General features: G+C 44.9%; 53 protein-coding genes (1 of these 53 running past the window's edge). 13 read left to right on the top strand and 40 right to left on the bottom strand.

Annotation, left to right across the window (positions count from 1 at the left end; translation table 11 throughout):
* From ACO0KZ_RS09450 to ACO0KZ_RS09395, 12 genes are all read right to left on the bottom strand, one after another.
* Positions 1 to 949 carry the 5' portion of a MucB/RseB C-terminal domain-containing protein gene (locus tag ACO0KZ_RS09450; protein WP_422994920.1) on the bottom strand. 50 nt of this gene lie to the left of the window's left edge, so 949 of the gene's 999 nt are visible here — the first part of the coding sequence; it begins with the start codon at positions 947 to 949; its stop codon lies beyond the left edge, outside the window.
* A gap of 4 nt (positions 950 to 953) precedes the next feature.
* Positions 954 to 1,619 carry a sigma-E factor negative regulatory protein gene (locus ACO0KZ_RS09445; protein WP_422994919.1) on the bottom strand — a complete coding sequence of 222 codons (666 nt, stop codon included), beginning with the start codon at positions 1,617 to 1,619 and terminating at the stop codon, positions 954 to 956.
* A gap of 78 nt (positions 1,620 to 1,697) precedes the next feature.
* Entirely contained in the window at positions 1,698 to 2,300 is a 603-nt protein-coding gene (gene rpoE, locus ACO0KZ_RS09440) for an RNA polymerase sigma factor RpoE (RefSeq protein ID WP_422994918.1), read from the bottom strand.
* Between the two features lie 95 nt (positions 2,301 to 2,395).
* Complete coding sequence (locus ACO0KZ_RS09435; RefSeq protein WP_422994917.1) at positions 2,396 to 2,902, bottom strand: protein YgfX; 507 nt, start codon at positions 2,900 to 2,902, stop codon at positions 2,396 to 2,398.
* A gap of 88 nt (positions 2,903 to 2,990) precedes the next feature.
* On the bottom strand, positions 2,991 to 4,232 hold the full coding sequence (gene fabF, locus ACO0KZ_RS09430; RefSeq protein ID WP_422994916.1) for a beta-ketoacyl-ACP synthase II: 1,242 nt from the start codon (positions 4,230 to 4,232) through the stop codon (positions 2,991 to 2,993).
* A 37-nt stretch (positions 4,233 to 4,269) separates the two neighbouring features.
* Positions 4,270 to 4,509: an acyl carrier protein gene (gene acpP, locus ACO0KZ_RS09425; RefSeq protein ID WP_186889650.1), complete on the bottom strand. Its 240-nt coding sequence runs from the start codon at positions 4,507 to 4,509 to the stop codon at positions 4,270 to 4,272.
* Positions 4,510 to 4,640: 131 nt separating this feature from the next.
* Positions 4,641 to 5,393, bottom strand: a complete 753-nt coding sequence (gene fabG, locus ACO0KZ_RS09420; protein WP_422994915.1) for a 3-oxoacyl-ACP reductase FabG — start codon at positions 5,391 to 5,393, stop codon at positions 4,641 to 4,643.
* Positions 5,394 to 5,497: 104 nt separating this feature from the next.
* On the bottom strand, positions 5,498 to 6,442 hold the full coding sequence (gene fabD / locus ACO0KZ_RS09415; RefSeq protein ID WP_422994914.1) for an ACP S-malonyltransferase: 945 nt from the start codon (positions 6,440 to 6,442) through the stop codon (positions 5,498 to 5,500).
* A 50-nt stretch (positions 6,443 to 6,492) separates the two neighbouring features.
* A complete protein-coding gene (locus tag ACO0KZ_RS09410; protein ID WP_422994913.1) occupies positions 6,493 to 7,479 on the bottom strand; it encodes a beta-ketoacyl-ACP synthase III in 987 nt (328 codons plus the stop codon).
* A 15-nt stretch (positions 7,480 to 7,494) separates the two neighbouring features.
* Complete coding sequence (gene plsX, locus ACO0KZ_RS09405; protein WP_422994912.1) at positions 7,495 to 8,562, bottom strand: phosphate acyltransferase PlsX; 1,068 nt, start codon at positions 8,560 to 8,562, stop codon at positions 7,495 to 7,497.
* A 208-nt stretch (positions 8,563 to 8,770) separates the two neighbouring features.
* Positions 8,771 to 8,953, bottom strand: a complete 183-nt coding sequence (gene rpmF / locus ACO0KZ_RS09400; RefSeq protein ID WP_162018712.1) for a 50S ribosomal protein L32 — start codon at positions 8,951 to 8,953, stop codon at positions 8,771 to 8,773.
* A 149-nt stretch (positions 8,954 to 9,102) separates the two neighbouring features.
* On the bottom strand, positions 9,103 to 9,636 hold the full coding sequence (locus ACO0KZ_RS09395; RefSeq protein ID WP_422994911.1) for a YceD family protein: 534 nt from the start codon (positions 9,634 to 9,636) through the stop codon (positions 9,103 to 9,105).
* 146 nt (positions 9,637 to 9,782) lie between these two features.
* Here ACO0KZ_RS09395 and ACO0KZ_RS09390 point away from each other — a divergent pair, with 146 nt between their 5' ends.
* Positions 9,783 to 10,394 (top strand): Maf family nucleotide pyrophosphatase, encoded by a 612-nt coding sequence (locus ACO0KZ_RS09390; protein ID WP_422994910.1) that lies wholly within the window; start codon positions 9,783 to 9,785, stop codon positions 10,392 to 10,394.
* Between the two features lie 59 nt (positions 10,395 to 10,453).
* Entirely contained in the window at positions 10,454 to 11,203 is a 750-nt protein-coding gene (locus ACO0KZ_RS09385) for an SAM-dependent methyltransferase (protein ID WP_422994909.1), read from the top strand.
* A gap of 168 nt (positions 11,204 to 11,371) precedes the next feature.
* On the opposite strand, the gene ACO0KZ_RS09380 is transcribed toward ACO0KZ_RS09385, so the two are convergent.
* The 5 genes from ACO0KZ_RS09380 to ACO0KZ_RS09360 all read right to left on the bottom strand — a co-directional run bounded on the left by ACO0KZ_RS09380 (position 11,372) and on the right by ACO0KZ_RS09360 (position 15,065).
* Entirely contained in the window at positions 11,372 to 12,631 is a 1,260-nt protein-coding gene (locus ACO0KZ_RS09380; RefSeq protein ID WP_422994908.1) for a hypothetical protein, read from the bottom strand.
* A gap of 24 nt (positions 12,632 to 12,655) precedes the next feature.
* Positions 12,656 to 13,435: a hypothetical protein gene (locus ACO0KZ_RS09375; RefSeq protein ID WP_422994907.1), complete on the bottom strand. Its 780-nt coding sequence runs from the start codon at positions 13,433 to 13,435 to the stop codon at positions 12,656 to 12,658.
* Between the two features lie 105 nt (positions 13,436 to 13,540).
* Positions 13,541 to 14,143: a hypothetical protein gene (locus tag ACO0KZ_RS09370; RefSeq protein WP_422994906.1), complete on the bottom strand. Its 603-nt coding sequence runs from the start codon at positions 14,141 to 14,143 to the stop codon at positions 13,541 to 13,543.
* Positions 14,140 to 14,418 (bottom strand): DnaJ domain-containing protein, encoded by a 279-nt coding sequence (locus ACO0KZ_RS09365; RefSeq protein ID WP_422994905.1) that lies wholly within the window; start codon positions 14,416 to 14,418, stop codon positions 14,140 to 14,142. The genes ACO0KZ_RS09370 and ACO0KZ_RS09365 overlap by 4 nt, the downstream gene beginning before the upstream one ends.
* Positions 14,419 to 14,585: 167 nt before the next feature.
* Entirely contained in the window at positions 14,586 to 15,065 is a 480-nt protein-coding gene (locus tag ACO0KZ_RS09360) for an FKBP-type peptidyl-prolyl cis-trans isomerase (protein ID WP_422994904.1), read from the bottom strand.
* Positions 15,066 to 15,696: 631 nt separating this feature from the next.
* Here ACO0KZ_RS09360 and ACO0KZ_RS09355 point away from each other — a divergent pair.
* Entirely contained in the window at positions 15,697 to 16,941 is a 1,245-nt protein-coding gene (locus ACO0KZ_RS09355) for a nitronate monooxygenase (RefSeq protein WP_422994903.1), read from the top strand.
* Between the two features lie 98 nt (positions 16,942 to 17,039).
* On the opposite strand, the gene ACO0KZ_RS09350 is transcribed toward ACO0KZ_RS09355, so the two are convergent.
* Positions 17,040 to 22,262, bottom strand: a complete 5,223-nt coding sequence (locus tag ACO0KZ_RS09350; protein WP_422994902.1) for a hypothetical protein — start codon at positions 22,260 to 22,262, stop codon at positions 17,040 to 17,042.
* Between the two features lie 308 nt (positions 22,263 to 22,570).
* Here ACO0KZ_RS09350 and ACO0KZ_RS09345 point away from each other — a divergent pair, with 308 nt between their 5' ends.
* Positions 22,571 to 23,737, top strand: coding sequence for a methionine aminotransferase (locus ACO0KZ_RS09345; RefSeq protein WP_422994901.1), 1,167 nt, complete (start codon positions 22,571 to 22,573; stop codon positions 23,735 to 23,737).
* A gap of 73 nt (positions 23,738 to 23,810) precedes the next feature.
* Here the strand turns inward: ACO0KZ_RS09345 and ACO0KZ_RS09340 are convergent, their stop codons facing one another.
* From ACO0KZ_RS09340 to ACO0KZ_RS09280, 13 genes are all read right to left on the bottom strand, one after another.
* Positions 23,811 to 24,185, bottom strand: a complete 375-nt coding sequence (locus ACO0KZ_RS09340) for a hypothetical protein (protein WP_422994900.1) — start codon at positions 24,183 to 24,185, stop codon at positions 23,811 to 23,813.
* A gap of 64 nt (positions 24,186 to 24,249) precedes the next feature.
* On the bottom strand, positions 24,250 to 25,362 hold the full coding sequence (zapE, locus tag ACO0KZ_RS09335; protein WP_422994899.1) for a cell division protein ZapE: 1,113 nt from the start codon (positions 25,360 to 25,362) through the stop codon (positions 24,250 to 24,252).
* A 138-nt stretch (positions 25,363 to 25,500) separates the two neighbouring features.
* Complete coding sequence (gene lpdA / locus ACO0KZ_RS09330; RefSeq protein ID WP_422994898.1) at positions 25,501 to 26,928, bottom strand: dihydrolipoyl dehydrogenase; 1,428 nt, start codon at positions 26,926 to 26,928, stop codon at positions 25,501 to 25,503.
* A 112-nt stretch (positions 26,929 to 27,040) separates the two neighbouring features.
* Entirely contained in the window at positions 27,041 to 27,379 is a 339-nt protein-coding gene (locus ACO0KZ_RS09325; RefSeq protein ID WP_422994897.1) for a PspC domain-containing protein, read from the bottom strand.
* A 27-nt stretch (positions 27,380 to 27,406) separates the two neighbouring features.
* The gene (gene odhB / locus ACO0KZ_RS09320; RefSeq protein WP_422994896.1) at positions 27,407 to 28,657 is read right to left on the bottom strand and encodes a 2-oxoglutarate dehydrogenase complex dihydrolipoyllysine-residue succinyltransferase; all 1,251 of its coding nucleotides are present in this window, start codon (positions 28,655 to 28,657) and stop codon (positions 27,407 to 27,409) included.
* A 68-nt stretch (positions 28,658 to 28,725) separates the two neighbouring features.
* Positions 28,726 to 31,581, bottom strand: a complete 2,856-nt coding sequence (locus ACO0KZ_RS09315) for a 2-oxoglutarate dehydrogenase E1 component (protein ID WP_422994895.1) — start codon at positions 31,579 to 31,581, stop codon at positions 28,726 to 28,728.
* 330 nt (positions 31,582 to 31,911) lie between these two features.
* Positions 31,912 to 33,216 (bottom strand): citrate synthase, encoded by a 1,305-nt coding sequence (gene gltA / locus ACO0KZ_RS09310; RefSeq protein ID WP_422994894.1) that lies wholly within the window; start codon positions 33,214 to 33,216, stop codon positions 31,912 to 31,914.
* A gap of 73 nt (positions 33,217 to 33,289) precedes the next feature.
* Positions 33,290 to 33,559, bottom strand: a complete 270-nt coding sequence (locus ACO0KZ_RS09305; RefSeq protein WP_422995290.1) for a succinate dehydrogenase assembly factor 2 — start codon at positions 33,557 to 33,559, stop codon at positions 33,290 to 33,292.
* A gap of 96 nt (positions 33,560 to 33,655) precedes the next feature.
* Positions 33,656 to 34,366 (bottom strand): succinate dehydrogenase iron-sulfur subunit, encoded by a 711-nt coding sequence (locus ACO0KZ_RS09300; RefSeq protein ID WP_314863830.1) that lies wholly within the window; start codon positions 34,364 to 34,366, stop codon positions 33,656 to 33,658.
* 10 nt (positions 34,367 to 34,376) lie between these two features.
* Complete coding sequence (gene sdhA, locus ACO0KZ_RS09295; RefSeq protein ID WP_422994893.1) at positions 34,377 to 36,152, bottom strand: succinate dehydrogenase flavoprotein subunit; 1,776 nt, start codon at positions 36,150 to 36,152, stop codon at positions 34,377 to 34,379.
* Positions 36,153 to 36,154: 2 nt separating this feature from the next.
* A complete protein-coding gene (gene sdhD / locus ACO0KZ_RS09290) occupies positions 36,155 to 36,523 on the bottom strand; it encodes a succinate dehydrogenase, hydrophobic membrane anchor protein (RefSeq protein WP_422994892.1) in 369 nt (122 codons plus the stop codon).
* The gene (gene sdhC, locus ACO0KZ_RS09285; protein WP_422994891.1) at positions 36,524 to 36,931 is read right to left on the bottom strand and encodes a succinate dehydrogenase, cytochrome b556 subunit; all 408 of its coding nucleotides are present in this window, start codon (positions 36,929 to 36,931) and stop codon (positions 36,524 to 36,526) included.
* A 157-nt stretch (positions 36,932 to 37,088) separates the two neighbouring features.
* Positions 37,089 to 37,865 carry a GntR family transcriptional regulator gene (locus ACO0KZ_RS09280; RefSeq protein WP_422995289.1) on the bottom strand — a complete coding sequence of 259 codons (777 nt, stop codon included), beginning with the start codon at positions 37,863 to 37,865 and terminating at the stop codon, positions 37,089 to 37,091.
* A gap of 376 nt (positions 37,866 to 38,241) precedes the next feature.
* Between ACO0KZ_RS09280 and ACO0KZ_RS09275 the strand changes: the two genes are divergently transcribed.
* The 6 genes from ACO0KZ_RS09275 (at position 38,242) to ACO0KZ_RS09250 (ending at position 44,767) form a co-directional block, all read left to right on the top strand.
* Positions 38,242 to 39,231, top strand: coding sequence for a malate dehydrogenase (locus tag ACO0KZ_RS09275; protein WP_422994890.1), 990 nt, complete (start codon positions 38,242 to 38,244; stop codon positions 39,229 to 39,231).
* 120 nt (positions 39,232 to 39,351) lie between these two features.
* Entirely contained in the window at positions 39,352 to 40,329 is a 978-nt protein-coding gene (locus ACO0KZ_RS09270; RefSeq protein ID WP_422995288.1) for an HpcH/HpaI aldolase/citrate lyase family protein, read from the top strand.
* 53 nt (positions 40,330 to 40,382) lie between these two features.
* On the top strand, positions 40,383 to 40,883 hold the full coding sequence (locus tag ACO0KZ_RS09265) for a hypothetical protein (protein WP_422994889.1): 501 nt from the start codon (positions 40,383 to 40,385) through the stop codon (positions 40,881 to 40,883).
* 111 nt (positions 40,884 to 40,994) lie between these two features.
* Positions 40,995 to 43,730 (top strand): aconitate hydratase AcnA, encoded by a 2,736-nt coding sequence (acnA, locus tag ACO0KZ_RS09260; protein WP_422994888.1) that lies wholly within the window; start codon positions 40,995 to 40,997, stop codon positions 43,728 to 43,730.
* A 283-nt stretch (positions 43,731 to 44,013) separates the two neighbouring features.
* Entirely contained in the window at positions 44,014 to 44,418 is a 405-nt protein-coding gene (locus tag ACO0KZ_RS09255) for a cupin domain-containing protein (protein WP_422994887.1), read from the top strand.
* An 85-nt stretch (positions 44,419 to 44,503) separates the two neighbouring features.
* On the top strand, positions 44,504 to 44,767 hold the full coding sequence (locus ACO0KZ_RS09250) for a hypothetical protein (protein ID WP_422994886.1): 264 nt from the start codon (positions 44,504 to 44,506) through the stop codon (positions 44,765 to 44,767).
* Positions 44,768 to 44,866: 99 nt separating this feature from the next.
* On the opposite strand, the gene ACO0KZ_RS09245 is transcribed toward ACO0KZ_RS09250, so the two are convergent.
* From ACO0KZ_RS09245 to ltrA, 4 genes are all read right to left on the bottom strand, one after another.
* On the bottom strand, positions 44,867 to 45,346 hold the full coding sequence (locus ACO0KZ_RS09245) for a GNAT family N-acetyltransferase (protein ID WP_422994885.1): 480 nt from the start codon (positions 45,344 to 45,346) through the stop codon (positions 44,867 to 44,869).
* Positions 45,347 to 45,372: 26 nt separating this feature from the next.
* Positions 45,373 to 46,542, bottom strand: coding sequence for a cystathionine beta-lyase (locus ACO0KZ_RS09240; RefSeq protein ID WP_422994884.1), 1,170 nt, complete (start codon positions 46,540 to 46,542; stop codon positions 45,373 to 45,375).
* Positions 46,543 to 46,621: 79 nt separating this feature from the next.
* A complete protein-coding gene (gene rimO / locus ACO0KZ_RS09235; RefSeq protein ID WP_422994883.1) occupies positions 46,622 to 48,004 on the bottom strand; it encodes a 30S ribosomal protein S12 methylthiotransferase RimO in 1,383 nt (460 codons plus the stop codon).
* 132 nt (positions 48,005 to 48,136) lie between these two features.
* Positions 48,137 to 49,849 (bottom strand): group II intron reverse transcriptase/maturase, encoded by a 1,713-nt coding sequence (gene ltrA, locus ACO0KZ_RS09230; protein WP_422994882.1) that lies wholly within the window; start codon positions 49,847 to 49,849, stop codon positions 48,137 to 48,139.
* 825 nt (positions 49,850 to 50,674) lie between these two features.
* On the opposite strand from ltrA, the gene ACO0KZ_RS09225 reads away from it, so the two are divergent.
* Positions 50,675 to 50,974 (top strand): hypothetical protein, encoded by a 300-nt coding sequence (locus tag ACO0KZ_RS09225; RefSeq protein WP_422994881.1) that lies wholly within the window; start codon positions 50,675 to 50,677, stop codon positions 50,972 to 50,974.
* Between the two features lie 208 nt (positions 50,975 to 51,182).
* Here ACO0KZ_RS09225 and phaR read toward each other — a convergent pair whose 3' ends face one another.
* The 3 genes from phaR to phaC all read right to left on the bottom strand — a co-directional run bounded on the left by phaR (position 51,183) and on the right by phaC (position 54,470).
* Positions 51,183 to 51,734, bottom strand: coding sequence for a polyhydroxyalkanoate synthesis repressor PhaR (gene phaR / locus ACO0KZ_RS09220; RefSeq protein ID WP_422994880.1), 552 nt, complete (start codon positions 51,732 to 51,734; stop codon positions 51,183 to 51,185).
* A 169-nt stretch (positions 51,735 to 51,903) separates the two neighbouring features.
* Entirely contained in the window at positions 51,904 to 52,644 is a 741-nt protein-coding gene (locus ACO0KZ_RS09215) for a 3-ketoacyl-ACP reductase (RefSeq protein ID WP_422994879.1), read from the bottom strand.
* Between the two features lie 110 nt (positions 52,645 to 52,754).
* Positions 52,755 to 54,470 (bottom strand): class I poly(R)-hydroxyalkanoic acid synthase, encoded by a 1,716-nt coding sequence (gene phaC / locus ACO0KZ_RS09210; RefSeq protein ID WP_422994878.1) that lies wholly within the window; start codon positions 54,468 to 54,470, stop codon positions 52,755 to 52,757.
* 114 nt (positions 54,471 to 54,584) lie between these two features.
* Between phaC and ACO0KZ_RS09205 the strand changes: the two genes are divergently transcribed.
* Entirely contained in the window at positions 54,585 to 54,803 is a 219-nt protein-coding gene (locus ACO0KZ_RS09205; RefSeq protein ID WP_422995287.1) for a hypothetical protein, read from the top strand.
* Here ACO0KZ_RS09205 and pgeF read toward each other — a convergent pair.
* Both pgeF and ACO0KZ_RS09195 read right to left on the bottom strand, forming a co-directional pair.
* On the bottom strand, positions 54,781 to 55,584 hold the full coding sequence (gene pgeF / locus ACO0KZ_RS09200) for a peptidoglycan editing factor PgeF (RefSeq protein WP_422994877.1): 804 nt from the start codon (positions 55,582 to 55,584) through the stop codon (positions 54,781 to 54,783). The two genes, ACO0KZ_RS09205 and pgeF, sit on opposite strands and share 23 nt — an antisense overlap.
* Entirely contained in the window at positions 55,581 to 56,609 is a 1,029-nt protein-coding gene (locus tag ACO0KZ_RS09195; protein ID WP_422994876.1) for an RluA family pseudouridine synthase, read from the bottom strand. Before ACO0KZ_RS09195 ends, pgeF begins: the two co-directional genes overlap by 4 nt.
* A gap of 42 nt (positions 56,610 to 56,651) precedes the next feature.
* Here ACO0KZ_RS09195 and ACO0KZ_RS09190 point away from each other — a divergent pair, with 42 nt between their 5' ends.
* Complete coding sequence (locus ACO0KZ_RS09190) at positions 56,652 to 57,449, top strand: outer membrane protein assembly factor BamD (RefSeq protein ID WP_422994875.1); 798 nt, start codon at positions 56,652 to 56,654, stop codon at positions 57,447 to 57,449.
* Positions 57,450 to 57,671: the final 222 nt, after the last annotated feature.

Raw genomic sequence — 57,671 nt, 5'->3', positions numbered from 1 at the left:
GCACTTCGCCTACAACGGTTAGCCAGTTATCACCAGAGCGTTTCCCCATAATCGTCATTGCACCTTGTTGCAAACTACCCTCCGTACGATTACCGGTATTTGGTTCAACGAAAACCGAGATAGTCGACAGACCATCAGAAAACATCATTTGTACCACTTGGTGCGATTTGGGTTGTCCCTGCTCCGCACCTGCTGCATTGGCTGAAATAGGAATCAATCGCTTAGTTTCAAGGGTCTTTTTAAAGCCATTCGGTAAATTTTTTACCATCCATCCAGAATTGACATTGGATTGCACCGTCATATTTTCAGTTTTCCATTGAGCGACATTGGTAAAACTTGGTTTCAACCGATTTTTATCGACATCTCCCAATGAAATTTGGGTAAATGCGATTTGTTCGATGACCTCGTTACGCGGATTTAAAGTTTGTACGCCCAACAGAAGTCCCGCGTTTTTTTCTACGCAGAGGCGAAAGCCGTAACGCAGCGCGTCTTTCGGCTGCAGATTTAATACCTGGCACTCAACACCAGCAACGCGGCTCATTTGAGCTTTTTTGATGTAATAAGATTCGGGCAGCAGATTTACATTCTCGCTCAACAAAGCGGGGAACTCTTCCTGACTTAGATTTTTTTCGACCTGAATCACCTTGCTGTCTGGCAGGTAACAAGACACCTCGCCATTTCGACGGATATATTCCCTAGGCTTTGCATCGAGAATCTCCAGCTTTTCAACTTCGACATCGCCATCAAATCCATGCGTAATTCTTGAAGTGCGAATTTGATTTCCTTGCTGATAGACGAATGTACCGGAATAACTCGTTTTCTTTGCCGCCGCTTGTGTGGTTTGCAAGAGCTTTAGCAGATCACGTTCCTCACTGCTTTGCGCAATTGCAACGCCTGACAAGAAAAATAGAGCTTGTACGACGATCAAAGAAAGGTGTCGAAACCGCATACGATTACTTTTCAGACTCAGAGGAAGACACAACATTAGCACGTTTAATATAACGCGCCCCATTATCAAAAGACGGTGACACTTTTTGATGCGCTAACAAATAACTATCCAAAATCGGGTCACGCAACATCTCTACCTGATCTTCTAACTTCGGCGCAAATTCAAGTTCTTTTTTGTCGTTACTGTTCGCATGTCCAGAGGCACTCGCATTAGACGCCAGTTTGACACCAGGCGCAGCAAAGCCATCGGCTTGATCCACTTTTGCCATCTGTGTATCTGGTGCGGCCTGCGGACGCAACAAAGGAAGAATTTGCGGCGCCATGATAAATGCCACCATCACCGCAGCGGCGACACTACTAATAGCAAAGTAAGGTGATTTGGAAAAACCGTCACCCCCTTTCTTAGCGAGAGCCTCATTCGACTTCGGCGCCAAAATTACGGGTTCCGCATCCAGCAAAGCTGAAAATTTATTTGAAAAATCTGCACTTAAAGGTACTGCCAAATCCTCAGATCTCAATACATCTCCGACTTGGTGATATTGATCCCAACTTGCCAAAATTTGTTTGCCTTCATCACTTTTCAAACGGATCAGCACAGCATCTAACTGCGCATCCGTCAGCTCGCCATCTAGCATGCTAGAAATGAGTTCATCATGATTCGTCTTGTTCATTGTTTCTTCCTGGTTCAACACATCTATATTTTTGCTACTTCTATTAATTAAGACCTAACCTAGATCAAATCAAATTCTTCACCAACGTTGATCAATTGCAGTCCCGATTAAGGGCCTTAATTTTTCTGCGATCGCTTCCCGCGCACGAAATATACGGCTGCGGACAGTGCCAATGGGACACAACATAACTTCAGCGATCTCGTCATAACTTAAACCCTCGATTTCACGCAAAGTGATTGCATTTCTTAACTCTTCTGGCAAAGACAACATAACTGCATTAACCGTTGCCGCTATTTGCTTACTGGCCAATAGAGACTCTGGTGTATTGATATCTCTTAGTCCATCCGCGTCATTAAAAGTTTCCGCCTCACTCACATCTGCATCGGTCGATGTCGGTGCACGCCGTCCCTGAGTCACCAGATAATTTTTCGCGGTATTAATTCCAATTCTATAAAGCCATGTATAAAATGCTGAATCTCCCCGAAAATTGGCTAAAGCACGGTAGGCCTTAATGAAAGCTTCCTGTACCACGTCTTCAGCTTCTGCATGATCATGGACGAGTCTAGACACGAGCCTAAATAATTTCCTTTGATATTTGGAAACCAGAAGCTCAAATGCTTTTTTATCGCCACGCTGAACGCGCTCAACTAAAAGTTGATCTATCTCGCGTTCTGTTGTCACGCAAACATTCCCATTTTCTTATTTAGTTTTGACTGCTTATTTAATGATTAACATTAATAAATTTATCGGTATAAGTGTTATGACAAATACCTTTATCAAAAGTTCCCTTCAGACAAATCATTCTGCACTGAAGTATTGGTCTGCGCTTGAACCAGCCAATGAAACGCCAAACTTAAGCGGCGAAAACCAGCATCACTGACACTATCACGCAAAATTAACAGGCGCTTCACCTTACCTGACTCATTTTGCAAGCTCAGTAGCAACACCGATCGCCACAAAATCAAAGGTGACCGCAATTCTACCGATTCTGACTCATGCACTCGCCCTGACACGTCAAGTCTGCGCAATATAACATCACCATTACTATCCACATTCAAGCCGTACCTTATCGTTTGACGCAAGGCATTGAGGACAGCACGAATCACAAAATAAAGCATTAGAAAAGCAACTACCGATCCCAAGCTAGCAACAAGCAAATTTGCGCGAGGCAAGTACCAGTACAGAACACAAAGCAAAGCAACACAAGCGCAACCAACAATCAATAGCAATAACCAGTTCAATGCTCTCGATGGGCTAATCACTACAGAAGTCGCAATACTCATAAAGCAAACCATTCGCAAAAAAAAACACCACATAGAAATGTGGTGTTTATTTTAATACAGAAAAATTCCAAACTTATGGTAATGAATCTTAAACTTTAGCAAAAATCAAAGTCCCGTTCGTACCGCCAAAACCAAATGAATTTTTCATTGCATACTGAATCTTCATTTCACGCGCCGTATTCGCACAATAATCGAGATCACATTCTGGATCTTGATTAATGATATTGATCGTCGGTGGAGAAACTTGATTATGCACAGCCAATACGGATAAAACAGATTCTAAACCACCAGCACCACCCAGCAAATGACCGGTCATCGACTTTGTCGAATTAATCGTCATCTTGTAGGCATGATCACCAAAGGCTGCTTTAATGGCGTCAGTTTCATTCTTATCACCCAAAGGTGTTGATGTACCATGTGCGTTCAAGTAACTGATTTGATCTGTGTTTAATCCAGCATTTTTCAATGCATTCAGCATACTACGACGCGGGCCATCCACGGTTGGTGTCGTGATATGGTAGGCATCACCACTCATACCAAAACCCGACACTTCTGCGTAAATCTTGGCACCGCGTGCTTTTGCGTGCTCGTACTCTTCCAGCACCATGACACCAGCGCCTTCACCCAAGACAAAACCATCACGGTCTTTATCCCATGGACGCGAAGCCGTTAAAGGATCATCATTGCGAGAAGACAAGGCACGAGCTGAAGCAAATCCGCCCAAACCCAGAGGAGAAATCGTTGATTCCGCGCCACCAGCGATCATCACATCCGCATCACCGTATTCAATCATGCGAGCAGCATTACCAATGCAATGTAAACCTGTGGTGCACGCAGTAACAATCGCTAAGTTTGGACCTTTCAGTCCATACTTGATCGACAAATTACCTGAAATCATATTGATGATAGATGCTGGCACAAAGAAAGGCGTAATACGGCGCGGCCCTCGCGCCATTAAGACTTCCTTAGTTTCTTCAATCAATGGCAAGCCACCGATACCAGAACCTACAATCACGCCAATACGTTCTGCATTTTCTTCATTGACAGTGAGGCCACTGTCTTGAAAAGCCTGCATACCAGCTGCGATACCAAAATGGATAAAGGTATCCATGTTGCGCGCTTCTTTGGCTGGAATATAGTCTTCAATGTTAAAGCCCTTCACTTCCCCAGCAAAATGGGTAGTAAATGGCGTTGCATCAAATTTAGTGATTGTGGCAATACCAGATTTACCAGCGAGGATGGCTGTCCATGTGTCGGCAATATTATTGCCGACAGGAGACACACAACCAAGGCCAGTAATTACAACTCGACGTTTACTCGTAAGGCTCAAGCGTCTCTCCTGGAATTAATAAAGCAATCCGACAGAATTAAGCTTTGACGTGCGCAGTTGCGTAGTCGATTGCTTGTTTAACCGTCGTGATTTTTTCTGCTTGTTCGTCAGGGATTTCCATTTCGAACTCGTCTTCCAAAGCCATGACCAACTCAACTGTGTCGAGTGAGTCTGCACCCAAGTCATCTACGAAGGAAGATTCAATTTTGATGTCAGCTTCAGCGACGCCTAATTGTTCAGCGACGATTTTTCTAACGCGTTGTTCGATATCAGACATGTGGTCTCCATTAGTGGTTACAGAAAGTGCGCGCATTTTATCAGGTTTGCGCGCGAAAAGAGCATTTTTAGATGCTGCACCGCCAACTCCGCTCAATTTCAGCGAAAGTCGCTTAATTTACAACAACTATATTAACACAAATACATGCCACCATTAACGTGTATCGTTGTTCCTGTGACATAACCCGCCTGCGGCGAGGCTAAAAATACCGTTGCCGCCGCGATATCTTCTGGCTGACCTAATTTGCCCATAGGAATTTGACTGAGGATCGCTGCCTTCTGATCATCGGTCAGAGCTTTAGTCATGTCCGTATCGATGAAACCCGGCGCTATGCAATTAACCGTAATATTGCGACTACCAATTTCTAACGCAAGGGCACGACTCATACCAGCCACACCCGCTTTTGCTGCTGCATAGTTCATTTGACCAGGATTACCAGAAGAACCAACGACAGACGTAATATTAATAATGCGGCCATGCTTAGCCTTCATCATGCCACGCAAAACAGCGCGAGATAAACGCGCAACAGAATTCAAGTTAGTGGAAATAACACTATCCCAATCATCTTCTTTCATACGCATAGCCAATTGATCTTGCGTGATGCCGGCATTATTTACCAGGATAGATAAAGAACCGAATTCTTTTTGAATTTCATCAACCAATGAGCTACAACGCTCTACGTCGTTGACATTAAATGCCACACCCTTACCTGCCTCAGGATTCACTTCCTGCAAATAAGCAGTAATCGCCTGAGCTCCCGACTCGGAAGTTGCAGTACCGATCACTTTTGCACCTGCCTGCGCCAAAGCAATCGCAATCGCCTTGCCGATTCCACGAGATGCCCCAGTTACTAATGCCACTTGATTGACTAATTGTTGCGTCATATTCCCTCACTATCTTGTCAGACTTGGCAGCTATGCACCCGTCACAATTTGTTATTTAAAGAATTTAATTATTAACTTAAGCTTAACCCAAACTTAACTAAAATCTAGTTCGCAGCTATGGACGCCAATACTTTCTCCAGCGTTTCCTGATCGTAAATTGCATCGCCCACTAAGTCGCCATTGATACGCTTAGTCAGACCTGCCAACACCTTACCCGGACCACATTCAATCAATTGCTTGATGCCAGATACCGCAATCGAATTAACAGTTTCAACCCAACGCACTGGACTTGCAGCCTGACGCACAAGCGCGTCTTTAATCAAAGCAGGATCAGTGACAATCGCTACATCAACGTTATTAATTAATGCAATCGCCGGCGCGGAAAATGACACGTTCGCCAAATACTCACGCAATTGATCAGAAGCGGGTTTTAATAAAGAAGAATGGAAAGGGGCTGAAACCGGCAATGGCAAAGCACGTTTTGCCCCTTTTGCCTTAGCCAGTTCACATGCGCGCTCTACAGCAGCTTTACTACCAGCAATCACCACTTGCGCAGGAGCATTGAAATTGACCGCCTCAACCACCTCAGAAGTTGCCGCAGCAGCTTCAAGACATGCAGCAATCACGTCCGCATCACTCAAACCTAAAATTGCTGCCATACCGCCTTGACCGACTGGCACCGCACTTTGCATAGCCTGCGCACGAAAACGCACCAAAGGCACAGCATCTTTAAATGCGATCACACCTGCAGCAACCAAAGCCGAATATTCACCTAAGCTGTGACCAGCAACTATGGATGGTGTTTTACCACCAGCTGCGATCCACGCACGATAAGTGGCAACGGCTGCCGTCAACATTACTGGCTGCGTGTTCGTCGTTAAATCCAAATCTTCCTTAGGACCTTCAGAAATCAATTTCACCAAATCCATCTGCAAAGCATCAGAAGCTTCTGCGATCGTGTCTTGAACAACTGGGTTACCAGCAAAGCCATTTAACATACCAATCGCTTGCGAACCTTGACCAGGAAATACAAATGCAAATTGCGTCATAATATTTTTACTCTACGTGTTTTTAAATGAGAACAACAATGCCTTCAGCATTACATCTTGACTAAAGCAGCACCCCAAGTAAAGCCGCCACCAACACCTTCCAACATCACAATCTGGCCTTTCTTAACACGACCGTCACGCACTGCTGCATCTAAAGCTAGCGGAATAGAAGCTGCGGAAGTATTACCATGCTGATCCACAGTCACGACCACTTTATCCAAAGGCAACTTCAATTTTTTTGCAGTACTTTGCATGATGCGAATATTGGCTTGATGCGGGATTAACCAGTCAATTTGACTCGCATCCATACCCGCAATTTCCAAGGTTTCGTTAGCAACTTTCTCCAATACATTAACAGCCAATTTAAAGACAGCCTGACCATCCATATACAAAAATGCGCTACCTGCGATCACGCCAGCATTAACGTTTCCTGGTACACATAGAATATGTCCGTGACTGCCATCCGCATGCAATTTTGTCGCCAAAACACCAGGCTCGACTGACTGCTCCATAACGATAGCGCCAGCACCATCGCCGAACAACACACAAGTCGTACGATCTTCAAAATTGAGAATGCGCGAAAACACTTCTGCGCCAATAATCAGTGCTTTTCTATGCGAACCGGATTTAATCATGCTATCAGCCATCGCCATCGCATAAATAAACCCGCTACATACGGCCTGCACATCAACTGCAGCAGCGCCGTTAGTGATACCCAATTTGTTTTGTACGACGCAAGCCGTACTGGGGAATCCACCAAAAAAATCTGGTGTAGAAGTCGCCAAAATAATTAAATCGATATCATTCGCTTGCAAATCAGCCGCTTCAAGCGCGCGCTTTGCAGCCTCAACAGCCATATCACTAGACGTGACATTAGGCTCGGCGTAATGACGAGCAGAAATTCCACTGCGCGATACGATCCACTCATCGGAAGTTTCAATTCCCTTTGCAGCTAATTGTTCTGCTAATTCGTGATTTGTTACTTTTCTCGGTGGCAGGTAGCTTCCTGTGCCTATAATTTTGCTATAGAAAGTCATGCGTCTTTATCTGTATTATTGTTCAGTCAAACCGGAACTATCTGTACTTGCCTCTACGGGCACTGGCATTAATTCCGCCAAGGATGTCGTAATGCGCGCGAGCACATCATTTTTTACTGCATCGAATGCACGTTGTATCGCCCACTCGTAACTATATTTATCAGCACCGCCATGACTTTTAATGACAACGCCACGCAAGCCCAATAAACTACCGCCATTATAATTTGACGGATTCATGGTTTTAGAAATATGCTTTAAAGCACCTCTGGCGATCAGAGCGCCCAGCATATTGAGGGGATTGCTCTTAAACGCATCCGTCATCGTGGTTTTGACAAAACGCCCCAATCCCTCGACCGCTTTCAAGGTGACGTTACCCACAAATCCATCACATACGACGATATCAGTCGTACCCTTGAAAATATCATTGCCTTCCACATTACCGTAAAAATTCAACAGGCCACGCTCATGATCTGCACGTAATAATTGAGCCGTACGTTTCACAACGTCGTTACCTTTAATATCTTCTTCACCAACATTGAGCAAACCAACTGTCGGGCGCGGCTTATTCTCAAGTGCAGCAACAAGCGCTGAGCCCATAATCGCAAACTGATGCAGATGCACAGGCTCGCAATCGACATTCGCACCGAGATCGAGCATGTAAGTTGGGAGTTTTTTCTGATTCGGCAATATGCTGCAAATCGCAGGACGATCTACGCCAGGCATGGTCTTAAGTACATAACGTGACACCGCCATCAAAGCACCGGTGTTGCCTGCAGAAACGCAAGCTTGCGCCTGCCCTTCTTTTACTTGATTCAGGGCGACACGCATGGAAGAATCTTTTTTTCTGCGCAATGCGATTTCGATGGGATCGTCCATCTCTACCATTTCACTCGCATGCACAATCGATAATCGTGGATGGCTTAGCGCGCCTAATTTTTTTAATTCTGCTTGCAAGACAGTTTCCTGTCCCACCAAAACAAATTCAACATCAGGCTCGCGATTCGCAAATGAAACTGCTGCCGCTACAGTGACTGATGGGCCGAAATCTCCACCCATACAATCAATTGAAATTTTTATTGTCATGTATTTGTTACTATTTTTTCACCTCAAGAGACTAATCTTATCAAGAATGAGACAAACATTCATCCGATTTAAGCGCGATTTAAGCCCGAAGAGAAAAATGAAAGATGAAAATGGACAAAAACAAATGCTGGTTTTGAACATTTTTTAGAATAAAAAAAAGCGGCGTCAAGTACGAGACTCGCAACGCCGCTTTATCGCTAAGAACAAATTACTCGTCGTTCTTAGTTTTCAATACTTTACGACCACGGTAAAAGCCATTTGGGCTGATGTGGTGACGCAGATGTGTTTCACCTGTTGTTGGCTCGATACCCAACTGCGGTGCAGTCAAGAAATCGTGTGAACGGTGCATACCACGTTTGGATGGTGATTTTTTGTTTTGCTGAACGGCCATGATAACTCCTAATACTTCAAAAAATGTTTCTAAAATTTAACACACTTGAATCGACAATCAAATCTTTTTTGCCGCTCAAGAATCCCTAACAATACTTCGACCTGAGTGTTTTTTTCAGAATAATGCCACTAGGTACGCCCACTTACTTTTCATTGCAACTTCTTCAGCACAGCGAATGGAGACACTTTAGTACTTGTGCTCGCTGTATCTACCGCATTTACATCGTTCGCTGCCTCTGATTGATTGAATGAACCAACTACATCAGGGCATACTGCATGTTTGGGCGATTGGGGTATTGCCAGCAACGCTTCATCCTCGATCAAATCCATGATATTGAACGCTTTGCTGCCTACTACTACATCAACCTCGTCATCTTCGAGCATGCTTTCAATTTCGTCGGCATGATCATCGTCTTTGGCGAGAATTAATTCTGCTTGTGAATCTACTGCGAAATCGTAAGACGTTAAGCAACGCTGGCACATTAATTGAAGCTGTCCATTAACAGACAGCGTCAATTGAGGAAAACCCAATTGATTTACACCGCCTTGCAAAGACCAGTTCAATACACCATCACCATTTGCGCACTCCACGGATAAACGCAGAAAATCGGCAATTTTTGCACTACCTTCACGTCGTTCGCGATGCTGACAAAACGTAAAAGCGTCGATGACAAATGCTTGCATAGGATTTCTAGACCCAGAAAACCTGCGATAATAACAGGATTACACCTTATTAGTCAAAGCCTTAGCGCATTTAGAGCGCATGTAGGTAGAAAAAAAGCCATAAATTCAGCAAGAACTGCAGAATTCATACAAAAAAGATACTAACAATGTCACAAACCTCATCATTGCAGCAAATTATACTCGCCTCCAGTTCAGCATATCGTAAAGACTTGCTTCAACGATTGCGGCTGCCATTTCTAGCGATCGCTCCCGATCTTGACGAGAGTCCATTGAGCCACGAAGCACCGGAACAAACTGCCTTGCGACTTGCACAAAAAAAGGCGGAAGCCATTGCAAAGTTGCATCCCGAAGCAATTATCATAGGCTCTGACCAAGTTGCGACCTTAGACGGATTACAAATCGGTAAGCCTGGCGATCATGAGCGCGCATTAAAGCAATTACAAATGATGCGTGGTCGCGAGGTTATTTTTCACACCGCACTATGCGTACTACACAAACATGCAGAAGATACCTCGAATATCTTGCAAATTCAGAATTGTCAGACACTTGTGCGGTTTCGTGATTTGGGTGACGCCGAGTTAGATGCCTATTTGCGCATAGAACAACCTTACGATTGCGCTGGCAGTGCGAAAAATGAGGGCTTAGGGATTATTATTTTAGATGCGATACACAGTGACGATCCTACCGCATTAACTGGATTACCATTGATCACATTGACCAGCATGTTACGCAATCTCGGCGTCTCTTTCTTCAGATAATTCTCAAAACAAACACTCAACCAACACGACCTCATTAAAGAATAAAACTAAGGCTTATTATGTCAGGCACACTTTACTTAATTCCCAATACCCTCGGTCAGATCGATGCATCACAAGGAAACGTGCTAGCTCATATCATTCCAGAAACAGTGCAAGCGATGAGCGCACAATTGAATTATTTCATCGCTGAAAACGCCAAAACGACACGCGCCTACTTAAAGACTCTAGCTCAATATCATCCGTTGGCAAAAACAATACAGGAAATGCAGATTGCCGAATTAAACGTCAACACGCCAGAAGCTGCGCTACAAAGCTTACTCAGCCCACTAATAGCAGGACATGACGTTGGTCTCATTTCCGAAGCAGGCGTGCCTGCTGTAGCGGATCCCGGTGCCAACCTAGTACGACTGGCGCATCAACACAAAATCACAGTGCGCCCTTTGGTCGGTCCCTCTTCTTTACTATTGGCATTAATGGGCAGTGGCTTAAATGGTCAAAGTTTTGCTTTTCACGGCTATCTGCCAACTGATGCTGCACAACGCGCCAAACGCATCAAAGAATTAGAAGATCGTTCACGCAAAGAAAAACAAACGCAAATGTTGATAGAAACGCCTTACCGTAATGCTGCCATGCTCGAAGCCCTTGCAACAAATTGTCAGGCGCAAACTTTGATTTGTATCGCGACTGATTTAAGCTTGCCAAGCGAGTCAATACAAACAAAAACGGGAGGCGAGTGGAAAAAAATTTTGCAAGCGAACGCGGCACCAGAGTTCCACAAGAAACCTACTGTGTTTCTATTTTTATCCTAATTTCCCACTCAATCTCAGCGGACACAAAAAAGAAGGCGATGCACAACCCCAAAAAACAAAAGAATAGTTGAGGCAAATAACAATTAAATGATGAGCGCACGATAAAAAAGCCGCTGATGAGAGCGGCTTTCTGATTTACTAATTCTGCGCGGCAAAATCTCCCAAGGTTTACTTAATGCCCGACCTCTTTACAGCCTTTTCGATATGGCAATTTTCACTCAAAAAACGCATGGCGCCACTGTAATTCGTATCCCAATCGTCAAGCAGATAAGTCGGTGCTTCTTCGGTAAAGTCAGCCCAATCCTGCAACAGGCCTTCTTGCTTCTCGTGCGGCGCAGTCGACTTAATCCACGCTATCGCTTTCTGCGCATCCAAACCATGTTCACGAATCTTCTTGACGATGCTTTTCGCAGTCTTTTCAGGCAAACTGGTTTTAGCCGGAACGTCTACCGCTATGCATAAAAACAAAGTTAATAGGGAGTCAATATCAGTTTTCCCTTTCGTGAGCTTCGCCCATTCTTTTGAAACCAAGGCATCATAATCCGAGGTATCTTCCAGTTCATGGGCACAGATAAAGTAACGCTCCTTTAATTCGAATACCAAGCGATCTAGAGAATTCTTGGGTTCCAAGATCATTGGAATATCGCGCGTCAATATCTCATCCAGAACCTGACGACTCAATTCGACAAATTTTTCGGGAATCGGCTCTGCAAAGACTTGCTCTTGCGCTTGCTGTACTTCGAAGATCTTAGGTTTCTTCGTTTTGGATTTTCCCTCTTTGCGTAGCGCCTCAATAATTTGTGCAAACTCAATTTGATTTTCTATCGGCGCTTCTGCATCACCGATGAGTCGCTTTAAAATAGCCGTACGAATCACTGCCAAGGCCTCAGCATCCTCTTCTTGCAATTCAGTTTGCGTAATGTCCATCGCACGTCCAAACCAAAAACCAGCCTCAATTTCCAAGGCATTTTGCTGACGATGTGCAAGCAAATTGCGATATTCCTGCGGTTTATCTTTTAAAGACCAAACATCAAGAAAATCTTCAATACGTGCTTTTTGTTCACGTCCCAATAAAGCATATTCAGGCAAGGCAAACAAGGATTTCAACAAGCCAGAGCCGCCGCGAGACAAAGTTAAAAACGTGTTGTCACGTATCAGTTTTGCCGCAATATTCAAATCGCCTTGCGACGTTTCTAATAAATACAAGCTAGCTAAATTAACGATACGTTTACAAGCCGTCTCAATTTCAGGACGCAAGTATTTACTACCAAAGGCTTCCGCTATTTGTACCAAACCTTTCGGTGCTTCGGCCTCTATCATCGCCAACTTTGCTTGCGTAATGATGGCCTTACGCATGCCATGGCGCAAAGCCGTTTCAAAAAACGGCCTATCATCATAAATCGCTAGCGCTTGCTGATTTTCAGACATAACTAAATTCTTCTTCACGCAAGATTACAAAGCGGACTCTTCATCGTCATCATCACCGTCATCTGTATTTTTCTTCGGTGCACCAACATCATCCTCATCTTCCTCAGTCGTATCTGCAACAACCCCCTCGGCAAACTCATCATTTTGCAGATTACGCAGATACACTTGATAACGAGCACGCAGCTTCATTAATACTTCACGGAAAATTTCGGGCAGTTCGTAACGCAAGATATAGGTTACTTCCATCCAATCGTGATCTTCTACATTTGCTCTTTCGATTGCCGAGGCACGTGTCTCGGTATCCCGGGTCAAACTCAGCAGGTCGTCATCAATCGCTTGTGTCTTACTTTCATCACCGTATTCGTACAAATCGAATGTGGCGTAACGATAAAAATGTTCGACCATTTGCGTGCGCTCTTGCAGATAATCTGCAAGCGAATCGTAGCCACCTTCCACTTCGGCGATTTCATACAAAAACTCTGCGGCATCAGCACCTTCACGGAAAATCACTGAATTAATCATGCCGCGCAACTGCTCATGAGTCAGATCCTTATAGCGCTTTTCGAGCACCACGGCCTGCGCAAACTGCTCTGGCGTTACCAGCAAATTAACCAGAGATTCTTTTGAAGAATCATATTCACGAATGATGGCCAATAAATCTTTCGCTGGAAATTCATCAAGTGCGGCGACCAATGCCTGATCACCCTGTGTTTCGGCTAAAGTTGCCAAAGCATGCTCTGCACCGGCGATATCGCCAACTTGTACTAAACTTTGCGCTTCTATCAAGGCTGGATAATTCATCATTTTTCCTTAGACGTATTTTCTGTCGATGTACTGTCGTTGTTTATTCAAAAATCGGTTGCCGCTATTCAGGTCGGTACCAATTAGAAAGAAATTGCGCTAAATTCCTCAATCTTTACGGTCAAACCCCTGCTCTGCCAACCAATCTGCACCGGCTTCTTCCAAATCAACATCATCGCCATCATCACCATCATCGCGACCGTGACGCCCATAATTGCCATCGAGGTCACCGTTTTCTTGCAATTCGGCGTCTTCACCTTGCTCTCTGCTATCTTCATCGTCATCGTCATCCTGAGTAGTCGACGTTGCCTGCGCTCTGGTGTGATGACTTCGACTTAAATACTCAAGACAAGCGGCGGTCACCATGAAGGCATCACCCTCAGGCTCTGCCAACACCAATTGAGCCATTTTCTCTGCCCATGGCTCTAATTTGACTGCGGCTGCCAAGCTCTTCCAACTGGGTAATTTAGTTGCTTCTTTTGATGATAGTGACTCAAAACTCAGAGGATTCATAAACAAAAAAGCATTATGAAATGCTGGCGCCAGCATCTCTGGATTCGACCCCATCATTGGCAATAAAAAAGCCAATTGCTCGCGCTTTTCCTTTAGCCGATGACGCATCACATCTTTTCCTTCAGAATCCGAGCGCAAGTCGTCCAATTCCGCTTTATACGCCAACATTAATTCTTGAAAATAGCGTGAAAATCTCACTGCAGTACTCCTGATAAATAATTCTTCCAAATTTCGCTTGCCGTATCGAGAGGCGATTCCAATAAATTACGCCGGCGATTCTCATCATAAGCGGAACGTGCGGCTTCATCCGACAAGATGTCGTAAGCTTCTTTTACCGCGTGGAATTTTACTGGTGCCAGCTCTGAACTATTGCGATCAGGATGGAACTCCGCCGCTTTAATTCGATACGCTTTTTTAATATCCGCAAGCGAAGCATTACTCGCCACGCCGAGAATAAAATAATAGTCTTTCATGTCTTATCTACCCACAATGAAAGTCATTCGAGTGGCGCGTTGCATCCCAAAAACTAAGCAATGAAACACTTGCGCCAATGTGAAATACAGAATTTGGTAGCGTTAAAAATTCAAACAATGCGACAAAGTCTTATTGCTAAACGTTAAGCGCTACCAATTAAAAATGATTAATGATGATGACCGTGTTCGCCATGCACATGACCATGCGCAATCTCTTCTTCAGTTGCTGCGCGCACTTCCAAAATTTCCGCATCAAAACGAACTGACATACCTGCTAAAGGATGATTCCCGTCTACAGTCACCATGCCAGCATCAATGGCGGTTACACGAAATTGCGCAGACTCATCCGTTTCTGGATCTCGGGTTTCAAACATCATACCTACTTCGAGATCTGGCGGAAACAGACCCACATCTTCTTCATGCACCAGACTCGGGTCAAATTCACCAAATGCATCCTCCGGCTCCATCGACACGGAAATAACTTTCCCGACGGTTTGACCATCCAATGCAGCCTCAACGGCAGGCAAGATATTGTCGTAACCGCCATGTAAATACACGATAGGTTGGTGATTTTTATCAATGACCGTACCTTGATCATCGAACATTGTGTAATTTAAGGTAACCACTGAATTTTTAGAGATTTGCATAGAATAGATTTGATAATTAACTGAAAGTTGACCGAAGCTCAGGCGCAATCAAAAGAACATCGACAAGGAAAAATGAATTGTTTCCTTTAAAGTTAGCATTGTAACAGAGCATCTATACCGGGGATTTATCAAAACTTATACAACTAATCCGCAGTTAAGGGGCAACTAACTAGCGAACACCTAGGAAGCAACTACTGTGCAAGCAGCAAATATGCCTCAAAAATCAAGAGGAAGCCTGATCTTACTTAAAGAATATCGAGAAAACCTTAGTAATTCTGGGTTTTTCCATCTTCAAGGTCAAAAAAAAGACCACCTGGGGTAGAATTGCGCCTGTAGAATTTTTTGGTGCAGAGGTTTAGCTAGTTTAGACATAATTAGAAAAGGAATTCTAAATTCATTCCCTATTTAATTTTAATCATATTGCAGACATATCTTAGGTATATAAATGTCGACAGACAATTTGAAAAGCCAAACAAACATCAAAGATACATATAATTTTCGAGACAAGCTGATAACGACCAATAATTCGAATGCAAGCCAACCAAATGTATCTATAGCATAGCATTCACGCCCTCTCGAAGAGCACCAAGACTTGAAAAATTTAAAATAGCAATGTAGTCCAAGGAAAACAATGAAACGTGTAGATGATTTTCGCCTGCGTCTAGGCAAACATGAACTTGTGCCAATTATGATTGGTGGCATGGGCGTGGATATTTCAACCGCAGAATTAGCCTTAGTAGCAGCACGTTTAGGTGGCGTCGGACACATTTCTGACGCATTGGTACATGATGTCTCCGATCGTCGCTTTGATACCAGTTTCATCAAAGATAAAACCAAACTCTACAAATACAACATCAACAATTCCGACAAGACCGATATCAAATTTGATCTTGACTTGTTGGCAGAGGCAACCCGCCTTCACATTGGTAGAACCATGGAAGCCAAGCAAGGCGAAGGTATGATTTTCGTCAACTGCATGGAAAAACTGACCATGAATGGCCCACGCGACACTTTGCGCGTGCGCCTCGCATCTGCCTTAGATGCTGGGATTGACGGCATCACCTTAAGTGCGGGTCTGCATTTGGGCTCATTTGGTTTAATGGAAGACCATCCTCGTTTCCGTGATGCAAAACTTGGCATCATCGTGTCTTCTGTGCGCGCTTTGCAATTATTTTTGCGCAAAAATGCCAAATTAAATCGCTTGCCTGATTACATCATTGTTGAAGGCCCATTAGCAGGTGGTCATCTTGGCTTTGGTTTAGATTGGGCTAAATATGATTTGCACACGATAGTTGCAGAAGTCATTCAATATTTGAAAGACGAAAATCTGGATATCCCGGTGATCGCAGCCGGCGGTATTTTTACTGGTAGTGATGCAGTTTCATACTTAGAAGCGGGTGCTGGCGGGGTGCAAGTCGCAACTCGCTTTACTGTCACCAAAGAATGTGGCTTGCCGGATGACGTTAAACAGGAATACTTCAAAGCGCAAGAAGAGCAAATCATCGTCAATACGATTTCTCCGACTGGTTATCCTATGCGCATGTTGAACAACACGCCTGCGATTGGCTCTAACATCCGCCCTGGCTGTGAAGCCTATGGCTATCTGCTCGATGGTAACGGCAATTGTTCGTATATCGAAGCCTATAACCGCGAAGTGGAAGCAAATCCAAACAACAAGGATTTCAAAGTCATGGATAAGACTTGTTTGTGCACGCATATGCGTAATTTCAAGTGTTGGACCTGTGGCCAAACAACGTATCGTTTGAAAGATACCACCCATAAATTGGCTGACGGCAGCTATGCGCTGCTATCAGCTGAACATGTATTCCGTGATTATCAGTTTAGCGTCAACAACGAAGTAGCCCTTCCTCTATAAGCGCTGGTAAGGCAACGATATTGGTAGCAACAAAAAAGCGCTGAACTAGTCAGCGCTTTTTTATTGCATATACTTCCCAACTGAGAATTAGAGTGACACTACTTCACTGCGTCATTTAGTTGGTAACTCAAACGCAAAGCTTCGTTATTTGAACTGGTAGTCGCTGGGCTTACTTGCGCAACTTTGACAGGTTTATTTTTTTGTGGCTCTTCGGTAACAGCAACATTACTTGCCTGAGCCTGCAACATCCCCCAACCTACCGCCCCCACCATACCAACGCTCATCAATACACTAAACAAAACTGGGGAACGCAAACGACTGTTACGTACTGGTGCAGATTTTGGTGTGAAGTCAACAATTTCGACAGGAATTGGTGATGCCTGCAATACCTCTTTCGCCCGATCACACCATTGTTGATGATGTCCTTGTTCCAAAGTAAAACGATCCAGCAATTGTTTGGTTAATGTCTCTGCTGCGCGCTTTTCCGAATCAATTTTATTTTGCAAAGCGATGGTATTTTCTTTTTGCAAATTGACTTCGTTATTCAATTCCGCTTGCAAGGCTAATGTTTGTGCCATCAAAGCTTGTTCCTCTGCTTGCTTGTTTTTTACCATTGCTAGTGTCGCCTCTTCTTGCTGCACTCTTTCCAACATCAACTGTTGCGCTTCCTGTTCACGTTGCAAGCGCTCCAGATGTTTGTGGCGCAATGATTGTGCCTCGATGATTTGATCTGCTAATAAGCGAGCAATCTGTTTCTCCGCCTCGGCATTCTCTACTTCGAGTTGTGTCAATGTTGCTTGCTGCTCGCGATTTTTTTCGATTTCAGTCACATGCAAGTGTTCTTGCTCAGACTTCGCTGTCGCAGCCAACGTCAATGTCAATTCTGTTTCAAATCTTGCTTTTTCATCGTTTGCTGCGACACGTTCAGCTTCCAGACGTACCTGAGCCTGAACAAGCGCTTGATGCTCTAAATCGGCACGAATTCTGGCTTCTTCTATGACTAAAGTTTCTGCTTCTAACTTCAACTCGATATCACGTAAAGTCGCATTATGTAAGTTAATCATCTCTTCTTCTAAAGCCAACTGCTCTTGCGCCTTAGCGGCTACAGCGGTCTCTAATTCAAGACGAGTTGTCTGTGCTTGTTGCAAGCGCAGTAAATCATTGCCTTGAATTTCTGCCGTCGCAATTAACTCCATTTCGAGGTGTTCTTGCTGCGCTGCTAAAACTCGAGCTTCATTCTCGGCAGCAAAACGATTTTGCAAGGCGATTCTGGCTTCTTGTTCAGCTAACACACGACGTTCACATTCTTGCAAATAGGCTTGTTCGGCCTCAATACGCTTAGCGCTTTCCTCGGCCAAACATTGTTCCGCCATGCTTTTTTGTGCGAGGATTTGTAATTCTTGGCGCTCCAATGCAACGCGTTGCATTTCGAATTGTTTCAATTCTTCCGCTTGCGCCACGCGAGCTTCAATCAGACATAAAGCTGTTTTTTGCGCTTCCGCATGGTCGCGTGACGTTATCAGCAAGGCATTTTCTTGAGCAAATTTTTCCTGAATCAATTGTGAAGCCAAAGCTTCCTGTTCTGCGCGCTGACTTTCAGCTTCAGCCAACATACTTTCGAAGCGCAAACGTTCATTTAAGGCGGCAATGGCACGTTGTTCATCTTCGATTTTTTGCTGGATCTCTGCATTCAGCTGAGACTCAATATCTGTGGTTTGTTCGGCCAGTGTGATCGACAATTGCAAAGACTGGTTTTTGGCTTCCAACGCATTACTTGCTTGCAAACGTGCTGCAGCCTCTTTCTCTGCCAAAGCGAGATAATGCATTTCCTCAGCATTCAACTTTTCCAAGTCTAAGCGTGCTTTTTCATCCTGCTGCTGACGCTGCGATGCCAGACGCATTTTCTCTTCTTCAATAGCTTGCAAACGTGCAGCTTCATCTAAGGCATTTTTCTCAGCAATTTGCGAGAACTCCAATGCAGCCAAGCTTGCCTGCTCTTTCGCGATACGTTCTTGATGCAGATGGTGTAATTTTAATTCTTCATCAACACGCTGCTGCATCAAGCCCGCAAATACATTTTGCGCATCGGCATTGGCTGCCAACGCTTCATGCAATGCGGCTTCTTTGGCTAAAGCAAAATGGGCTTGTTGTTCAGCGAATTGAGCGAGTTCACTATTGATAGCAGCATTCTTTAAAGCAGCTTGTTCGCTGACGGCCTGTGATTGCAAAGTGAGCAGTGTGGACTGTTCTACTGCTAATTTCTCATTAGTCGTAGTCAAAAGTGCTTGATCTGCAGCAAAGCGTTGTTGTGCTGTCTGCTCCAATTCGGCGATACGTTTTTTCTTTTGAATCAATACCTGACGTGCTTGATCCTGCAAAGCTGCGTATGCATGTACTTTGGCATGCAATTCTTGTTCTTGTTGCAGTTTGTCTTGTTCCAACTGTTTCGCCAGCGTCTCGGCTTTTGCACGTTCTTCGGCCAAAATTGTATTTTGTTTCTCTAATGCTAAACGAGATTGTGCTTCTGCCTCAGCGATACGTTCCAGCTCGGCTCTTTGCTTTTGCAATGCTTCATCTTGCAATGCAGCTTCCTTTTTCTGCAGTTCTAACGCCGTGATTTCTTCCAAACTTTGCAAAGCAGTTTGTTGCGCCTGCAACTTAACTTTTTCGATGTTAGCTAATTCGCAGGCACGTTTAGCACGCAACTCGGTCGCTTCTTTGATCTGTTGCTCTAACTTGGTTTTTTCTAGATTTTGCGCGATCAGTCTCTCTTCGGCTTGTGTCTTTTCTTCGATAGCCTGACGGATTTTTTGTTCAGAATTCAATCGCTCCTGATGCAAACGAACATGATTTTCCTCTTCTGCAGTTTTCGCTGCGAGTTCCGCGATCAATTGCTGCTCAAGTCGTTTTTTCTCTTCAATCAATGCCAGTTTGCGACGCTCTTCTTGTTCCCGTTCACGCATTAACTTTGTCAGCTCGATCGCTTCAGTTGCTTTTGACTTCGCGACATTGGCTGTTTGTCGTTGTGACTCAGCATGTTCGGTCATTTTTTGCAGGCGCAATTGTTCAGCAGCCATTAATTCCTGACGAACCAATTTCGCTTCTTTTTCTTTTTCCTGGCGCGCGAACAACATCTGCGCATGCTCACGATCGGCTTTGGCGCGCGCTAACACCTGCTCTGCTGCCTCACGTTCGGCTTCCAATTTTTCTTGGTTAGCGATAGCCGCATTACGTTCCGCTTCTAAGCGTAACTGCTCTGCCTTGGTCATTTCCACCACTTGGCGTGCCTTCAATAATGCTAAAGCAGCTGCCTTACACTGCAATTCTGATTGCACTTGTGCTTGTTCTAAAGCTTGTTTTTCAGCTTCAGATAAGGCTGCCAGCGCTTGTTGCTGTTGGCGCTCGACGACCTCTTTCTTCGCAGCTAGAGCGATGGCTTCTTCTTCCGCTTGCAAACGAGCTGCAGCTGCGAGCTCCGCGTCTTTTTCACTGGCCAGTTTTTCTTCAGCAGCCTGCAATAACTTTTCAGCAGATTCCGCTCTACGTTGCTCGGAAATCAATTTCTCTTGTATAAGTTCCAAAGCTTTGCTTTCTGCTTCCACCCGACTTTGCTGAATTTCTAACAAAGCTTGTGAATCCTGATTTTTCTGGATCGCCAACATCGCCAGTTGTTGACCCAGCTTTACGTTTTCAACCGTATTTTCTAGTGTGATTTTTTCTGCAACAACTTTGGTTTCTTGTGCAATCCGGATCGCCTGTTGCGCTTGATGTTGCATGCTTAAGACTTCGGCCTGTTTTTCTTCAGTCTTGGCGATGGTCTCTGCTTCAGCGATCACTTTTTTCTCAGCTTCCACTTTCGCTTGAATCGCCTTTGCGGCACGTTGCTCCGCCTCGGCGCGCATTTTTTCCGCCTTGGCTAACTCGATAATACTGAGTGCTTTCGAATTCGCCGCCATATTGGCGCGCTTCAGATACTCGGTTTGTGCAGCGATCGCAGCCAATGCTTTTTGCTCAGCATCGGCTTTTTCTTTGGCCAATTGCACCGCTTCGCGCTCTAATGTCGCTTTTTCACTTGCGTACTTTTCAGCGCGTTGTTCTTCTTCTCGGCGTTGTCTTGCCATTTCAGTCGCTTCTAACTCCGCCTGACGACGGCGCTTCGCTTCTTCATTGGCCTTCTCTTCTGCATCTAAACGGACGCGAGCATTGGCATCGGCGTACTGTTCACTTTCAACACGCACCAGAGCCTTAGTTTGCAATTCTTTTTCTGCTTGAATGCGAGATTCAGTTGCCATGCGAATTTTTTCTTCAGCTTCGCTGCGAGCTAAGGCGGCCTCGGCAGCGATTTTTTCGGCTTGTTCACGGCGATTTGCAGCAGCCAATAATTCTTGCTCGGCTTGCAAACGTAACTGAATCGCGTCAGCTGCACGCTTTTCGGACTCAACACGTGCTTGTGCAATGGCTTCATATTCACGCTCTAGCATGGCACGTCCACGCGCTTCTTCACGGGCGCGGATTTCTAGCGGAGTACGATTTAAAGACACTTCTAAGGCTATGGCTTCTGCCTGATCGCGTTCACGATTAATTTGCTGAGATTCGTTGCGAATTTTTGCTAAGCGTTCGGCATTCAAACGCGCCTCACGATCTTGACGTTCGCGGTCACGTGCTTGCTCAGCTATGCGGGCATCAACCCGCGCGCGCTCAATCGCTTCTTGTTTAGCTGCGTAGGATGCGGCAGCACGTTCTGCCGCCCATTGCTTGGCATTTTCTGATTCGGTGGCTAAATTTTCGGCATCAATTTTGGCTTTGAAATTGAGTTGTGTATCAATTTTAATTTGTTCAAGCGCCAGTTTTTTTGCGTCTTGTTGATTTTTTGTCCGCAGATCCGCCTGAAACTTCGCTTGTTGCTCTATCAATATACGTTCTTGCATAGCACGTGTTTCTTGAGCATCACTGACAACTCTCTCTTCACTGGAGAGTTTCAAATCCAACTCTGCAGCCAGACGAGCGCGATTGCCGTCAGATTCTTTTTGTTGTAGATACACATTTTCTTCTGCGACTTCGATAGCGGCAGTCTCGGATTGCAGAGCTTGCTCCGCCAACATCGTTGCTTTCAAATCGGCTTGCAGCCGGTTTTCCGAAGCAACTGTTGCCTTAGCCTCAGCCTCTACTCTAGCGATCGCGGCGCGTATACCTTTGATATCGATACGAGCATGCGGCGTCAAATGATCTTCTGATGGCAAGTCAGCTTGCGCATTCATTTGATCATCGAGTGCCATTGCACCCATGGATAACCGATTGAGTATCATTTGCTTGTCATTCATCGCACACCTCGTCATTTGATCTGCCCTGCTGCCTGTTGAAAACATCTTCATCAAACCAGTCAGGGGATTTGTATAGCTTGAATTATCAGCTAGTGGAAAATAAACGAAGCCTAGAGAAGAATGGGAAAAGCACCGTATTTCCCCACTTTCGGATTTGATTTCCTAATCTGATATGGGATTGCCGCTATACATGAGCTTATGGAGAGAATGTCTAAACCGAACAAGCGCAAAACAAACAATTATTAGTACAATCAGCGCACTCACCTATTCCTTATTGTTTGCCTTTCATATTTAGACTTTCGCCGCCAATGAATACTAGCTTGCCATTACAGATAGCTTCCAAACTACCAGAAGTAAAAACAACAATCTTCGCAACGATGTCGGCGTTAGCTCAGCAACATCAGGCGATTAATCTTGGACAAGGTTTTCCCGATTTTGCTTGTGACCCAAACTTAATTGAACATGTACATGAGGCCATGTTGACTGAACACAATCAATATCCCTTGATGCCTGGTGCGATCCCCTTACGACAAGCGATTGCCGACAAAGTCAGATCTTTGTATAACGCCGTCTATAGCGTTGATACCGAAATCACCGTAACGGCTGGCGCGACGCAAGCCATCATGACGAGCATCTTAGCTTGTGTACATGCAGGCGATGAAGTCATCGTGATCGAGCCTGCTTATGATAGTTATGTACCAACAATACAACTAGCGGGAGGCATACCTGTTTTGGTAGGTATGCGACTTGAGAATGACGAGTTTAGAATTGATTGGGATGCGCTAAAAAGTAAAATTAACGACAAGACACGTCTCATCATTATTAACTCACCGCACAATCCTACAGGAACGACTTTACAAACAAGTGATCTCGATGCACTCGCGCACATGACACGAGATAGCAAAATTTTAATTTTATCTGATGAAGTCTATGAACACATGGTGTTTGATGGGAAAGCCCATTTATCTCTAGCGAGTCACCCTGAGTTGGCAGCGAGAAGTTTTATTATCTCTAGTTTCGGTAAAACGTATCATGTAACAGGCTGGAAAGTCGCATATGTGTTGGCGCCACAGGCACTCAGTACAGAATTTCGTAAGGTGCATCAATTTAATGTATTTACCGTGAATTCGGCGATGCAATTTGGACTTGCCAGCTATATGCAGAACTCGGATGCACATTTGCAACTGGCAACCTTTTATCAAGAAAAACGTGATTACTTCCGGTCGGCTCTGGCGGCTTCAAATTTCCGCTTGCTACCAGTAACGGGCACCTATTTTCAATGCGTAGATTACTCAGCTATTTCGGACAAATCTGAGTTGGCATTTGCCAGTTGGCTCACCGAAGAAATTGGCGTGGCGGCAATTCCCGTCTCGGCTTTTTACCAAAATCAAACACAAAATAAACTAGTACGCTTCTGTTTTGCGAAGAAAAAGGAAACTTTAGATGCGGCTTTAGAGCGTCTGAACAAGTTATAAATTCTTTGTAAACCGCAGATTAATTCGCAGCTCGTTGAAAGTAAAATATTATTTAAAAAAATAATTTAAATATTTATTTTTCCTCAAGAATCTCTAATTTTGTATTACTCGTTTCAGATTTAGACTCAAACTTGGCTGCTCGCGCTTTACGAAGAAAGGATTTCGCTTCAGAACTAACCCGTCGTACTACATCTTGAACCTGACGACGAGTTTGACGCAAATCGTCAAAACAAGCGGTAACAAAAAAGTTACTTTGACACTGTAGTTCTTTGTCATGGATGAAATTTTGCAAGGCAGACTGGACTTGGTCCACTTTACCTAATGCTGTTTCTGCGACTTCGCTTGCGCTAATTGACCCTGCGATAAACTCGCGATTCAATTCTGCGGTCATTTTTTCTAATAAAGTATGTTCGACTTTGGCAGTAGAATTCTGTGCTAAAGCTGGCATTGAAAAGTTGCCAACAAATTCCAGAATACAGAATAGCAAAGTAAGCAATTTAGAGTTTTTTTTATTAAACATGTGCTGGCGTACCTAACATCGCATGGATTTCTCGTTGATCGGCACTCATGTATTCTTGGGATTGCATTTCTATAATACGTGAGACGGTTCGATGAAACTCGTTAGACAGCGTTCCTTGTGTATACAGTAATTCTGGAGCCACTTCGGCGGACATAATCAGTTTTACTTTATTATCGTAAAACACGTCAATGAGCCACGTGAAGCGGCGCGCCTCAGACGACATACCCGCAGACATTTGTGGAATCGACGATAAAATAACGGTATGAAAACGACTGGCGATTTCTAAATAGTCGTTTTGTGAGCGCGGTCCTCCGCACAAGGTGGCAAAATCAAACCAAATCGTAGTGCCTGCGCGGCGTAAAGATTTCAAACGTCGCCCTTCAATATCGACATGTGGATCTTCATCCTTGGTTTCAGCAACTTTCGCAAATGCGGCACGCAAACCTTGATCTGTCTGCGCATTCAAAGGGGTCAAATAAACCTCAACTTGCTCTAATGCCCGCTTGCGATAATCGTTACCAGAATCCACATTTAAAACATCCAAACGTTCTTTAAGTAAGGCGATGGTTGGTAGCATTCTGTCTCTGTGCAAGCCGTCTGGATACAAAGTATCTGGTTGATAGTTTGATGTCATTACGAATGACACCCCATTATCAAACAAGGCTTTCATCAAGTTGTACAACAACATAGCATCGGCCACATCCGACACATGAAATTCGTCAAAACAAATCAGGCGATATTTTTTTGCAATACGGGCAGCGACTTCATTTAAAGGATCTGCTACACCTTTCAATTCATCAAGCTCACGATGTACTGCACGCATAAATTCATGGAAATGCAAGCGAGTTTTACGAACCACCGGCACCACAGAATAAAAACTATCCATCAGGAATGACTTCCCACGTCCTACCCCACCCCACATATAGACCCCGCGAGGTACATCTGGACGAGTGATCAAGCGGACTAGACGATTTGAGCGTTTAGACTTGTACTCAACCCAGTCGTCATAGGCCATCTGCAAACGATCTACCGCAAGTTTTTGCGCTGCATCGGCTTGAAAACCGCGCTGATTAATGGCTTCTTGGTAAAACTCGTGAACATTCATGTTTGGGTTATCGTGATGAGTCGAAGTTGGAAAATCTATTGTTCAATTGATCTATTGAGCGGGTCTACAAACTTAAAAGCGGAATAGATATTCGTGTATCTATTCCGCTTCTTGCATGCAGCTATGAATTATCGATGATCAGAAATTCAGAGAGCGCTTATCCACGGCTAAAGCCGCTTCTTTCGTTGCTTCAGACAAAGAAGGATGTGCGTGGCAGATGCGCGCGATATCTTCGGAAGAGGCACGGAATTCCATCGCTACGACCGCTTCAGAAATCAACTCAGAAGCCATAGGACCAACGATATGTACGCCCAAGATTTCATCGGTCGTTGCATCGGCTAAGAATTTCACCATACCGGAAGTATCACCCAAAGCACGCGCACGGCCATTTGCCATAAACGGGAAAGTGCCCGCTTTGTATGCTACGCCATCGGCTTTCAACTGTTGCTCTGTGCGACCAACCCAGGCGATCTCTGGTGAGGTGTAGATAACCCAAGGAATCGTGTTGAAGTTAACATGACCATGTTGACCAGCGATACGTTCAGCCACGGCAACGCCTTCTTCTTCGGCTTTATGAGCCAGCATAGGGCCACGCACAACGTCACCGACCGCCCACACGTTAGGCAGATTCGTTTTGCAATCACCGTCGACTGCGATAAAACCACGTTCATCTAAAGCTAAACCGACTGCTTCAGAGTTCAAGCCATTCGTGTTTGGGGTACGTCCGATAGAGATAATCAGTTTATCGAAAACAGCTTTGTGCTCAGCACCTTTGTCGTCCGTGTAATTGACTGTGACATCACTGACACCTTTGACGATTTCACCGATCTTCACGCCGAGGTTGATAGACAGACCTTGTTTCACGAATAACTTGTGCGCTTCTTTAGCGATTTGTTCATCGACAGCGCCGAGGAAAGTTGGCAGTGCTTCCAATACGGTAACTTCAGCACCACAACGACGCCACACGCTACCCATTTCCAAGCCAATCACACCAGCCCCAATCACGCCGAGTTTCTTAGGTACTACACCCACTTTCAATGCGCCGTCGTTTGACAGAACTAAATCTTCGTCAAAAGCTGCGCCTGGCAATGCGCGCGCATTCGAACCAGTTGCTAAAACAATATGCTTGCCTATAATGGTTTCTTCTTCCTTACCAGCGACTTTAACTTCGTAGCCGCCGTCTGCCGCTTTTACAAAAGAGCCGTGACCGTGGAAGAAAGTGACCTTATTTTTTTTGAAGAGATAAACGATACCGTCATTATTCTGTTTAACGATCGTATCTTTACGTTTCAACATCTTAGAGACGTCTAATTCCAGACCGCTGACATTGATACCGTGATCCGCAAATGCGTGACCAGCGTGCTCATAATGTTCTGAAGACTGCAACAAAGCCTTAGACGGAATGCAACCAACATTTGTACATGTACCACCCAGCGCTGGGCCACCTTTTTCATTCGTCCACGCATCGATACATGCGGTAGAAAAACCCAATTGTGCCGCGCGAATTGCGGCGATGTAGCCACCAGGACCGCCGCCGATAACGACGACATCAAATTGTTTACTCATAGTCTTACCTTGCAAGGTTCACTGTAATAAAAACGAATAGAAAATGAGCACAGGGATTCACGCAGTTGTTCACTTAAACGAGAATTATTTGCACTCAAAAATAGGTGTAACTCTATGCTTCTTCTGGAATAAAAATCCAAGCCAACAAATAAGCGATGACACCAAAACCAAAACACGCCACAAACAAAAAGAACGCCAAACGCCAAATCCAGGCCTCCAAGCCAGTGAATTTACCCAAGCCACCGCAAACACCGCCTAGCCATTGATCGGTTTTGGAGCGACGCAACTGATTTAAATGCGCGAAAGGATTCTCACCATTTGCATTAGTTTGCGAGCCATTTGCATTGAGTGAAGCCAGCAATTTCTCTTTTGCCTGAGCGAATTCTGCATCAGTCAGTGCGCCTGACTGATGCAATTCGTGCAGACGTTTAATTTCGTCAGCAATATTCATGTTGTGCTGTGATAGTTATTGGTGAAATTACAGATCCAACAATAAACGAGCTGGATCTTCCAATGCTTCTTTCATTGCGACCAAACCAAGAACCGCTTCACGACCGTCGATGATACGGTGATCATAAGACATCGCCAGATAGTTCATAGGACGAATCACGATTTGACCATTTTCAACCACCGCGCGGTCTTTAGTCGCATGCACGCCCAAGATCGCAGATTGTGGTGGATTGATGATCGGTGTCGACAACATAGAACCGAAAGTACCGCCGTTAGAAATCGAGAAAGTACCGCCAGTCAAATCATCCAAAGTCAACTTACCATCTTTGGCTTTTGCACCGAACTCGCCAATTTTCTTTTCGATTTCAGCGATAGACATTTGATCAGCATTGCGCAAGATTGGCACTACCAAACCGCGTGGAGAACCGACAGCGATACCGATATCGAAATAACCGTGGTACACGATGTCGTTGCCGTCTACGGATGCGTTGATAATCGGATACTTCTTCAATGCAGCCACAGCAGCTTTGACGAAGAAAGACATGAAACCTAATTTCACACCATGTTCTTTTTCGAACTTGTCTTTGTACTTATTGCGCAAGTCCATCACCGGCGCCATGTTAACTTCATTGAATGTCGTCAAAATAGCATTGGTTGATTGCGATTGCACTAAACGCTCAGCAATACGTGCACGCAAACGGCTCATAGGAACACGTTCCTCAGGACGATCACCGAGGTTTGCTACTGCAGGAGCGGAAACTTGTTGCAGCGCTGGCTTCGTTACTACTGGAGCAGCTAACGGTGCTACCGCTGGTGCCGCTTTATTGGCAACTGCAGCTAATGCATCACCTTTAGTCACACGACCATCTTTGCCTGTGCCGTCAATCGCGCCAGCGGACAAATTATTTTCTGCCAAAATCTTAGCCGCTGCTGGCATTGCGATACCAGCTGCTGAACTATTTGTTGCGGCCGCAGCAGCCACTGGCGCTGCTAATGCTGCGGTCGCTGCTGGAGCACTTGCGACTGCACCAGCAGATGCTTCTGTATCCAACATTGCGATCACTTGACCTGCAACAACGGTACTGCCATCACCGCTAATGATTTGCGTGATAACGCCAGCTGCTGGTGCTGGCAATTCCAACACCACTTTGTCAGTTTCTACATCCACCAGATTCTCATCACGCGTGACAGCTTCACCCACTTTTTTATGCCAAGTCAATAAAGTTGCTTCTGCAACCGATTCAGATAACTGAGGAACTTTTACTTCGATAATTGCCATGTTTTTTCTCCGTGTAGGATGTCTATTTGGTGCCGCACTTTCGTTTTTATTAGCGGCACCACTTAAGATTATTTAGTCAGAATATAGCCTTTAAGTTTCGAAAAGGCTGCATCAAGCAATGCTTTTTGTTGTGCATAGTGCTTGTCGTAGTAACCGACAGCAGGCGATGCACTAGCAGGTCGACCTGCATAAGCGAGCTTCTGACCTTCATCCAAACTTTCAAAGATATTGTGTTGAATCTGGAACCATGGACCTTGGTTTTGCGGCTCATCTTGTGTCCAAACCAATTCCACCATATTCGGGAATTTTTTCAATTCCGCCACAAAACTCTTGTGTGGGAATGGGTAGAGTTGTTCAACACGAATGATCGCTGTATCAGACTGACCGCGTTCTTTACGGGCATTGACCAGATCATAGTAAACCTTGCCAGAGCAAGCGACTACACGTTTCACTTTCTTCGGATCGATAGATTCGTCCACTTCACCGATCACTGTGTGGAAACTACCTTTTGCCAATTCAGATAATGGTGAGCCAGCATCTTTATTACGCAGCAAAGATTTTGGTGTCATGATGACCAAAGGTTTGCGGAACTGACGGATCATTTGACGGCGTAACAAATGGAAGATCTGTGATGCCGTCGTTGGCTGGACTACCTGCATATTATTATCCGCACACAATTGCAAGAAGCGTTCTGGACGAGCAGAAGAATGCTCTGGCCCCTGACCTTCGTAGCCGTGTGGCAGCATCATTACTAGGCCACAAGCACGACCCCATTTCACTTCGCCTGAGCTAATGAATTGATCGATAACAACCTGTGCACCATTCGCGAAGTCGCCGAATTGTGCTTCCCAGATCGTCAAAGTATTTGGTTCGGCACTAGAGTAACCGTATTCAAACGCCAATACCGCTTCTTCTGACAAGACAGAATCAATCACTGTGAATGGCGCTTGTTTGTCTGAGATATTTTGCAAAGGAATATACGTACCTGCATCCCAACGCTCACGTTTTTGATCATGCAATACAGCATGACGATGAACGAAAGTGCCACGACCAGCATCTTGTCCTGTCAAGCGGATCGCATAGCCAGAAGACACAAGAGAAGCGAAAGCTAAATGTTCGCCCATACCCCAGTCCAGATTCATTTCACCACGGCCCATCGCAGCGCGGTCACCTAAGACTTTTTCCACTAAACTATGTGGTTTGAAATCCGCAGGAATGGTCGTGATACGTTCAGCTAGACGTTTCAATTCAGTCGTTGGAACGGCTGTATCAGCCGCATCAGTCCACTTCTTGTTCAGGAATGGAATCCAGTCAACGGCAAACTTGTTTTTGAAATTCGAAATAACAGGATCAACAGTATGCTTACCGGCATCCATCGCATCGCGGAAGGCTTTCACCATGTCATCCCCAGCTTCGGCAGCGATCGTACCTTGTGCCGCCAACTTATCCGCGTACATCTTACGAGTACCTGGATGTTGTGCGATTTTTTTGTACATCAATGGCTGCGTCAATGCTGGCGTGTCTTGTTCATTATGACCCAATTTACGGTAGCAGATAATGTCGACGACAACGTCTTTCTTGAAAATCATACGATAGTCGAGAGCAATTTGCGTTGCCAAAACCACCGCTTCAGGATCGTCTGCATTGACATGCAAAACTGGTGCTTCGATCATCTTGACGACGTCTGAGCAATACAGGGTTGAACGCGCGTCACGTGGATCAGAAGTCGTGAAACCAATTTGGTTATTGATGACGATATGTACTGTACCGCCTGTGCCATAGCCGCGAGTTTGCGCCAGATTCAAGGTTTCCATTACAACGCCTTGACCTGCGAATGCGGCATCGCCGTGCACCAAAATAGGCAAAACTTGCGCGCCATCCTTATCACCGCGACGTTCCATACGTGCTTTGACAGAGCCTTCGACCACGGGATTAACAATTTCCAAGTGAGATGGATTAAATGCTAAGGACAAATGAACCGGACCGCCAGGCGTTGAAACATCCGATGAAAAGCCTTGGTGATATTTAACGTCACCTGCTGGCAAATCATCGCCGTGTTTCCCCTCAAATTCAGCGAACAAATCTTGTGGCATTTTGCCCAGGGTATTGACCAACACGTTCAAACGACCGCGATGCGCCATACCGATAACGATTTCTTCCACACCGCGTTCACCGGCGCGTTGAATCGTCTCGTCAATCGAAGCAATGAAGCTCTCGCCGCCTTCGAGTGAGAAGCGTTTTTGACCGACATAACGCGTATGTAAGTAACGCTCCAAGCCTTCTGCTGCTGTCAAACGATCGAGAATGTGTTTTTTCTTCTCTGCAGTGAAGTTTGGTGTAGAACGAATAGATTCGAGTTTTTCTTGCATCCAGCGCTTTTCAGCAGGATCGCCGATATACATGAACTCAGCGCCTATAGAACGGCAGTAAGTATCTCGCAAAGAATTGAGCAAGTCGCGTAATGACGCGGTCTCTGCTCCAAAATAGGTGTTACTGATATTGAACTGCGTGTCCATGTCTGCATCAGTAAAACCATAAAAACTTGGTTCTAACTCTGGCAACGGTGGACGCTCTTGACGTTGCAACGGATCCAGATTTGCCCAGCGACTGCCTAAGAAACGGTAAGCAGCGATCAATTGCTGAGCTGCGACGCGTTTGCGTCCCATTTCAGCATCACCAGCTGCACTCACGGTACGAATAGGGCCTTGTTTTGCGCGTTCGGCAAACGATGCGATGACTGGCGCATGTGCGACGTCAGGCTTGGTAGAACCATCAACGGCAGGAACGTGTTGCATGGCGTCGAAATACGCACGCCAATTATCTGGCACCGAGCCAGGATTATTTAGATACGCTTCATATAGTTCTTCAACATACGGCGCATTGCCGCCGAACAGATACGAGTTAGCGTTATATTGTTGCATCATATTGCTCACCTTTCTTCGCGCTTCGCGAGATTAGCGGGTTAATCTAACCTTCCGCGACACGGCCTGACCGGTTAGCGGATTGCACATCAAGTTGTGGGGAAGGACTCATTCGAAATTCTATTTTCAACCTAAACTTTGACTCGGCAGGAAAAACCAAATACCACTTCAAATAAAGCAGGAGGAATATTGACTTTCAACATCAACCGCGAGAATAACATATTTCGCCATAAAAAAAGCGAGTAATTTCTACTCGCTTTTATAAAGTATATCTAATTAATTAAATTTTTAATATTATCGCTTCTGATTAGCACTTTACATTTGCAGCTTAGATTAACGCTTATCCATTGCTGGCACGTCACGCTTTGGTGAGCCAACAAACAATTGACGTGGGCGTCCAATTTTTTGTTCAGGATCAGAAATCATTTCCTTCCACTGAGCGACCCAGCCTACTGTGCGCGCCAAGGCGAAGATACCAGTAAACAATGCAGTTGGAATGCCCAATGCACGCTGTACGATACCAGAGTAGAAATCGACGTTTGGATACAATTTACGAGACACGAAGTACTCATCTTCCAAAGCAATCTTTTCCAACGCCATTGCCAATTTAAACAATGGATCATCTTGCAAACCAAGTTCATTCAAAACTTCATAGCAAGTTTCACGCATCAACTTGGCACGTGGGTCATAGTTTTTATAAACACGATGACCAAAACCCATCAACTTCACGCCAGAATTTTTGTCTTTTACTTGTTCAATGAAATGAGCAATGTTATCTACTGAGCCAATTTCTTCAAGCATACTCAAAGCCGCTTCATTTGCACCGCCATGAGCAGGACCCCACAAGCAAGCAATACCTGCAGCGATACAAGCGAATGGATTGGCACCGGAAGAGCCCGCCAAACGTACTGTCGATGTAGAAGCATTTTGCTCGTGATCTGCATGCAAAACCAAAATACGATCCAAAGCACGCACTAAAACTTCATTGACTTTGTATGGCTCACATGGATTCGAGAACATCATGTACATGAAGTTCGCACTGTATGACAAGTCATTGCGCGGATACACAAACGGTTGACCGATTGAGTATTTGTAGGCCATCGCCACTAGGGTAGGCATCTTGGCGATCAAACGAATCGCAGAAACTTCACGATGATGCGCATCATTGATGTCCAATGAGTCATGGTAGAAAGATGCCAAAGCACCTACAGTACCAACCAACACGGACATAGGATGCGCATCACGACGGAAGCCGCGGAAGAAAAATTGCATCTGTTCGTGCACCATGGTGTGCTTAGTCACTGTTTCAACGAACTTTTCTTTCTGTTCGGCGTTTGGCAATTCGCCATTCAACAACAGATAGCAAGATTCGAGGAAATCACCACCATTTTGAGCCAATTGCTCAATCGGGTATCCGCGATATAACAACTCACCTTTATCACCATCGATGTAGGTAATAGACGAGTTACATGCCGCAGTCGACATAAAACCTGGATCATAAGTAAATTTACCCGTCGCGCCATACAACTTACGAATATCAATCACGTCAGGGCCAATAGAGCCCTTGTAGATTGGCATCTCGATGGATGGGGAGCCATCGGAAAATGATAGCGTTGCTTTTGTTTCAGAGTTAGTCATGGCTCTTCCTTCGTTGCAGGTGAGTCGTTAGTGAAAAATGCGCAAAAAAATGCGATCAAAAAGTGCAAAAAACTTATGCCAAACGCAAACGCGTCAATAGCGTTTTGACTTGAGGCAAATCGAGCTGATCCTCAGGCTCGGTTTTCCCCATCAACAAATCCATTAATTCATTATCAGAGATATCCATCAATCGACTAAATGCGTCGACTTCTTCATCCGATAGAGTTTCCTCATGCGCATCCAAGAAACGCGTGAGTATCAAATCATTTTCCAATAAGCCGCGACGAGCACGCCAGCGTAGCCTCGCTCGATTTACTGGATCACTTTGGTGCAAGCCAGACATAACACCTGACATGATTTTTCCATTTCTTTAAAGTCCGGGATTCAGGACACAACTCAGAACCCCGGCACAAAAATCTAGCTAACTTAATCAGACAATTTAAACAGCACGTCTAACCATGAGCTCTTTAATCTTACCTATTGCACGGGTAGGATTGAGACCTTTAGGGCAAACGTCAACGCAGTTCATAATCGTATGGCAGCGGAATAAACGGTACGGATCTTCCAGATTATCCAAACGCGCACCCGTCGCCTCATCGCGTGAATCAGCGATAAAACGATAAGCTTGCAACAAGCCAGCTGGCCCGACGAATTTATCCGGATTCCACCAGAATGAAGGACATGAAGTAGAGCAGCATGCGCACAAAATACATTCATACAGGCCGTCTAATTCTTCACGCTCAGTTGGAGACTGCAGACGTTCTTTTTCGGGCGGGATACTGTCATTGATCAGGTAAGGCTTGATCGAATTGTATTGTTTAAAGAATTGAGTCATATCGACGATCAAATCGCGAATCACTGGCAATCCTGGCAACGGGCGCAATACGATAGGCTCAGTCAACTCGTTCAAATTGGTAGTACAAGCCAAGCCGTTCTTACCGTTGATATTCATCGCGTCAGAGCCGCACACACCTTCACGACAAGAACGACGCAGAGCCAACGAATCATCAACGTCTGCTTTGATGCGTTGCAAAGCATCGAGCAACATTTTGTCTGTGTCTTGCAATTCAACTGTCAAGTCTTGCATATAAGGCTTCGCATCCTTGTCCGGATCGTAGCGATAGATTTTAAATTTTAATGTACGTGCCATATTGATCTCTTTAGAATGTACGTGCTTTAGGTTGGAAGGTTTCCACCGTGAGCGGCTTAGTTACAACTGGTTTGTAATCTAAGCGATTGCCCTCTGAATACCACAAAGTGTGCTTCATCCAGTTTTCATCATCACGTTTCTCGTAGTCGCGATGTGCATGCGCACCACGAGATTCTTTACGTGCATTCGCGGAAGTAATCGTCGCTTTCGCTGTCTCGATCAAGTTATCCAATTCCAATGCTTCAACCCGTGCGGTATTAAATACTTTTGACTTGTCTTTGAAAGAAACGTGCTTACGACGTTCATCCAATTCCATAATCTTACCCAGACCAGTTTGCAACAAGTCATCAGTACGGAACACGCCACAATATTGCTGCATTGTGCTACGAATTGCATTCGCAACGTCTTGAACTTTTTCAGTGCCCGTACTATTTTCCAGTTTAGCTAAACGCGACATAGCCAGATCTGCTGCATCTTTTGGTAGATCTTTATTGCTGCGTGATTTTAAATTACTTGCAACAACATGATTGCCAGCCGCACGACCGAATACGATCAAATCTAACAAGGAGTTAGTACCCAAACGATTCGCACCATGCACGGAAACGCATGCACATTCGCCAATCGCGTACAAACCATTCACCACTTCATTCACGCCATTCTTAGTTGTGACAACTTGGCCGTGAATATTCGTAGGAATACCGCCCATTTGGTAATGAATCGTTGGAACGACAGGAATAGGCTCTTTAGTTGCATCGACGTTGGCAAATTTGTGACCAATTTCAAGAATCGACGGCAAACGTTTTTGAATGGTATCCGCACCAATGTGACGCAAATCGAGCATCACATGATCTTTGTTTGGACCACAGCCACGACCCTCTTTAATTTCCTGATCCATAGAACGAGAAACAAAGTCACGAGGTGCCAAATCTTTCAATGTAGGAGCATAACGCTCCATGAAGCGCTCACCTAGGCTATTCACCAAAATACCGCCTTCACCGCGTACACCCTCAGTAATCAAAACACCTGCACCAGCCACACCAGTTGGATGGAACTGCCAGAATTCCATATCTTGCAACGGCAAACCAGCGCGTGCCGCCATACCCATACCGTCACCAGTATTGATAAATGCATTGGTTGAAGCCGCGAAAATACGACCCGCACCGCCCGTTGCAAACATGGTTGTCTTGGCTTCTAACATCATAACTTCGCCAGTTTCCATTTCGAGCGCAACCACACCCAAAACATCGCCTGAAGCATCACGAATCAAATCAATCGCCATCCATTCAACGAAGAAATGGGTGCGAGCGCGTACATTTCGTTGGTACAGTGTGTGCAACAGTGCGTGACCTGTACGATCAGCTGCTGCGCATGCGCGCTGCACTGGCTTCTCACCGAAGTTCGCAGTATGACCACCAAATGGACGCTGATAAATCGTGCCATCCGCATTACGATCAAATGGCATACCGAAATGTTCTAATTCGTACACGACTTTCGGCGCTTCACGACACATAAATTCGATCGCATCTTGATCACCAAGATAGTCGCCACCTTTAACGGTGTCGAACATATGCCAGAACCAATTATCTTCGGACATATTGCCGAGTGACGCACCGATACCACCTTGCGCTGCGACGGTGTGGGAACGTGTTGGAAACACTTTCGACAAAACTGCCACATTCAGGCCAGCTTCTGCCAACTGTAAAGATGCGCGCATACCGGATCCACCGGCACCGACGATTACCGCATCAAAGCGACGGGAAGGGATTGCAGATTTAATTGCAGCCACGGTTACACTCTCCACAAAATCTGTGCGGCATAGCCAGCACAAGCGATCAGCCACACGATAGTGCCGACCTGTAAAATCAAACGCAACACAACGGAATGTGTCACATAGTCCATCCAAATATCACGCACACCAACCCAAGCGTGATACAACAACGCGACGATAACCGTGAAGGTCAACAACTTGAACCACTGCGCTGAAAATACACCTACCCATGACTCATAGGTAAAACGCGTACCCGTCAAAAACAGAACCAAAATCACAACGGTATAGATAGCCATCAAAATTGCGGTAGCGCGTTGCGCCAACCAATCACGCATACCGTAGCCTGCGCCGACTACCAATCGTTTTGGGCCAATATTATTGTTCGCCATTTAAAACACTCCAAATAATTTCAACGCAATCAAGCCGGTCAAACTCAAGCTAATCGACAGAACAGCAACCGCCGAACGGCGGCCAGAATCCTTATCGAGACCGTAGTGAAAGTCCATGAGTAAATGGCGAATGCCCGCAGTGAAATGGTGCAAATATGCCCATACCAATGCCAACAAAACCAATTTTACAAAAATCGAAGATGCAAAAATGTGCAACATCGCGAACGACACTTCCGATTGCAAACTCTGCTCCAATAAATAGAGAACAAACGGCAATAATCCAAACATCAATATTCCACTGGCACGATGCAAAATCGATACAAAACCAGCGAGTGGCAATCGATAACCGAGTGCATCGGTTAAGCGCATCACACCAAAACGCTTTTTATTTTTAACTACTTCAGACATAAATAAACTCCCCAAAATGACTCAGCACTACAACGTTATAATTTTCGCCTATTTTGATGCATTGCACCAACTGATTTGACGGTTTTCTGAGAATTATTCTTCAATTTGATCAAGAATTAAGCAAATAATCTGGTTCAATCCGCCCAAAGCATGCGGTTCAACTCAATTCATTCCTGTAATGATGCGCATTCGTTAAGTACAAACCACGTCGCAACTCGACTGCCCTATCACCATATGTGAACGAAATTCGTTCAACACTCAGCAATGGCATACCCACTACAACTTGCAATAAACCCGCTGCCTCCTCGGTTGCACATACGGCACGAATTTCTTCCTGAGCACGAATCATATGGGTGCCAAATTCCGATTCAAATAGCGCGTACATAGGCCCTTTATATTCATTCAAGCGCTCTATCGTTAAGCCTTTAAAAATAGAACCCGGCAACCATAACTCTTCTAAAATCGTTGGCACACCAGCGAAAGATTGTACACGCTTTAAAAAAACGACAGATTCGCCCGCCTTCATTTCCAACAAGCGAGCCACCTCTGCGGGGGCACGCAGACGCTTGACTTCGATAATTCTATTTTCTGGATAAGCGCGTTCGCCACTATCAGGGACAAGCCGCAAGAAGCGAAATTGCGAGCGAGCCTCGTGATGAGTTGCGACGAATGTCCCCTTTCCCTGCCTGCGCACCACTAAATTTTCAGCGGACAGCTCATCAATTGCTTTGCGCACCGTTCCTTGGCTGACCTTAAAACGCCCGGCTAGCTCGATTTCACTCGGAATTAATTCACCCGGCTTCCATTCGCCAGATTGTAGACTCTGTGTAATCAAACCTTTAATCTGTTGATACAAAGGGCTAAAGGTCGGTGCTGCAGAAGAATACGAATCCGCATCGGAAGATGACACATTTTTCGACTCATTAGACTGCATAATTGGTGACACCATAGGATTCATAGTTCGCAATTTCACCACAAAAGCAGTCACAAAGTCTAGAGAAAAGTAAAAAACTTATCATGTCTTATATAAGACATAAGATATCCATTGACACAAACCAAGGTGCGCAATAAACTTCCACGCATTAACATGATGTAGCGCAATCTCGATGACGATAATTGACATTTTTTTGGCGAAACAAACAGGACAATAAGAAATTCAATCGCCTACGGGTGCCATTCAGCGTTATCATTTCAGCCGCTCATTTCAATACATTCGATTTTGACGTTATAGACAATCCAAAAGACGTTTCAATCTAATTCTTGATTTAAAGCATTACAATATTATTTTTACACCACTGCGGAGAAATACCATGTCTAAATCCCCTATGCGCGTTGCTGTTACTGGCGCAGCTGGCCAAATCGGCTATTCCCTCTTGTTTAGAATCGCTAACGGCGACATGCTGGGCAAAGACCAACCAGTGATTTTGCAATTATTAGAAATCCCTGATGAAAAAGCACAAAAAGCGCTGAAAGGCGTCATGATGGAGATCGACGATTGCGCGTTCCCATTGTTGGCTGGTATGTCTGCACATAGCGACCCAATGACTGCATTCAAAGACATTGACGTCGCCTTATTGGTTGGTGCACGCCCACGTGGCCCAGGCATGGAACGTAAAGATTTGCTTGAAGCCAACGCACAAATTTTCACCGTTCAAGGTAAAGCATTAGATGCAGTTGCTTCACGCAATGTCAAAGTATTGGTCGTTGGTAATCCAGCTAACACCAATGCTTACATCGCAATGAAATCAGCACCAAGCCTGCCATCTAAAAACTTTACTGCTATGTTGCGCTTGGATCACAACCGTGCCTTGTCCCAAGTGGCGGCAAAAACAGGTAAAGCAGTTGCAGATATTGAAAAATTATGTGTTTGGGGTAACCACTCTCCGACTATGTACGCTGATTATCGTTTCGCGACAGTGGCAGGCGCTTCTGTCAAAGACATGATCAATGATCAAGAATGGAATAAAGACGTATTCTTGCCAACAGTCGGTAAACGCGGCGCGGCGATCATCGAAGCACGCGGCTTGTCTTCAGCAGCTTCAGCAGCAAACGCGGCGATTGACCACGTACGTGACTGGGTACTCGGCACCAACGGTAAATGGACAACCATGGGTATTCCATCTGATGGTTCCTATGGCATTCCAGAAGGTACGATGTTTGGCTTCCCAGTAACAACAGAGAACGGTGAATACACGATTGTTCAAGGTTTGGAAATCGATGAATTCTCACGTGAGCGCATTAATGTCACTCTCAAAGAATTACAAGAAGAGCGTGATGGCGTCAAACACTTGGTCGGCTAATTGACCTAAGACTGGGCTTGCCTGCAAGGGCAAGCCCAGTCGTTTACGCTTTCACTAAAATTTAAGTGTTAAGTTTTACGATCAGATTTACTACACGATTTTTCAATGACATCAGCGCCGATGCATCCATCTCAGGCATTATTCCAAGACCAGGCAGCGCCAATTTTCTTACCAGTATGCGATCACTACGCTGGCTCAGAAAAATTGATGCTCAAGTCTATGAGCCTGCAAAATGAACTCGGACCAGTGTTTGATATTACCTTCGATTGCGAAGATGGCGCGGCAGTCGGGAGTGAATTGGCGCATATACAAATGTTGACGCAGATTATTGCGTCTGACAGCAATCAATTCAATCGCATTGGGGTGCGCGTTCATCATCCCGATCACCCAGCTTTTCAGCAGGATCTACAACAACTCCTAAGCTCTAGCGAAGCCTGTAAAAAATTGGCTTACATCGTTCTTCCAAAAGTGAATACGGTGAATGAAGTCAACATCGCCATTAGCATCATTAACCAATTATCCCAAATCCACAATCGCCAAGGCATTCCAATACATCTCTTAGTTGAGACCCAAAGTGCGCTAACGAATGCGCAGTCGTTGGCGGCAATTCCTCAAGTTGAATGTCTGTCTTTTGGAATTATGGATTTCGTGTCTTCCCATTGGGGCGCCATTCCAGCGAGTGCAATGCGTGCTCCAGCGCAATTTTCACACCCAATGGTCATGCGCGCAAAATTGGAAATTGCAGCTGCTTGCCATTTGCACGGTAAAGTTCCTTCGCACAATGTGACTACTGATTTCAAAGATCCCTCTGTAACGCTCAGCGATGCAACAAGAGCCAGTCAGGAATTCGCTTACACCAGAATGTGGAGCATACATCCAAGTCAAATTAAGCCAATTATTAAGGCTATGGCGCCACGTAGTGCGGAAATTAATGAGGCAGTTGCAATTTTAAGTACCGCACAAGAAAATCAATGGGGTCCAATAGAAATGCATGGTCGCTTGCATGACAGAGCGAGCTATCGCTATTACTGGACAGTCTTGAAGAAAGCAAGTATGAGTGGCGTCAACTTGCCCGAAGGTGCACAATACTTGATCTAAGCAGTAAGCTTGCTACCACATTAATCGTATTTTTGAATTACTAAAGGGATATCATGAAATCATCACCACTACTGCAGCAAACATTGGCAACATTACTTATGGCCATATGCGCAACCGCCTTATCGATATCCGCTACCGCAGCCGATAGCCAGACCCCAAATACGGTCAAAAAAACTAACAAAATAAAATCTACAAAAATCGCCAAAGCAGATAGCAAAAATGCTGCGACTGACGTGACGGAGCCCGAACCAAGTATTGCGTCGAGCGCCGACACGGAATACAAATGTGAACTAGGTAACTCTTTGGTGATGTATGCCCATCCTGAAGATAATCAAAGCTTGGCGATGCGCTGGAGAAACCGCCTATACAAATTAACCCGCGTAGAAACGTCTACTGGGGCACATCGTTTTGAAAATCAAAAAGTCGGCTTGGTATGGATAGACATTCCAGCCAAAGGCATGCTGCTTGATTCACATCGCGGTCATCAATTAGCAAATGAATGCAAGAGCACTAAAGTCGCTAGCTTAGGTGTCACAGAAACGCAGGTTAAATAGAAGCATCAACATTTTTTCATTAATCAAGTTATTAGTTTCAAGTTTCAAGTTTCAAGTTTTAAATCTGTATCATCTCACTTCATTGTTCATCATCGAATATAAGGAACAGCCATGAGCCAAGCTAACTATCAAGATGCGTTTAAGACGCTGAAAGATTTCAAAATCACTGACACCAAGAAAGGTAAGTTCTTTTCTTTGCCAGCACTGGAAAAAAATCTGGGCGTGAAAGTATCTCGTCTGCCGATTTCTATCCGTATCGTGTTGGAATCCGTTTTGCGTAACTGCGACGGCAAAAAAGTGACTGAGGAACATGTCAAACAATTGGCAAACTGGGGTGCTACTGCGGCCCGCACAGACGAAATTCCATTCGTCGTTTCTCGCGTGGTGTTACAGGATTTTACAGGTGTTCCTTTGTTGGCTGACTTGGCTGCGATGCGCAACGTCGCCGCAAAACAAGGCAAAAATCCAAAGAATATCGAGCCATTAGTTCCGGTTGATTTGGTCGTCGATCACTCCGTGCAAATCGATCATTTCCGCGAAAAGAAAGCGCTTGATCTGAACATGAAATTGGAATTCCAACGCAATAACGAGCGTTATCAGTTCATGAAATGGGGCATGCAAGCCTTTGATACGTTCGGCGTGGTACCTCCAGGTTTTGGTATCGTGCATCAAGTCAATCTTGAGTACCTGGCACGCGGCGTACACAAAGCATCAGATGCAAAGAAAAACGATGTCTACTATCCGGATACTTTGGTCGGCACAGATTCCCACACAACCATGATTAACGGTATCGGCGTAGTTGGCTGGGGCGTGGGTGGTATCGAAGCGGAAGCTGGCATGCTCGGTCAACCAGTTTACTTCTTGACGCCAGACGTTGTCGGTGTCAATTTGACGGGCGCATTGCGCGAAGGTTGTACTGCAACGGATCTGGTTTTGACGATCACAGAAATGCTACGTAAAGCCAAAGTTGTAGGCAAGTTTGTAGAATTCTTCGGCGAAGGTACGCGCACTTTATCCCTGACTGACCGTGCAACGATCGCTAACATGGCGCCAGAATACGGCGCAACGATGGGCTTCTTCCCTGTTGATGAAGCGACCATCGATTACTTCAAAGGCACAGGCCGAACTAAAGCAGAAATCGACGCATTTGAAGGCTATTTCAAAGCACAAAAAATGTTCGGTATTCCGAAAAAAGGCGATATCGATTACACGACAGAATTGGCATTAGATTTGTCAACGGTTGCTCCGTCTTTGGCTGGTCCAAAACGTCCTCAAGATCGTATTGAAATCGGCAACGTCAAGTCTACTTTCGCTGATTTGTTCAGCAAACCAACTTCCGAAAGTGGCTTCAACAAAAAAGCTGAAGATCTGACTGCGGTTTACACCAATACAGATGGCGTCAAAGTAAAAAATGGCGACATCTTGATCGCTGCGATTACTTCTTGCACTAACACATCCAACCCTAGCGTTTTGTTGGCCGCAGGTTTGTTGGCAAAGAAAGCGGTTGAAGCTGGCTTAAAAGTCTCTCCACACATCAAAACTTCTTTAGCGCCAGGTTCCCGTGTTGTGACTAAGTACCTGGAAGCAGCTGGACTGTTGCCATATTTGGAAAAACTCGGTTTTGGCGTAACAGCCTACGGTTGTACAACCTGTATCGGGAATGCCGGTGATTTGACACCTGCAATGAACGAAGCCATCGTCGCAAACGACATCGTTGCCGCCGCCATTTTGTCTGGCAACCGCAACTTTGAAGCACGTATTCATCCGAATATTCGCTCGAACTTCTTAGCTTCTCCTCCGTTGGTAGTTGCTTATGCTATCGCTGGCAACATGACTAAAGATTTGATGACAGAACCTGTTGGTCGCGTCAAAGGCAAAGACATCTTCTTGGGCGATATCTGGCCAACCAGTGCAGAAATCAACAAGTTGATGAAATTCGCGATGAATTCCAAAACATTCAAAGAGAACTACGCAGACGTTAAGGGCGCACCAGGCAAGTTGTGGGAAGACATCAAAGGCGTAGCGGAAGGTCAAGTTTACGACTGGCCAAGCTCCACTTACATCGCAGAACCACCGTTCTTCGCTGACTTTACGATGGAACCAAAAGCAGCAGCAACAGGCATCACTGGTGCACGTGCTCTGGGCGTATTCGGTGACTCCATCACAACCGATCACATCTCCCCTGCTGGCTCGATTAAGGAATCTAGCCCTGCTGGTAAATGGTTGAAAGAAAACGGTGTATTAAAAGCCGATTTCAACTCTTACGGTTCACGCCGCGGTAACCACGAAATCATGATGCGCGGCACATTTGCTAACGTTCGTATCAAAAACTTGATGATCCCAGCGAAGGAAGATGGTTCTCGAGTTGAAGGCGGCGAAACATTGTTCCAACCAACTGGCGAGCCAATGGCAATCTACGATGCGGCAATGAAATATGTTGCTGAAGGTACGCCAACCATGATTTTCGGCGGAGAAGAATACGGCACAGGCTCTTCCCGTGACTGGGCTGCAAAAGGCACGCAGTTATTGGGCGTAAAAGCCGTTATTGCTAAGTCTTTTGAACGTATCCATCGCTCTAACTTAGTTGGCATGGGCGTATTACCATTGCAATTCATTGGCACCGACGGTGTTGATTCTCTGGGCATCACAGGCAATGAATCATTCGACTTGAAAGGTATCGAGAACGACATCAAACCACAACAAGAAGTGACTTTGGTGATCAATCGTGCTGATGGTAGTTCACAAGACGTTAAGGTTCTGTTGCGCATTGATACACCGATCGAAGTTGACTACTACAAACACGGCGGTATTTTGCCATTCGTATTGCGTCAATTGTTGGCTGCGTAATTAGTAATGTATTACTAAAAAAAGGGATGAAGCTTTTGGGTTTCGTCCCTTTTTTGTTTATCCGCATGTAACAAAGAATGATCAAAATAAAAAATTCTAAGATGGGTAAAACCTGCTAAGACAGGAGATTGATATTCCACAAGAGTATGATGAAATACGATGGTAATATTTACGTCGATAAGCTATTGAATTTATTTTCTATGGGTTTCGCACTGGTGTCATGGGGTTGCAAAATTCGTTTGGTTTCTTCTCTTTTTACTAGATTAAGCTACTCCGCTGGAACATGTCACAATCGAAACTAGCCTCTAACTTCATCGTTCTAGACTCCAAACAAACAACAACTGAAGTTCCAGTAACGCCGGGCATTTACCAAGAGTTGGATGCAAACTTTGGACAATTCGAGGGATGCTTGCTGATCTCTGAGTACACATTTTCTTCTGATTGGACGTCATGGGAAATGCACCCAAACGGGGATGAGACTCTTTACCTAATTTCAGGAGAAGCGACGCTGCTGTTGTACTCAGAAAGCGAAGAAAGCCGGATTGAGTTTAATTCGCCAGGTAGTTTTGTTATTATTCCTAAAGGTGTCTGGCACAAAGCCTTGATCAAAACCTGCTGTTCGATTTTATTTATTACGCCTGGAGAAGGCACGATAAACTGCACAAATCCGCGACCTAGACAAAATTGAGTCGCTATTTTTTCAACCGCGATTTCACCAGAGATTTGGTATTTAATTTTTTTCGTTCTTTTAACTTAGCAAAAAAGGAGTCTGTATGTGGAAAGCACTAGTAGGTTTTTTAGTTTTTGCAGCAATCGCTTTATTCTTTATTTTCAAAGCTGGTGACAAGATGGATATGCAGGGCGAAGCAGGCGCACATGCTGGCGCAGCTTCAGAGCATGTATCTGCACCCGCAGCATCTGCCGCGGCAAGCACGCCTGCACCTGTGGTTGACGCTGCTGCATCCACCGCATCCATGCCTGCAACGCCAGCAGTCGAAGCAAGCCCAGCCGCAGCTTCTGCATCTACAAGTAAATAAGTAGTCAACTGCGTAAAACAAAAGCCAGACCTCGCTAATGAAGTCTGGCTTTTGTCTATTCAGCACTACTAAACTTCAAATCTTATTCGTTTTTTCGGTCTATGTGCTTGCAAAACTCAGCAAATCATCTCCAGCCAAACGATATTTAACCCACTCCGCCTGTGCCTTTGCTCCAACAGCATCATAAAAATCAATAGCAGGTTGATTCCAATCCAATACGCTCCATTCGAAACGACCACAGCCCTCTTCCACCGCGATTTGCGCCAGATGACGCAGTAAGAACTTACCAGCGCCTAGGCCGCGATGTTTTAGCGATACGTAAAGATCTTCTAAATAGAGGCCTTTTTTACCCTGCCAAGTTGAGTAATTGTAGAAATAAACTGCAAAGCCGATCGCCTCGCCATTCAGTTCACAAATCAGCGCTTTAGCTGGTGAGTCAGCTGAGAAAATACTGCTTTCAATTTCTGCGATGCTAGCCTTAACTTCGTGCTCGGCTTTTTCATACACAGCAAGTTCAACAATAAATCCATGAATAATGGCGGCATCCGCGGGGACAGCTTTACGAATAATAAGTGACAAAGTAAACCTCGAAAAAATTCTAAAATTTAAAGTGAATTCAAAGATTGTTCAATATCGGCAATCAAGTCTTCTACATCTTCTAAACCGATATTGAAACGCACAAGTATACCTTTATCGTTCCAACTTTGACGCATACCTTCTATACGATACGGGACGCACAAACTATGGGAACCACCCCAGCTAAAACCAATTTTAAAGAGTTTCAATTGATTCACGAATTGGTCAGTTTGTGCTTCGGTATATTTTTCATCAAACAGCACGGAAAATAAGCCGCCCGCGCCTTTGAAATCACGCCTCCAAATATCGTGACCCGGGCAATCATCCCACGCAGGATGAAGTACTTTGGCGATTTCTGGACGGGGCTTTAACCACGCTGCCACCTTGCGCGCGGCTATGTCATGAGCTTCAAAACGCAGCTTCATGCTTTGCAAACCACGCAGCACTAAGTACACATCATCCATACCGACACCAAAACCTAAACGCATGTGTGCCATCAGAAGGCGATTATTTAATTCTGCATCTTTGGTAATCACAGCGCCCATCAACACATCTGAGCCACCACTTTGATATTTCGTCAGAGCTTGCATGGAAACATCGACACCGTGCTCGAAGGGCTTAAATGCGAGGCCTGCAGACCACGTATTGTCCAACGCGACCAATACCCCTTTGCTATGGGCTGCCGCACAGATGGCAGGTACATCGGCGACTTCCATCGATACGGAACCGGGTGCTTCTGTCCAAATTAATTTCGTGTTGGGCAAGATTAAATCAGCGATACCAGCGCCAATCATGGGGTCATAAAAACGAACACTGATGCCAAAACTTCGTTTAAGCCACGCCCCCTGCTCCTTGTTTGGCCCATAGGCATTATCGGGCACCAAAACATCATCGCCCGTTTCGAGAAAGGCCATATTCACCAAAGTGATGGCAGCCAGTCCACTCGGCGCGAGCACACAATGATCACCACCTTCAATTTGGGCGATCTGGCCTTCTAATTGAAAGCTGGTTGGTGTGCCATGCAAGCCATAGGTATAAGTCGCCTTATTAAGCCAACTACGCGCGCGCATCGCATCGACATCGCTAAACAAAACCGTCGAGGCATGATGAATTGCAGTCGGAAAAGCAGAAAATCCATCGGGCGCTTGATAAGCAGGATGAACAATCGCGGTACTTGAACCCGGTTGTTTGTCAGTCATAAAAATATCGTAGCTAAAAGTCAAAACAGATAAAAAATAGGGGCGAAAATTCGCCCCTCTCGATTACACAATATAAAACTTAAATTGCCTCGCCCCACAAATCGTGGGCATCGGCAGCGGTGATTTTCACTTCAACAAATTCGCCAACTTTCAACTTGCGATGCGGTTCGAATGGCGGCTTGACGTAAACAACGCCATCAATCTCTGGCGCATCAGCGGAGCTCCGACCAACACCACCACTGCGGTCCAAACTATCAATCAAAACACGCATCGTCTTACCAACTTTCGCTTGTAGACGTTTCTTTGAAATCGTCTCTTGCAATTCCATCACGCGACGACGACGATCTTCACGTACGTCATCAGGCAATTGGTTAGCAAGTTCGTTGGCGGTTGCACCATCAACCGGAGAGTAAGCAAAGCAACCCAAACGATCAATTTCAGCTTCCTTCAAGAAGTCTAAAAGGTATTCAAATTCTTCTTCCGTCTCACCAGGGAAACCAGCGATGAAGGTAGAACGTATCGTAATCTCAGGGCACATTTCGCGCCAAGCTTTAATGCGTTCAATATTCTTCTCACCACTCGCTGGACGCTTCATGCGCTTCAACACATCAGGATGCGCATGTTGCAAAGGTACGTCGAGGTAAGGCAGAACGTGCCCATTATTCATAAATGGAATGATTTGATCGACATGTGGGTAAGGATAAACATAGTGGAGACGTACCCAGGCGTCGTAACGCTTCGCGAGTTCACCAAGCGCTTCGACTAGTTGCGTCATGTGCGTCTTGACTGGCTTACCATCCCAGAAACCAGTACGGAATTTTACATCGACACCATAAGCGCTGGTATCTTGGGAAATCACCAGCAACTCTTTCACGCCAGCTTTGAATAAATTCTCCGCTTCGACCATCACTTCACCAATCGGACGAGACACTAAATCACCACGCATCGATGGGATAATGCAGAAGCTGCAACGGTGGTTGCAACCTTCAGAAATTTTCAAGTAGGCAAAATGCTTTGGTGTGAGTTTAACGCCTTGTGCTGGCACCAAGTCAATGAAAGGTTCATGCGGCTTGGGCAAATGCAAATGCACCGCACTCATCACTTCGGTCAATGCATGTGGACCTGTTACTGCCAAGACTTTTGGGTGTATGCTCTTGATCAGATCATTACCGTCAGCATCCTTTTTTGCACCCAAACAGCCAGTGACGATAACTTTGCCATTCTCATTAAGGGCTTCTGCAATCGCATCTAAGGATTCTTGGACTGCTGCGTCAATAAAACCACAGGTATTCACTACCACCAAATCAGCTCCATCATAGGATTTGGCCGTTTCGTAACCTTCTGCACGCAATTGCGTGAGGATCTGTTCTGAGTCGACCAGTGCTTTTGGGCAGCCGAGAGAGACAAAACCAACTTTTGGCGCCACTGAGGTAGATACGGGAATAAGAGTTTCGTTAGACATAATAAAAAAGGATACAAAGGAGGGTAGGAACAGGTCATTACTGACCCATTCCCCCCTAAGAACCGTGCTTGCGACTTTCATCGCACACGGCTCAAGCCTACTATAAAAGTTCCCTAGAAAGGAAACGCTATATTACAAAGCAACCCATAAGGGAGCCGGCTTTACTACTTTCAAACTCTTGCTATGCACTTGGGCATGACAGTTTGGGTGCAATAATACGCGATTTCCTAGTGCATCAGAACCTCCATGCACACGATATTCTATGTGATGGTCATGCCAGCCTGTCGCTTTGGTCATCTTGCATTTGCACACAGCACAAAGTCCCCCCTGATCAATGTACATACGAATAAATTGCTTTTTGTGACGCATATTTTCCAACATGCGTTCCTGTTGCAACTGCTCGCCATACATCTCCCATTCGGGATCAAAAGGGTTATACGCCCCTTTAATTTTCTTATGCCGCTTAATTACTGTACCTGACAACTGGTACAGTTCTATCAAGTCTTTACTGCCTTCATCGCTTACTACAGGAACCGCAAACACCCAATTTCGTTCGCCTATGGTATGGAAATATTTCTTCCTAATCCATCCAGTATTCTTCTTCGGATGTCTCCGTTTAGACCACTGCCATAATGCGTCAAAAATTAAATGCTCCATTCGGCTATACGTCATTTTGGCTACTACAGGACTGTGATATTGCGCCCAGCCTCGTAATATCGGATTCAACAAATAAATTAAGTCCATTTGTTTTATCGTCTTATGTTTGTTGATGATTTCCTTTACCTTGCGATAAAACGTTTGCACGTTTTTCTTACTTGGTTTGATGAGTAGTTTCTCCTGATATTTACGGAAATTCCACCCCAGAAAATCAAAGCCTTGATCCATGTGAACAATGCGCGTCTTTTCCTCAGATAGTTGTAGTCCCCGAACTGCAAGAAAATTTTCTACCCAAGGCTTGATCTCATTTTCCAGTATCTCTTTCGAGCTACCTGTAATAACAAAATCATCCGCATATCGAACTACATTTACTTTCAGCCTGAGAGCTTTCGTCGCACCAAACTTCATACCTAAGTATTCAGTCAAGCCAGACTCAAGTCCATTCAACGTTACATTCGCCAATGTTGGAGAGATAATTCCTCCTTGCGGCGTACCAGCTTCTGTCTCCTGAAACTGACTTTGATAAATCAAGCCAGACTTTAACCATTTATGAAGAACCGACTTATCCATAGGAACATTGTCGCTTAACCATTCATGGTTAATGTTATCAAAACAGCCTGCTATATCTGCTTCCAATATCCATTGTGCCGAAGCCTTACTGGACAAAGAAACAAACAATTGGGACATCGCATCTGCAGTCGAACGATTACTTCTAAACCCATAAGAATTCGGGTCGCTCGTCGATTCAGATACAGGTTCCAATGCTAACAAGAATAAAGCCTGCATAGCCCGATCTCGCATAGTGGGTATCCCTAAAGGGCGTTTTTTCCCATTCGCTTTCGGTATATAGATTCTTCGCAAAGGCAAAGGTCTATATCCACGCTGCTGCATCCTGCTAACTGCTAACCATTTCTTTTCAGGTGACTCCCACAGCTCACCATCTACACCTGCCGTACGTTTACCTTGATTTTCAGTAACACGCTTCACCGCCAATAACTTTGCGGATAACGTGCGGGTCAACATCCGTTGCAGGGCTTTCACCTTGCGCCATTTGCCTTCCCGTGTTGCCTTCGCAATTCGTATCTGCATCCCTTTCACGTTCCGTTCAACTTGTCGCCAACTTACAGCGTGCCAGTCTTGCGGTACATGAGAAAGCGCAGACACATCCGTATGGATATGCACTTTCATGCTGCTTTCCTCCTTGTAAATTGAAATTAGAACTTCAATTTCCCAAGTGAAAACTCATAACGCTCCTTGTGGGAGCGTCCATAGCTCCCACAAGTAAAAATATCCGTTCGGTAAGTACCATATCTTGATACTTACCCTTCATCTCATCCAAGATAAAGGGTTGGTCAGCCGTCTTGCGACGATAGACCAGATAGAAGTCTGCCCGCTTTCGCGTGGAATGATGTTTCAATTCCTATCTGAACCATTACAGCCCAGCATTCGCTTTCTCTATCCTCCCATGCCCACACCGCCTACAGTGTTCCTTACGGTTCACCTGCCCGACTACAACAACTTGGGCGACGATTTGGGTTTTCCACGTTCCCTACTTATCACACGACTGGGTTAGGGTCTGTCTTTTCTCCGATGGTCTGATGACGACGTATTTCGAAATTGCAACGAAATATCCGACCATACACCTTTTGGTTAATGCCTAACAGCAGTTTTGGCATTTCAATAGTCACGAAGTTTATCGACAATTCACATATGTTACCCTTACCAATCAGCCTAGCCTCTCAACCCCATCACTGCTAGGAGTCTCCATACTTTATCTCACGATAGAAGCGCGCCCATCACTGGGGAGATACATTGTCAGGAGAGCTTCACACGCTGCCGTTACCAGCAACGCATGTCTCCTTAGGCTACTGTTAGTCGTATAACAGGTTCACTATTCACCAAACCTTACGGCATGATGAATCGAACAATGACAAATAGAGCTTTTTTGTCCCTTTACAACTGTACTCAACATCGATAAATTGATGCTTCCCTTCTTTGACAATATCCAATCAAATGACTTCAAGTACAAACATAAACCACTTACCTTCTATATCACCCACAGAATTAAAAACTCTGTGCGCGACTCCGGGTACACTTAAAGTCATCGTCGAAGAGATCGACGGTTATTTCTTGCCTATCATTCATTACCTACAACCGAATGGTCATACAAAGTTACTCGGCTTTATTGTGGACAATGAAAATATTTTGGCAACCGTGGAGTTAGCTGATATTGTTACCGCTTTGGAGGAAATACTAGGTGTTGAGCAATGCATATTGACACCTGAAATACCAAATGGCACAACCATGCATTGATACCCCCTCCTCTACTTAATCCCGAGTTCAACATGGGATAAAACAGCAGACGCCCTCAAAGAACAAATGAGGACAATTTTATTTAAAAGAGTTATTTCTCTTTACACGGGGACAAGTGTCGTGTCGCACGCAATTCGCTATTGTACCCTTTCTACGCGTCTAACTACAGCCTAAACCAGTTTAAATCTGCTGCAAGCGATTGAATTTATTACTTTTTCTTATCATCTGGCACAAATGGGAAGCCAAAAATATTCTTTGACTGATTCTGCATTTGCTCTTGCATTTGTACAAACAGATTTTTACTCTGATCGATGTAATTTCCCATCATGCCCTGCATCATCGGTCCTTGCACATTCATAAACTGGGTCCACATTTCAGGACTAAACGGCTTACCTTCTACGCCACCACTCGCACCTTCGGTGAGTTTATTTTGTATATCAATGAATGCCTGAATATTTTTTTCGAGATACGAGCCCATCATGCCTTGCATCGCATGTCCGTAATAACGAATAATTTGTGCCAAAGCGACACTGGAAAACATCGGTGCACCACCCGCTTCTGCTTCCAAGATGATCTGCAACAAAATACTACGCGTCAAATCTTCACCCGTTTTGGCGTCAATCACCGCAAAATCATCATTTTCCATAACAAATTGCTTAACATCGACCAAAGTAATGTAGCTACTGGTTTGGGTGTCATATAAGCGACGATTTGGGTATTTCTTAATCAAATGCTTGCTTATTTTTTTTGTGCTATTCATTGCATTCTCGTGGATAAACTGCATTAAAGAATAAAGCTAAGGTGCTTACGATATCGTTCAAATACGTAAGCACCTTAAACGAATTTTTGCATTAAATGCAATGCTGCGATACAGCATTATACTTAGTACTAAATTCTTGGGAATAGTTCATTCGTGCCACAACGAATGATTAACCCATATGCAAACCACCGTTGATTGAGAAATCAGAACCTGTCGCATAACCACCTTCATCTGACGCAATCCACGCCACGATAGAAGCGATTTCTTCTGGCTCCGCCAAGCGTTTGACCGGAATACCAGCAACGATCTTCTCCAATACATCAGGACGAATCGCGCGCACCATGTCAGTACCAACGTAGCCAGGAGAAACGGTATTGACCGTCACTCCTTTGGTCGCAACTTCTTGCGCCAACGCCATACTAAAACCATGGATACCCGCTTTTGCAGTGGAATAGTTAGTTTGGCCGAACTGACCTTTTTGTCCATTGACTGAAGAAATATTAATAATACGTCCCCAGCCACGATCAACCATACTCTCAATCACTTGTTTCGTCACATTGAACAAGGAGTTCAAATTGGTATCAATGACCGCATCCCAATCCGCTTTACTCATTTTACGGAATTGACCATCGCGAGTAATACCTGCATTATTGACCAAAACATCGACTTCACCAATTTCGGCACGCACTTTTTCAAATGCAGCGCGGGTCGATTCCCAATCAGAGACATTACCTTCTGATGCATGGACATCCAAGCCTTCAGCACGCATATCAGCTAGCCATTTATCCTTACGAGGCGAATTTGGACCGCAACCCGCGACCACAGTGTAACCATCTCTACACAAACGTTTGCAAATTGGAGTCCCAATACCACCCATACCGCCAGTTACATATGCAATTCGCTTTGACATACTTAATCTCCAGAGTTTTTGAATGAATTTACTGCTAAGTTTGTTTCTACAAAAAATTTAAGCCTGAGCTTGAACCGTCTTCGCCTTTATGACTATATCGTCAACCAAGTTCAATCAGCACGTACTTTGACATAGCGCCCAGGCGCAGGCTCTATCTCAATATAAACCACATTACCTGATTTCAGGGGAGCTTTCACCATCTTTCCACCATGTTCTGTTAAAAATTGAGCCCACTCCGGCCACCAGCTACCAGGCATCTCTTGTGCGCCATCCAACCATTGCTGTGGATCTGTACCAATTTTTTCGTTGATCCAATAATTACGTTTATTCTTTGAAGCTGGATTGATGACGCCGGCAATATGACCTGAAGCACCCAAGACGAAGCGGTTTCTAGTTTTTTTCTTCGGATTGAGTATGGCTGTCGAAGCGAACGCCGCCTGCCATGGAACGATGTGATCTTCCCTAGATCCGTAAATGAAAACCGGCGCATCAATTTTTGCCAAATCGACGGAATTTCCCGCAACTTTCAATTTATTCGGCACTTTGAGACTATTTTCAAGGTAGGTATTGCGCAGATACCAGCAAAACATAGGTCCTGGTAAATTGGTACTATCGGAGTTCCAATACAACAAATCGAACGCTGGCGGCTTCTGGCCTTTCAAATAATTTGACTGTACATAATTCCACACCAAATCATTCGGCCTCAAGCTGGAAAAGGTACTGGCTAAATCACGTCCTGGCATTAAGCCACCATGCCCTAAAGTCTGTTCACGCATGCTCACTTGCAACTCATCGACAAACACATCAAGCACACCCGTATCACTGAAATCTAATAAGGTAGTCAATAAAGTCAAACTACTTGCAGGATGTATTTCTCGATCCGCCAACACGGCCAATGCGGTGGAAAGTATTGTTCCTCCAACGCAGAATCCAAACGTATTAATTTTGTCTTGTTTGCTGATTTGTTGAACAACGTCAATCGCCTTGATAGCTCCTTGTTCTATGTAATCATCCCAAGTCACATCGCCCATAGACTCGTCTGGATTTGCCCATGACACCAGGAAAACCGTATTTCCTTGCTCAACGGCATAACGCACCAATGAATTTTCTGGTTGCAAGTCCAAAATGTAATATTTATTAATACAAGGGGGTACCATCAACAAAGGACGCTGGTGTACGGTCTTGGTTAAAGGGCTGAACTGAATCAACTGAAACAAGCGATTTTCAAAAACCACAGTTCCTTCAGAAGTTGCTACATTTTTGCCGACTTCAAACGCAGATTCATCGGTCAATGAAATGCGACCTTTTTGCATATCATCAAACATCTGAGTGATACCCTGCTTGAGACTTTCACCACCTGTCTCTATCAGTTTTGCCTGGGCTTCGGGATTGGTTGCCAAAAAATTTGCCGGTGACATTGCATCTATCATTTGCTGAACGGCAAATCGAATCTTTTGTCGCTTCTTTTCTGGAGCCTGAACCGAATCGGCAAGTAAACTTAAAAACCGCGCATTAAGTAGATACATCGCTGCGTTATAAGCATGGGTCGTTTGCTTATGCCAATCAGGCGAGGAAAACCGACGGTCATTGAACTCAGGCAGTTTTGCAGACAAAAAATCTTTCCATAAATTGCCTAGTTCTTCAAAATATTCAGCCTGTAAGCGCCTTAAGACCTGAGGATCAAGTTCTGCACCGAATTCTTTCAGCATCTGAGGAATCGACGAATCGCTTCCAAAGGGACTTTGCTTCATCCAATCCTGTAGGGGATTTTGCTTCATAACCTGTTGCATCCAATTGGCGTACATCGACTGAAGATTGTCACTCATTATGCATAATTCCTAGTTTTAGAGTATTGTCGCAATGTGCTGATCGTTGGCGCAGCGCTACTGCAAAAAATTAAACCACCTAATTCCCACAACGTCTATTTCTTTATGGCTTTTTTGTATCTTATCGCAATCGCATGGGTTTATGTCGTACTGATGATGTCACTGGCAGAATCTTCCATCATTGCCGGCATCATGACTTTCATTTTTTATTGCATCATACCGCTCGGTTTAGTGCTGTACATTCTGAGCTCACCAGCACGAAAACGTCAACGCAAACTTGACGAAGACGCGCAACGCAAGATACATTCATCTAATCCTTCCAAATCAGATTAGCCATGCGGCCGGTACGTTGATCACGACGATACGAATAGAACAAATCACTCTGTGTCACCGTGCAATAATTACCACCATACACTCGATCAACTCCCTGCTGTTTCAGAATTTCCCGGGCGACGCCATAAATATCCATATAGTATTTTTTGGCAGCGCCTGTTACAGTTAAATCTGTTTTCATAAATCGATCTAATTGCGGAATTTTCTCAAAAAATTCCCCATATACGTCTTGCCCAACTTCAAACGCAGCTGGACCTATCGCGGGTCCCAACCAAGCGGTAAGTTCTCCAGCACCCTGTCGACGTAAAGTCTGTATCGTATTTTCGACAACGTCAGCCGCCAAGCCGCGCCAACCAGCATGAATCGCAGCGACAAACTGACCGTCAAGTGACGAAAGTAAAATCGGTAAGCAATCCGCAGTCAATACCGCACAAACAACACGCTTGTGCTTTGCATAGGAAGCATCTGCTACGACATTTGCATTAGGCAGCGCATCAAGTTCGGATGCGTCAACTACAATATTGCCATGAATTTGTGATAAGAATATGACATCGGATGGCAATAGTGCATTCAGCAATGCCCTGTTCTGCGATACCAACGATATGTCGTCGCCGACATGGTCGCCGAGATTTAGGCCCGTGCCACCTAAACCATCATCATAAGGAGCATAGCTATGCCCACTCAGTCGAGTAGATGAAAACGCATGAACATTGGCAGGAAGATCGGGCCAATCTGGCTGAATCAGGCTTAACCCATTCTCACGAACGACAATAAAGCTCATTGAGCTGGCATGCCTGCTTGCTCCAACAAGCTCGTAAAGTCAGCTTCCAACGGAATACTCCACTCCATTGCCTCACCGCTATCAGGATGAATCAAGCCCAATCGTCTAGCTTGCAAAGCCTGACGTGGAAAGAAACGTGCCAAATGTTGTTTGCCATATAGCGTATCGCCAACCAAAGGGAAGCCCAAAGACAGCATGTGCACGCGAATTTGATGGGTCCGACCTGTCTCAAGGCGGCAGGCAACCAAGCTAACAGGAAAACGCTCCAACATCCCAGTTGCCAGTCGCTGGTAATGTGTAATTGCGGGTTTAGCCAAAATACTAAAAGACACCGACATCTTAAGTCGGTCGCGGCTATGTCGTGCCATCGCCGCATCGACAGTGCCAGTTGAAATCGGCGTACCCCACACCATCGCCGCATATTCACGCTTCACGGTGCGTGCTTGCAATTGACGCACTAATTCGGTCTGAGCCGTCAAAGTTTTAGCCACGACCATCAATCCAGAAGTGTCCTTATCTAAACGATGCACAATACCAGCACGCGGCACTTGCGCCAAGCTGGGACGGTGAAATAGCAAGGCGTTTAACAGCGTGCCGGACCAGTTCCCTGCACCAGGATGAACAACTAAACCTGCAGGCTTATTCAAAACTAAAATCGCGTCATCTTCGAAAATGATATTCAAAGGAATGTCCTCTGGTGTGAATGCACTTTCATCAGGAGAAGATTGCGGAATGATTTGTATCAGTTCACCACCCAGCATGGTGGTTTTAATTTTAGAAGGTTTCCCATCGACTTGGACGTGCCCATCTTCTATCCACTGTTGGATGCGGCTGCGAGAGTACTGTGGCACAAGCTTAGACAAAACCTTATCTAAACGATCACCACACACACTATCCGGTAGCTTGATTGAGATGATTTCTGCTTCTTGAGCCGGCTGTTCACTATCGTCTTGATCAATTTCTTCAAGATCAAGCTCAGTATCAGGTAAAATCGCCAGTTCTTTTGGTATAACATTAATTGCCATCGGCTATAATCCGTAAATTATTCTCATGCACATGCAAAGTTTATGCAAATCAAATATATAAAATTGTTCGGTCTTATCCTCACTTTATCTTTAGGCGGTTGCGGTATTTTTGGCGATAAAGTTGAAGAAAGTAAAAATTGGTCAGCTGAGAAATTATACGCTGAAGCGAAGGATGAATTAGCATCTGGTTCGTATGAACGCTCAGTTCAGTTATTTGAAAAACTCGAATCTCGTTTCCCTTTCGGCGCTTATGCACAACAAGCGCAGTTAGAAATTGCATATGCGTATTACAAACAAGGTGATCAGGCGCAGGCATTAGCCGCCGTAGATCGCTTTATTAAATTGCATCCCAATCATACCAATGTCGATTACATGTACTATCTGCGAGGTTTGATTAACTTCAATGAGGATATGGGTTTCTTAAGTTTTATCGCAAATCAAGATATTACTGAACGTGATCCTAAAGCGACCAGAGATTCATTTGATGCTTTTAAGGAATTAGTTACCCGCTTTCCGGAGAGTAAGTATACGCCCGATGCGATCGCTCGAATGAAGTATTTAGTCAATGCCTTGGCTCAGTACGATTTGCACGTTGCAAAATATTACTTACGTCGCAATGCATTCCTCGCAGCGGCAAACCGTGCTCAATCTGCAATTAAAGAATACCCGGATTCACCAGCAAGTGAAGAGGCTTTGGTTGTGTTGATCAAATCCTACGATGCTTTAGGAATGAACGAATTACGTGATGATGCCAAGCGGGTTTATCTTAAGAGTTTCCCGAATAGCAATCTTCTAGAAACAGGTGGCGTTAAGAAATCTTGGTGGAAATTCTGGAGTTGACATGTCATTGGCAACAATAAGCTAGCAAATTACCTATATTTACCTATCAAGTTTCAAAAAAAGGCCTCAGTTTCCGAGGCCTTTTTATTTGCGCATGACCCGTCCTGAAATAGATTGACAGTTTTCTTCGTGATTGAAAGGAACGTCAATGAAATCAACAGAACGCAGGAGCCAAAGAGATTACACCTTGGCCTTTAAATTATCAGTGGTTGATCAGGTAGA

Source organism: Undibacterium sp. Di24W (genome assembly GCF_049340325.1).
Classification (GTDB): Bacteria; Pseudomonadota; Gammaproteobacteria; order Burkholderiales; family Burkholderiaceae_D; genus Undibacterium.
The sequence above is the reverse complement of the archived record's forward strand: the minus strand, read 5'-3'. Positions and strand labels throughout refer to the sequence as shown.

Bases quoted from the DNA above. Each gene is read 5' to 3' on its own strand.
- ACO0KZ_RS09445 (WP_422994919.1), bottom strand. From the start codon at position 1,619: ATGAACAAGACGAATCATGATGAACTCATTTCTAGCATGCTAGATGGC.
- ACO0KZ_RS09435 (WP_422994917.1), bottom strand. From the start codon at position 2,902: ATGAGTATTGCGACTTCTGTAGTGATTAGCCCATCGAGAGCATTGAAC.
- acpP (WP_186889650.1), bottom strand. From the start codon at position 4,509: ATGTCTGATATCGAACAACGCGTTAGAAAAATCGTCGCTGAACAATTA.
- fabG (WP_422994915.1), bottom strand. From the start codon at position 5,393: ATGACGCAACAATTAGTCAATCAAGTGGCATTAGTAACTGGGGCATCT.
- fabD (WP_422994914.1), bottom strand. From the start codon at position 6,442: ATGACGCAATTTGCATTTGTATTTCCTGGTCAAGGTTCGCAAGCGATT.
- ACO0KZ_RS09410 (WP_422994913.1), bottom strand. From the start codon at position 7,479: ATGACTTTCTATAGCAAAATTATAGGCACAGGAAGCTACCTGCCACCG.
- plsX (WP_422994912.1), bottom strand. From the start codon at position 8,562: ATGACAATAAAAATTTCAATTGATTGTATGGGTGGAGATTTCGGCCCA.
- rpmF (WP_162018712.1), bottom strand. From the start codon at position 8,953: ATGGCCGTTCAGCAAAACAAAAAATCACCATCCAAACGTGGTATGCAC.
- ACO0KZ_RS09395 (WP_422994911.1), bottom strand. From the start codon at position 9,636: ATGCAAGCATTTGTCATCGACGCTTTTACGTTTTGTCAGCATCGCGAA.
- ACO0KZ_RS09390 (WP_422994910.1), top strand. From the start codon at position 9,783: ATGTCACAAACCTCATCATTGCAGCAAATTATACTCGCCTCCAGTTCA.
- ACO0KZ_RS09385 (WP_422994909.1), top strand. From the start codon at position 10,454: ATGTCAGGCACACTTTACTTAATTCCCAATACCCTCGGTCAGATCGAT.
- ACO0KZ_RS09380 (WP_422994908.1), bottom strand. From the start codon at position 12,631: ATGTCTGAAAATCAGCAAGCGCTAGCGATTTATGATGATAGGCCGTTT.
- ACO0KZ_RS09375 (WP_422994907.1), bottom strand. From the start codon at position 13,435: ATGATGAATTATCCAGCCTTGATAGAAGCGCAAAGTTTAGTACAAGTT.
- ACO0KZ_RS09365 (WP_422994905.1), bottom strand. From the start codon at position 14,418: ATGAAAGACTATTATTTTATTCTCGGCGTGGCGAGTAATGCTTCGCTT.
- ACO0KZ_RS09360 (WP_422994904.1), bottom strand. From the start codon at position 15,065: ATGCAAATCTCTAAAAATTCAGTGGTTACCTTAAATTACACAATGTTC.
- ACO0KZ_RS09355 (WP_422994903.1), top strand. From the start codon at position 15,697: ATGAAACGTGTAGATGATTTTCGCCTGCGTCTAGGCAAACATGAACTT.
- ACO0KZ_RS09350 (WP_422994902.1), bottom strand. From the start codon at position 22,262: ATGAATGACAAGCAAATGATACTCAATCGGTTATCCATGGGTGCAATG.
- ACO0KZ_RS09345 (WP_422994901.1), top strand. From the start codon at position 22,571: ATGAATACTAGCTTGCCATTACAGATAGCTTCCAAACTACCAGAAGTA.
- ACO0KZ_RS09340 (WP_422994900.1), bottom strand. From the start codon at position 24,185: ATGCCAGCTTTAGCACAGAATTCTACTGCCAAAGTCGAACATACTTTA.
- zapE (WP_422994899.1), bottom strand. From the start codon at position 25,362: ATGAATGTTCACGAGTTTTACCAAGAAGCCATTAATCAGCGCGGTTTT.
- lpdA (WP_422994898.1), bottom strand. From the start codon at position 26,928: ATGAGTAAACAATTTGATGTCGTCGTTATCGGCGGCGGTCCTGGTGGC.
- ACO0KZ_RS09325 (WP_422994897.1), bottom strand. From the start codon at position 27,379: ATGAATATTGCTGACGAAATTAAACGTCTGCACGAATTGCATCAGTCA.
- odhB (WP_422994896.1), bottom strand. From the start codon at position 28,657: ATGGCAATTATCGAAGTAAAAGTTCCTCAGTTATCTGAATCGGTTGCA.
- ACO0KZ_RS09315 (WP_422994895.1), bottom strand. From the start codon at position 31,581: ATGATGCAACAATATAACGCTAACTCGTATCTGTTCGGCGGCAATGCG.
- gltA (WP_422994894.1), bottom strand. From the start codon at position 33,216: ATGACTAACTCTGAAACAAAAGCAACGCTATCATTTTCCGATGGCTCC.
- ACO0KZ_RS09305 (WP_422995290.1), bottom strand. From the start codon at position 33,559: ATGTCTGGCTTGCACCAAAGTGATCCAGTAAATCGAGCGAGGCTACGC.
- ACO0KZ_RS09300 (WP_314863830.1), bottom strand. From the start codon at position 34,366: ATGGCACGTACATTAAAATTTAAAATCTATCGCTACGATCCGGACAAG.
- sdhD (WP_422994892.1), bottom strand. From the start codon at position 36,523: ATGGCGAACAATAATATTGGCCCAAAACGATTGGTAGTCGGCGCAGGC.
- sdhC (WP_422994891.1), bottom strand. From the start codon at position 36,931: ATGTCTGAAGTAGTTAAAAATAAAAAGCGTTTTGGTGTGATGCGCTTA.
- ACO0KZ_RS09280 (WP_422995289.1), bottom strand. From the start codon at position 37,865: ATGCAGTCTAATGAGTCGAAAAATGTGTCATCTTCCGATGCGGATTCG.
- ACO0KZ_RS09275 (WP_422994890.1), top strand. From the start codon at position 38,242: ATGTCTAAATCCCCTATGCGCGTTGCTGTTACTGGCGCAGCTGGCCAA.
- ACO0KZ_RS09270 (WP_422995288.1), top strand. From the start codon at position 39,352: ATGCATCCATCTCAGGCATTATTCCAAGACCAGGCAGCGCCAATTTTC.
- ACO0KZ_RS09265 (WP_422994889.1), top strand. From the start codon at position 40,383: ATGAAATCATCACCACTACTGCAGCAAACATTGGCAACATTACTTATG.
- acnA (WP_422994888.1), top strand. From the start codon at position 40,995: ATGAGCCAAGCTAACTATCAAGATGCGTTTAAGACGCTGAAAGATTTC.
- ACO0KZ_RS09255 (WP_422994887.1), top strand. From the start codon at position 44,014: ATGTCACAATCGAAACTAGCCTCTAACTTCATCGTTCTAGACTCCAAA.
- ACO0KZ_RS09250 (WP_422994886.1), top strand. From the start codon at position 44,504: ATGTGGAAAGCACTAGTAGGTTTTTTAGTTTTTGCAGCAATCGCTTTA.
- ACO0KZ_RS09240 (WP_422994884.1), bottom strand. From the start codon at position 46,542: ATGACTGACAAACAACCGGGTTCAAGTACCGCGATTGTTCATCCTGCT.
- rimO (WP_422994883.1), bottom strand. From the start codon at position 48,004: ATGTCTAACGAAACTCTTATTCCCGTATCTACCTCAGTGGCGCCAAAA.
- ltrA (WP_422994882.1), bottom strand. From the start codon at position 49,849: ATGAAAGTGCATATCCATACGGATGTGTCTGCGCTTTCTCATGTACCG.
- ACO0KZ_RS09225 (WP_422994881.1), top strand. From the start codon at position 50,675: ATGACTTCAAGTACAAACATAAACCACTTACCTTCTATATCACCCACA.
- phaR (WP_422994880.1), bottom strand. From the start codon at position 51,734: ATGAATAGCACAAAAAAAATAAGCAAGCATTTGATTAAGAAATACCCA.
- ACO0KZ_RS09215 (WP_422994879.1), bottom strand. From the start codon at position 52,644: ATGTCAAAGCGAATTGCATATGTAACTGGCGGTATGGGTGGTATTGGG.
- phaC (WP_422994878.1), bottom strand. From the start codon at position 54,470: ATGAGTGACAATCTTCAGTCGATGTACGCCAATTGGATGCAACAGGTT.
- pgeF (WP_422994877.1), bottom strand. From the start codon at position 55,584: ATGAGCTTTATTGTCGTTCGTGAGAATGGGTTAAGCCTGATTCAGCCA.
- ACO0KZ_RS09195 (WP_422994876.1), bottom strand. From the start codon at position 56,609: ATGGCAATTAATGTTATACCAAAAGAACTGGCGATTTTACCTGATACT.
- ACO0KZ_RS09190 (WP_422994875.1), top strand. From the start codon at position 56,652: ATGCAAATCAAATATATAAAATTGTTCGGTCTTATCCTCACTTTATCT.